Below are 57,671 nucleotides of genomic sequence, written 5' to 3' on the forward strand. Positions count from 1 at the left end.
ATCGCGCGGGTCAATGCGTTGTTGCGCGCTTATCAGACAGTGCGGCCGTTCACCCCGGCCGAAGCGCATCACTGGAACGACATGCTGCGCGCGGGCGCGTTGCGCTTCTGGGTGTCGCGTCTTTATGATTTTTACCGGCCACGCGAAGCCGAGATGCTAAAACCGCACGATCCCGGCCATTTCGAACGCATTTTGCGCGAGCGCATCAAAGTTGCGCCTCCTCCCGTTCACGGTAATTAATCAATGCAATTGATCGAAGTCCCCGCTAAAACCGGTTATGTGTGGTTCCGCCAGGGTATCTGGCTGTTTCGCCGGAATCCGCTCGCGTTTCTCACGGTGTTCTTCGCCTATCTGTTTGCCATGACGCTGATCTCGCGGCTGCCGCTGATCGGTCCCGTGCTGCCGCTGCTGCTGATTCCGGGCGTAGCCGTGGGGTTCATGGCGGCTTGCCGCAATACGATCGCCAAGAAACCGGTCTGGCCGACGGTGCTCGTCGACGGCTTTCGTTCCTATGGGCAGATCGTTGCCCGCCGCCTGCTGGTGCTTGGCGTGATCTATGTGGCAGCCATGGGTTTGATTTTCGCCGCGTCCGCGCTGGCTGACGGCGGCTTGCTGCTCAACTTGATGCTCGGCAACGGCCCGGCCGGTGACCCCGAAACCGTGGCGGCGAGCTTCAATCCGCTTGCGGTACTGGTTGCCATGGTCTGCTATCTGCCGGTTGCCATGCTGTTCTGGTTCGCGCCCATTTTGGTCGCCTGGCACGACGTGCCGCCGGTGAAAGCGCTGTTTTTCAGCTTCGTGAGTTGCTGGCGCAATCGCGGCGCCTTCGTGATTTACGGCGTGTTGTGGATTGGTATTGCGCTGGCCGTTTCTTTCGGACTCAGCGCGTTGATGCAGGTGCTCGGCGCGGCGCAGGACATGGCCCTCGCGGTGTTGATGCCAGCGTCCATCCTCGTGACAACCGCGTTGTATTGCTCGTTTTACGCGACGTATCGCGGCTGTTTCGGCGTGCAATCGGAAGAAACACCGGACATCCCGGATCCGTCCGAACCGCAGATGTGAGTGTTGCCCAATAAGCAGGACAGATGATTCGAACGCCGATGACTATTCAGTCATCGGCGTTTTTGTTTGAGGTTTCGCGAAGCGAGAACACGCGGTTTCCTTCGTGCGCTAAATATTTGCGTACACTTACGCCACATCCATTTTTAGCGTGTTCAGGTCGGACTGTCATGACTTCTACCCCGCAATTTCCGCTCGAACTCGATGCCCAGCTTTGTTTCGCGCTGTACTCGACTTCGCTCGCGATGACCAAGACGTACAAGCCGCTGCTGGATAAGGTCGGGCTGACCTATCCGCAATATCTGACCATGCTGGTGCTATGGGAGAGCGACGACCTCACCGTCAAGCAGATGGCCGAACGGCTAAGCCTCGATTCGGCCACCATGACCCCATTGCTCAAGCGCCTGGAAGCGCAAGGGTACGTCAAGCGCGTGCGCGGCATTGAAGACGAACGGCAAGTGCATATCCACCTTACCGATGCCGGCCGTGAACTGAAGAAAGCCATTCGCGGCATTCCCGGCGAGATCTACTGCGCCGCCGGATCGGATGCCGACCGGCTTATCAAGCTGCGGGACGATCTGGTACGCCTGCGCGCATCGTTAATGGAATACAACGACGCTTAAAACACCGATAGTCACAATCAATCACGTTCAGGTGAATTTAGTTAGTACACAAATTATTATCGCGATATATTTATTCTCGTTTGGCACCGCGTTACCGTATTTGGATCCTGCAGTACCCTTTCTGCCGCCGAGCGGCAACCATTGAACAGGAGAACATCATGAGCATTCTTTACACAGCAACCGCAACGAGCACGGGTGGCCGCGACGGCCGGGCAGTGTCGTCGGATGAAAACCTGGATGTGAAATTGAGTGCGCCGAAGGCACTGGGCGGCACGGGCGCAGCGGGCACGAACCCGGAACAGCTCTTTGCCGCTGGCTATTCAGCCTGTTTCCTGAGCGCAATGAAGTTTGTCGCCAGCCAGGAAAAGAAGACCATTCCCGCCGATACGACAGTGACCGCCGACGTAGGCGTGGGCCCGAATGACAAAGGCGGTTTCGCGCTGGACGTTGAATTGCGGGTTTCGCTGCCGGGACTGGATGCGGCTGAAGCGCAAAAGCTGGTGGAGACGGCTCACCAAGTGTGCCCGTACTCGAATGCGACACGCAATAACGTCGACGTGCGCGTCAAGCTGGTCTGAGCATCACAGCGTGGGCGCGCGGTTGAGCGACGAAAATCCTCGCGCCTGTCGCTCCAGCAAGCCTACGGCGCATAGCCCAGACGTCCCAGACGCAAAAATGCCGGCCTTGTGGCCGGCGTTTTTTTGCTTCGACAACGCCGTTTTCAGCGTGACGAATCCTGCTTTTCCTTCTACGAACTACGAACTCCGCAGAATTACTGCGCGAGCCACGAAGGATGACGCGAGTTTGCGCGACGATCCAGCTTCTGCATGCGGTATTCAAGGTCGTAAATGTCGCTGGCTTCGGCCAGGTAAGCGTCGTTACGCTCCTTGTCACGCTGGTCAGCGGATTTGGTCAGGAACAGGAAGAGGCGGCTGAGCAGATACATGGTGAACCTCGCTTGAGTGATTAGGGTAAGTACCTAGTGCTTTGAACGAAGTATAGGGTAATCCCTAATCAAATGCTAGTGCTCAAAAAAGAATCACGTTGATACGAAAGACTTTTTTACAACACTTGAGGCCTAGACCAGGGTTTCGTCGCGAACGGCTGATTGCACGCGGCGCTGGTATTTGAAGAATTCCCACAGCATGGCCGATGCGTCCGGCCCTTTGGATGAATGGAACTGCACGGTGTCGTCGCCGCCGCTCCAGGCATGGCCCAACCCACGGACGATGCACGTCTTGATAACCCGCCGCCCGCTTTTGACGTAATCCGTCACCACGCTGTCGGCGTGCGTTTCCTCGCGGCGCTCGCCGTTGCGCCAGGCGCCGTCAGCATCGATGAAACGGTTCAGGCGCAGGAATTCCGTCGTCAATTGCTCAGCGTTCGTCTTCGATACGACCGAATCCAGTTCGCCGTGGATGATGATGGCCGGCATGCCGGGGTAATCGGCGACATCGACGGCAGCGTCGATCAGGCCGACCGGATCGCTACGGCTGCCCCGCCGCATGGCGTCCATTGCGCCGATGGCGGAGCTTGCATCGCCGAAAACCACGCCTGAGTGCAAGCCGACCGCCGCGAACATTGATGGATATTTAACGGCGAGCATGGCTGCCAGCCCCGCACCGGCCGACATACCGGCCAGATAGATGCGTTCGGGGTCGAAATGATGACGCGCGACTGCTTCCCGCACCAGGGAAACGACCGCTGCCGCTTCGCCCCCGCCTGAGTTGGCGGAATTTTCGTACCAATGCCAGCAGCGATGGACGTGCGCCGTCTTCGATTGCTCGGGGTACAGCACGGCGAATCCGAACCGGTCAGCCAGCAAATTAATACGCGTGCCTTGCGCAAACTCTTCAGCCGATTGCTGGCAGCCGTGCATCATCACGACGAGCGGCATGTCCGTGAGGGACGCACCAGTCGGCAGATACAACGCGTACGCCAGATGGTTGACGAACCGGCCGGCCGTTGGGGGGGCCGAATGGAATGATCGGCTCCACTTTCCCGCGGCCCACGCCGAGGCGCGCGGCCTGACCCGCGACTCGCGTGCTACACGCGGTTTGGGTGTAATTTTGGGGGTGATCTTCGGTTTCGCCGCAGCCGGTTTAGCCGCCTTGGCGCGAACAGGCTTCGCCGGAGCGCGCGTTTTCGGCGCTCTGGGCGGAGCGATCTGTGTCGCTACAAGGCGTTTCAAGCCTCGTAGCCAGAGTTTTGTCAGGCTTTTTGGCATGGAATTCGGGTCCGTACACGGAGATGTGGCTCGTCAAACCGGTCGGGAAATCCATCGGGAATGACGAATGTTGTGCAGTGCACAATAGCATTTATTCCGCGACTGTGCGCGCACCACAGAATTTCACATTGCGTCACTTTGTCGTCACTTAGACTGTTGATAGGGTACGTTGCACGAATTTTGCATCGATCCATTGCAATTTATAGTCTCCCTCTAAAAATTTTTAAGGGCCACCCGGCAGGTATACTGTCGGCTTTCTCCCGCTCCGCAGAAACAATCTTCATGCCCGACTTGCCACTTTCGCTTTGGCTCTCCATTACTTCGCTCGGCAGCGTCGGCGTCATGATTCCGCTCGCGCTCGCCGTTGCCGCATGGCTGGCGCTGGGCTATCCATGGCGCTATGCCGCGTGCTGGCTTGCTGTGCTTGGCGGTGCCAGCGTCCTGGTCGCGCTGACGAAGATCGCGTTCATGGGCTGGGGTGTCGGTGTGCGCGACCTGGATTTCACGGGCATCAGCGGTCACGCGATGGTGTCGTCGGCGGTATTGCCGGTGGCGTTGTTCGTCGCGTGTTTACCGGGGCGGCAATGGGTGCGCGCGTTCGGCGTTTCCGTAGGCGTGCTGACTGGAATTGTGGTCGGCATATCGCGGATCTTCCTGAATGCCCATTCAGTGTCCGAGGTAGTGACAGGATGTGGGCTCGGTGCGCTCGCGGCGCTGGTGTTCGTGGTGTTCGCCTGGCGCGCTGAATCCGGCAAGTTGTCGGCGGCGCCGGTTGCGGTGAGCCTTGCGATGGTGGCTATCGTGCTGCACGGGATTTCGGTGCCGACGCAGCGCTGGATCACCGATATCGCCCTGCATTTGTCGGGCCGCGAGCAACCCTATATTCGCGCAAAATGGAAAGCGGGTCGCTATGACAAGCCCGTTGCACGTCCAGCGCATATTGATGTGCGGTTCTCGGGGACGACGGAATCTTAAAGGGGCGTTCGTTCGCGTCGTTGAGCGCGAATGAAGCGGCTATCGTTATAACCCCAAATATATTACGATGCGCTTTCTATTCCCTTCGACCTGTCCATCGTGTTCAATCTCAAACACTCGCTGATCGCTGCTGTCTTCACGTTCACACTGCAATCCACCGCCCACGCCGATGAAATCGTCGTGTCCGCTGCAGCAAGCCTGACCAATGCATTCAAAGCCATCGGCGACGCCTACGAGAAACAGCATCCCGGCACGAAAGTCCTGATGAACTTCGGCGCCTCCGACGTGTTGATGCAGCAAATCGTGAAAGGCGCGCCTGCCGATGTGTTCGCGTCCGCCGATCAAAAGGCCATGGACAAGGCTATCGACGAAAAGGTCATCGCCACTGAATCGCGCCGCGATTTTGCCGCCAACTCGCTCGTGCTGATCGTTCCGAAAGACAGCACGTTTGCGCCCGCCAGCGTGAAAGACCTCACGGCCGCCAGCGTGAAACGCGTGGCTTACGGCGATCCGGCATCGGTACCGGTCGGCCGCTATACCGAAGGCGCGCTCAAGCAAGCCGGTGTATGGGATGCGGTCAGCGCCAAGGGCGTGCTTGCGGCCAACGTGCGCCAAAGCCTGGACTACGTGGCGCGCGGCGAAGTGGACGCCGGCTTCGTATTCAGCACCGACGCCGCCGTGATGCCGGATCGCGTGAAAGTGGCGCTGAGCGTGCCGACGCAAACATCGATTACCTACCCGATCGCCCAGGTTGCTCAGAGCAAACACGCCGTCGATGCCCAGCAGTTCATCGCGTATGTGTTGTCGCCGGACGGCCAGAAGACGCTCGCGCAATTCGGCTTTAAACCGCCAGTGAAATAACGCGGCTCTATCAAACTTAGACTATGGACCAGGCGTGGATTCCGTTGCTGTTGTCGCTGAAAGTAGCGGGATGGGCGACGGCAATCGATGTCGTGCTCGGCGTTGCGGTGGCATTCGGCTTGTCGCGCTGGCGTTCGTCGGCGCGTGAGCTTGTCGACTCCTTGCTGACGCTGCCGCTGGTCATGCCGCCCACTGTCCTCGGCTATTACCTGCTTGTATTACTCGGCCGGCGCGGCGTGATCGGCGCATGGCTCGACAAGTTCGACATCCAGCTGGTGTTCACATGGCAAGGCGCGGTGATCGCGTCCGCCGTGGTCGCATTTCCCCTCGTGCTGAAGTCGGCGCGAACCGCATTTGAAACCGTCGATCCGCAGTTTGAACGCGCGGCACGCACGCTCGGCGTCAGCGAAACCGCCGTGTTCTTTCGCGTGACGCTGCCGCTTGCCGCGCGCGGCATTCTGGCTGGTGCATTGCTAGCGTTTGCGCGGGCGCTGGGGGAGTTTGGCGCCACGCTGATGATCGCCGGAAACCTGCCGGGCAGGACGCAGACGCTCTCGGTCGCCGTCTATGCCGCCGTCCAAGCGGGTGACGACAGCACCGCTAACATCCTCGTGATCGTCACCTCGGTTACGTGCGTGGTCATCCTGCTCGCAGCTGGCCGGCTGCTGCCGCAGCGCTCCACGGCATCGGTACGTTAGACACACATCAATGACCGCCCTGACCGTCCGCCTGCGCAAGCACTTCATCACGCCCGAGCGCGATTTCATGCTCGATATCGCGTTTCGTTCGACCAGTCAGCGCATCGTGCTGTTCGGGCCGTCGGGCGCAGGGAAAAGCCTGACACTGCAAACCATCGCCGGGTTGATCACGCCGGACGAAGGCGAAATTATCCTGAATGGAACCACGCTGCTCGATACCGCCAATGCGATCGACCTTAGCCCGCAAGCGCGCAGGATTGCGTATCTCTTTCAAGACTACGCGTTGTTCCCGCACCTGAATGTGCGCCAGAACATTGCCTTTGGCTTGAAGCGCGGCTGGTGGAATCCATCGAAGCACGTTGTTCACGCCGATGTGGACTACTGGCTGAACGCGTTCGACCTGATGCAGGTTGCGCGGCAGTTTCCGGCGCAGTTATCGGGCGGACAAAAGCAACGTGTTGCGCTGGCGCGTGCATTGGTCCCGCATCCGCAATTGCTTTTGCTCGATGAGCCCTTTTCAGCGCTCGACATGACCCTGCGCCAGCGCATGCGCCAAGAGCTGGCCGACCTTCAAAGCCGCCTGGATATTCCCATGGTGCTTATCACGCACGATCCCGACGACGTCGCCATGTTCGGCGATCAGGTCGTGAGTTTGCGCGAAGGCATCGTGCGACCGGACGATGCGCTCAACACCCTCAGTCCGTCACGCCAAGAATCACGCTCGACGCCTTGAACGCAGCGATAGCGGCCTGACCTTGCACCAGGCCGAGCGTTGCGACGCTCTCGTTGGTGATGATGGCCGTGACCGTGGTAGCGTCGTCCAGCGCCAGCGATACTTCCGCATTCACCGCGCCCGGCGTCACGCTCGACACCTTGCCGCGCAACTGGTTTCGCGCCGAAATCCGCATGGGTTCGGAAGACCCTTCGGCGTCATCGACCATCAGCATGACCCATGACGCCTTCACGAGCGCGAACGCTTCAACACCCTCCTTGAGACCAAGCGACGCGGTGCTTTCGTGCGTGACGACGGCGACTATCGACTGGCCGCCGGACAACCTGAGGTCCACTTCGTCATTGACGGAACCGCGCGTGACTTTGCTGACCGTGCCGAACAGCTGGTTGCGTGCGCTTGTCTTCATGCCGATTCGTCCAATAAGCCGCCAATCCTGCGCGAAGCCTTCAATTGCCGCGCCCGCGCGTTCCAGAAACGCCCGATGCTCCCGTTCGATCACCCGATAGGTATCGATCAGTCTCAGCGCTTTCGGCGTCAACGTGGTTCCCCCGCCGCCCTTGCCGCCCGTGGCACGCACGACGAGCGTGGTGCCGGCGAGGTTGTTCATGGTGTCGATGGCATCCCACGCCGCCTTGTAACTCATGCCGACCGCCTTCGCCGCGCCCGTGATCGAACCGGTCTGCTGGATGGCCGCGAGCAACGCGATGCGCGCCGCGCCGCCGAGCGTGGCGTCGCCGCTTTGAAACCAGACTGAACCGGCCACTTCGATGGGATCGTGCGGTGTACTACTGGATTCGTCGATCATGGGGCAGAGTGGTATGGATGTGCGGTTATTGTATCGATGCAATTCAGTTACTTGATGCGCGGCGGCTTTATCTTGCGCAGGATGCGCTCGCCTTCCGTTGCGCTCATCCGTTGCGCATTGACGGCAAAGCCCTTTGCCAAACCCTTTTGGAATTCCCCGGCCTCTTTCAGATCGGCGAGGCGCCGAGCAGCGACGGCGGCGTCGTTGCCTTCACCCAGGACGCTCTGCAGATTCCCCAACGCGTCTTCCACTTGCTTGCGGGTTTTGCGGGTCAGCATCGAGCGAAAAAACTCGAGCGCGTAACGTAAGCGCTTGGCGTGAATGCGCACTTTGTGGCGCTTCGCGGCATCGAGCGTGGTGAGATCGGGAGCCCGTTCGATCTTCCGATAATGCTTCGTGATGCGCTTCTGCGCATATTCGGCGAGCGATTGGTCCGTATGGTTCGGGGGCGGTGCGAGCGTGCCGAACCACTCGACATACGACAGCGCGAGCCGAGCGTATCGCGGGGAATTCATCGCTTCCTGCAGACGCCGGCGGGCATCGGTGCGATTGTTATCGGCTGCCTTTTGTGTCGGCTTCCATGCGGCCTTGCGATGCGGATCATCGGACGCAGCGTAAGCGGGCAGCGTGGTGTCGGTGAAGACGTCCCAGTCGCGGGCATCGCCCAGCAGGTCGCCGAACCATTTCAGGTCGGGCGCGATTCCGGTATTCCATGCATCGTCGATCCAGTCAGGGAAAAGCTTGAGCGCCGTCTTCAAGCGGCGCTGGGCCACGCGCAGCTGATGCACATGTTCGACCTCGAGGCCCGCGCGCGAAGCGGCATCGTTGCCGAACCAGTGCGCTGCGACCGACTTGCCGATCGCGACGAACGCATCCGTCGGAATCGCGTCTTTCGGCAGCTTCAGCTTGGCGGCCTTGACCGGCTCGCGCGACGTGTTGCTGACGGCGACGGGCACGATCAGGAAAGGCAGCGTCTCCACAATCTCATGCGCGGCCGCGAGCAACGCTTTGCGTTCGTCAGGAGCAGCCGTGAGGGTCAGGGTTGCCGGCTGATGATCTGTATCGAGCCGCAGCGTGGCGCGCACGTGAACGCCGGTATCCATCTCGCCGGGCGTGTCCCACTGCACGACCGCAGTCTCTGTAGCTTCGCTCAATGTGAAACCGGCATTGCCGATAAGGGTCTTCAAGTCACTCAGCGAGGCTTCAGACTTGATCCAGCCATGCAGCGTGTCGAAGGGCCCTGCTTCGGTTTCAATCCGCCGGATCAGCGGCCATTCCTGATGCATTGCCACGAACACCCGATGGTCATCGTGCGTCTCGATCCCGATCTCCCAATCGGCCAGCTTTGAAGTCACGTTCGAACCCAAATGATCCAAACCCGTCCCGGCTTTTTGCGACCGCAGCAAAAAATCCATGCGATGCGCCGTGGCGAATCGACCCAATCGCGCCAGCACTTCGTCCGGCGGACCATTCAGCGCATCCAGGGAAACCATCCTTAACTCGACGAGTTGCAACATAACTTCCTCATCATGATCGAGCGTGTTTATTGGGCAGCAAGTCGCAGACCGCTAATTCAAATCAGACGAATTTCAATCCTTTCAGGTGTCATCAAAACGCCATAAACCGTGTGCAAACATGGTCGACGTCATCGCCAGAAGCAACGCCTTTCAGTGTTTCGCCTTTCAGAGCGGCTTTAAGCCTGAATCCCCTTAAGCCCGAATCCCCTTACGTAACACGCTCAGCCTCTAAGCTCAAAGGACGTTCCATGCCTGACTTGACTCTTCCCGATAGTAACGACAGCAACGGGCCCCGCTCGCTCGGACGCCGGCTGAGCATGCCGATATTCCTCGTCGTGATTGGCGTGGGCATTATCTATTGCGTGACGCACCTGATGCACGACCTGGAGTCGGTCCAGCAGTCTTCAATACTGCCTTACGTCCTGCTCGGCGTTGCATTGATGATCGCGCTCGGATTCGAATTCGTAAATGGTTTCCACGATACGGCAAATGCCGTCGCCACCGTCATCTATACGCATTCGCTCGCGCCGAACCTCGCGGTCGTCTGGTCGGGCATGTGGAATTTTCTCGGCGTGCTGGTTTCCAGCGGCGCGGTGGCCTTCGGCATCCTGCAACTGCTGCCGGTGGAACTGATCCTGGGCGTGGGGACATCGCAGGGTTTCGCGATGGTCTTCGCGCTGCTGATCGCCGCGATCATCTGGAATCTCGGTACCTGGGCGCTCGGCATTCCTTCATCGAGCTCGCATACGTTGATTGGCTCGGTGATCGGCGTCGGCTTGATGAACCAGATGATGCACGGCCCGTCGGGGACATCGGGCGTCGACTGGGGCCAGGCTCTTGCAGTGGGCAAATCGCTGCTGTTCTCGCCGCTGGTCGGTTTCATCCTGGCAGGCTTGCTGCTCTATGTGATGAAGCTCGTGGTACGCGTTCCCGCGCTCTATAAAGAGCCGAAGAAAAATACGCCGCCGCCGTTCTGGATTCGCTGCCTGCTGATCCTGACCTGCACGGGCGTATCGTTCGCGCACGGTTCCAATGACGGCCAGAAAGGCATGGGCCTCATCATGCTGATCCTGATCGGCACCGTGCCGACCGCCTACGCGCTGAACAAGGCCGTTACGCCGGCCGAGACGCAAACCTTCCTGTCGGTCGGCCATCACGCGTCCGAAGTGCTCGGCAAATACACCAACGGCGCCGCACCGGTTGCCGATCCGCGCGCAACGGTTCAGCACTACGTACAAACCAAGAAGGTCGAGCCGGACACCGTAGTCGCGCTCCAGCAGCTCACCGATATCATCGATGGACAAGTTGGCCCTTCAGCATCGATGGCAGCCGTGCCGCAAAACATCGTGAATAACGTGCGTAACAACATGTACGTGACGTCCGAAGCGCTGCGTCTGATGGACAAGCAAAACGCACCCGCTTTCGCCGCCGATGACGCCGCCGTGCTCAAGAACTTCAAAGGCCAGCTCGATCACTCAACCAAGTTCATTCCGACGTGGGTGAAAGTGGCCGTGGCGGTAGCGCTCGGCTTGGGCACCATGGTCGGCTGGAAGCGGATCGTGGTGACGGTCGGCGAACGGATCGGCAAGACCCATCTGACGTACGGACAAGGGGCGTCGGCGGAACTGGTCGCGATGTTGACCATTGGCGCAGCCGACGTCTACGGCTTGCCGGTCAGTACGACCCATGTGCTGTCCTCGGGCGTGGCGGGGACCATGGCGGCGAACGGTTCAGGGCTGCAATGGCGCACCGTGCGCAGCCTCGCGCTTGCCTGGATCCTGACCTTGCCTGTTTCGATCGCCCTTGCTGCGGGATTGTTCTGGGTGTTCCGCGGGCTGTTCTGATCGTCCGCTGAGTTTCTTGCACGTTGCAGCACGTCAGAGCGCGAGCGGTTTTTCAAATCGCTCGCGCGTTTGCAGAATTTGCCGATAGCCGGCGGTTGTTTGTCCCTTCTCCGGCCGCCCTCCTCAATCCACTGATCTTTGCCGTCAGGCACACCGCTTGCTCTATCTAAGCGGCAATCGCGAGGGTATTTGGTGCTGCGGGACACGCAAGCTGAGGCAAACCGCCAATACTCACGCCGCATCACGCGCGGCATCGCCATTCACTCTTCAGCAGACTTTAATAAATAAGGAGAAGTGGAATGATCGGAACAATCTTGCTTGTCGTGTTGATCTTGCTGCTGCTAGGCGCTTTCCCCTCATGGCCGCACAGCCGTAGTTGGGGATACGGCCCAAGCGGAATTTTGGGCGTGGTCGTGATTATCGTGATCGTGCTGCTGCTTATGGGACGAATCTAGCGTTAAGTTGATCGGCGTGTCAGCTGCTTGGCCGTGCAGTCATGCGCTGACTTAACACCGACGGCGCCTTAGTCAAAGCGGGCCCTAGCCAGCATGCCGGGAACCGCTGCGTTATTGCCCGCCTAGGGAACGCTGCTAAAAAGAACGCCTGCCTGAGGGAGAACATCCCTGATGGCAGGCGGTTTTTATTGGCTTTTCATTGAGTGGTTTTGACCGCTCTTCGACAACCGCTAATCCAGGAGTACACATTCATGGATCTCCATCTTGAAGGCAAACTCGCGCTTGTTTCGGGATCGACGAAAGGCATCGGCCTGGCCATTGCCACCGGACTGGCGCGTGAAGGCGCGCACGTAATCGTGAACGGGCGCAAGCAAGCGTCTGTTGATGAAGCCCTGCAAAAGCTGCGAGCCGAGGTGCCGGATGCAAACGTGGAAGGCTTTGCCGGCGATCTCTCCGATGCCAGCCAGATCGATGCGCTGGTCGCGCGCTATCCGGCTGTGGATGTGCTGGTGAACAACCTGGGCATCTTCGATCCAAAGCCGTTCGAGGACATTCCGGACGACGAATGGTCGCGTTTCTTCGATACCAACGTGATGTCGGGCGTACGCCTGGCGCGTGCTTATCTGCCGAAGATGAAAGCGAAGAACTGGGGCCGAGTGGTGTTTATCAGCAGCGAAAGCGGTATTCAGATTCCCGTCGAGATGATCCATTACGGCGTGACGAAAACAGCGCAGTTGGGATTGTCGCGTGGGCTCGCCGAACACTGCGCAGGCACGGGCGTGACGGTGAACGCGGTGTTACCCGGTCCGACGCATTCCGATGGTCTCGATGAAATGGCCACGAAGGGCATGGGCGACAAGTCGTTCGCGGAATTCGAGAAAGGCTTCTTCGAAACGGCACGCCCGAGTTCACTGCTCAAGCGTTTTGCCACGACGGAGGAGGTAGCAAATATGGTGGTGTACGTGTGCTCGGAAGCGTCTTCGGCCACGAATGGCGCCGCGCTGCGAGTGGACGGCGGAGTCGTGCGGTCGGCTTTTTAGAACGTGGGTTGCCGCGCTAGGTCAGCATGCTAAAACGCAAGATCACACGCGCAAGACACGTCCATCCGGCCCGATCAGCGGCGGCAGGCGCGGCGTTGAGTCCGTGCCTTTGGGCGCCGTTTTCGCATGGCCCGGCATTGCCGGAGCGGGCGAAAGTGCAGGTGGCGCGAGGTTGGTTTTATCGGCGACTTGCTTGACGGCCGGGCCGCTCTTGCGCTTTTTCTTTGCCTGCGCCGTCAGCACGCCGCGCGGTTTGGCCTTCGATTTATGCATCTGCGCTTCGGGCGGATTCCAGACTTCGACGTATCGCTCAGCCGCTGCCGCGGCGAGCGGGCCCAAACCCATGAATCCGGCGAGGATCGCAAGCACGACGTTCGAAGAAAGAATGGATAAAGCAGATCTCACAACAAGTGCTCCAGAGTATTCAGTGTCCAACAGCGCGCGAAAGTATTGCGTCCAGCGAGCGCTGCGATGTGTCCAGTTCAAGCAACGCGCTGTCCAGTCGTTGCAGCGCCAATGCGACCGTACGGCCGCCCGCGCCCAGTTCAGGTTCGCTGCGCGTGGCGTCAAAAGCGGCCGATACCGCGCGCGTAGCCTGCACGTAACGCGCGAGTGCGGCGGCTTCAGCAGAAGAATGGCTGTTCATGTTTCTCGTCCATGCAAAAGCACTAACCTGTGCACTAAGCTGTATGAATATACAGTAATGCCGCGCGACGGAAAAGCATTCGTGCGGGAATCAGCAGTGTGCACGTAAACCCGTCTGGTTTTAAGTTGCACTTAATTGTCGGAGGGCACATTACAAACGCGAGCTTTTATCGCCGCCATCAAGGGCGGCTTCTATTCAGGGCTTTCACCGCGAGGACACGTCATGGCCGCCAGTGCATCGTTTCAGAACATCAAGTCCACGATGAAAACCGACCACTCCCTGCCGCTGCACGAATGTCGCCTTTCCGAGGCGGTGGAAAGGCCGTGGGGCAAGCCGTATCGAATGGTCGAGTGGGCGCGCAAGAGCGATCCGTGCAGTCAATTGAGTGTCGTGCCCGCAGAGTTCACGACCTCCGAGATTGCAGAAGTATTGCGCGCGCATGTGTCGGGGCGGCGCTACGGTCCCACGGATTCCGACGCGTCCGTGCAGCAAGAGTAAAACTAATCAGCGGGCGCGGCGGTTTCCAGCGCCGCTGCGCATCACACGAACAACGTTACGCGGCGCGGGTTGCAGTTAAAACTTGATAAAGTCCACAAATGGATTAATATACGAATCAAGTTCTTAATGAGACTTTTCCATGCCCCGCGCCCAACGCGTTCCGCGACCCGTTCCGCCGCCACACCCTTCCATTGCAGACATGTCCGCGGCGGGCTTGCGTGCATTTTTCAATATCGCTCGCGACTGGGCGCTGTCGGCCGATGAGCAGATCGTCCTGCTCGGCTCTCCCGGGCGATCCACCTTCTTCAAATGGAAACAGACACCGCAAACGGCGCGTCTTGGGCGTGACACGCTTGAGCGGCTTTCGCTTATTCTCGGCATCTATAAGGCGTTGCAGATCTTGTTGCCGCAAGCCGAAGCCGCGGACGGCTGGATCAAGCGCGCGAATACCGCGCCGCCGTTTGGCGGACGGCGCGCGCTTGACCGCATGCTCGCGGGCAACGTGAGCGATCTCGTGGCAGTTCGCCAATATCTCGATGCGATGCGGGGCGGTTGGGCGTGAGCGACCTATCCAATCTTCCGCAAGCTGAAAACGACTGGCACGCTGACTGGCCGCATATCGACCTCAAGTGGTCGCCGGCCTACCGCGTGATTCCCACGCGTTTTCCTGCCGTGAACCTGTTCGACCGCGTGGCGTCGCCGCAGGATTTCGATGCCCTCTACGCGCTCGAAGCCATGACCAATGACCGCTTGCGCACGGAAGTGGGCGACCTGGATCTGGTGCCGCTTGCCGAGCGACAGTTTGGCGCCGGTTACGGCCCGATCATGGCGGCTTTTACGCACCTGAATCCAAACGGCAGCCGTTTCTCCGATGGCAGCTACGGCGTGTTTTATTGCGCGCGCGACCGGCGTACGGCGATCGAGGAGACGCGTTATCACTCGGCGCTGTTTCTCGCGGATACAAAACAAGCGCCGCTGCGTCAGCAGATGCGGCTTTACACGGTGCTGGCGCAAGGCGGTGTCATCGATTTATGCAAGGGCCGGCTGGAACAAGCCGCGCTCGATCCCGCCATTCTTTCGCCATCCAGTTACGTCGCGGGTCAGGCGTTGGGACGGGCTGCGCGGGAAGCGGGTGCGCCGGGAATCGCGTATCCGTCGGTGAGGGATCACGGCGGTGAATGCCTCGCCGCTTTCCGCACTACTCTGCTACGCGATTGCCATCACGCGGCTTATCTGGAGTACGAATGGAACGGCGAGACCGTCACCAACGTCTTCGAGATGAGCAAGGTCGGATAGTTTGGTCCGAGCATTTAGCTGATGACCACAGCGGTCGACGACCGCACACGCGCAATTTTCTTCGTCGCGGGGCGCGCGGCCGTCGATGCAGCTTTCGGCGCGGCCGCCTTGGACACCGCCGCCAGCGCCTCGGTCGCGACATCTTTCGACGAATGCTTCAGCGCCGCCGCCTTCGCCTTTTGACTGGACTTCGCGAGCAGTCGCGCGAGCCGAGGATCAGCTCCGTTAGCCGGATGCTTGCGGCCTCGCGCTGCTTCGCGAGCGCGGCGCTTCGCGTCTTTTTCCAGAAAAATCGCGAGCATGGCTTCATCGGATTTCAGGCCGGAACGACGCGAGGGCGGGAGTTCATCGGCCAGTTCGCCGGCTTCGAAAGCTTCGATGACCGCTGGGTGGACATAACATTTGCGGCATACGGCCGGCGTATTGCGCAATATCTTCGATACCTCCTTGATCGTGCCGACCACATGCTTGCGAGCTTCGGTCACGGTTTCCCACGCCAGCTTGCGCAGCGCGGCCAGCGCGAACACGCTGCCGGCCCATGTCCGGTAGTCCTTTGCGGTGAAGTCGGCGCCGGTGATGTCGTGGAGGTAGTCGTTGATATCGGAGGAGCTGACGGTGTGGCGATCTCCGTTTGCGTCGAGGTACTGGAACAGGTCGTGGCCGGGAAGGTCCATGCAGCGTTTTATGATCCTGGCGATGCGTGGGTCGCTCACCGAGACATCGTGTTCGATCCCGCTTTTGCCGCGAAACTGGAAGCGCAGCGTGCCGGATTTGACGCTCAGGTGTTTTTTGCGCAGGGTGGTGAGTCCGTACGACTTATTGTCGCGAGCGTATTCTTCGCTGCCTACGCGAATCAGTGTGGTGTCGAGGAGCCTGACAACGGTGGCCAAGACCTTGTCGCGGGGCATGCCTTCGAGTTCGAGGTCCCGGGTGACGCGTGCGCGCAGTTTCGGCAATACCGCGCTGAACGCCAGCATCCGTTCGTACTTGGTGGCGTCGCGGGTTTCGCGCCAGTGCGGGTGATAGCGATATTGCTTGCGGCCACGGGCATCGCGGCCGGTGGCTTGCAGGTGGCCGTGTGAATCAGGGCAGATCCAGACGTTGGTGTAAGCGGGAGGGATCGCGAGTGCGTTGATGCGTTTGATGTCGGCATCGTCGGAGAGGCGGTTGCCCTGGGTGTTGAAATAGACGAAAGCGCCGTTTTTCCATTCGCGCGTGTAGCCGGGGCGGGAATCGTCGACGTAGCGAAGACCTGGAGGCAGGTCTTCTGGGCAGCCTTTGATCTCGCTTTGCGGTTGTTGGTCAAGGGGTGCTGTCACTGCGTGCCTCGCTTTGGTCTCGCTCAATTGGACTTGTTTCAAGCAATGTCCATTCCAGAGGCCGTCGTTCGCACTTGGGGTTGGTTAGGGTTGGTCTTGGGGTTGCACGGGTTCTTGCGTTAGCGGTCTCGTTCATTGCCGGGTTGCACGGGTTCTGCGTTAGCAGTCTGAGTCATTGCCGGGTTGCTGCTTTCCAGGTCTTCGCGCGTTTTATTCTGGCTGATTTCTTTATCACTATTAGCCACTGCGCGTGGCGGCGCGTCATTTCTTTGTCCAAAGCGACAAAGAAACGAAGCAAAGAAAACGCTTTCACCGCTCTACCCTAAGTGTCCACAGCGTGCAGTTCCATTTCATAGGTGCCCCAAAAGCACGGTGCTCGCAAGAGCTTAGGATGTGTGAAACCCTCCTTCTCGCGAATCCTGACAGTAAAACGCTTCGCCCCGTACGCTCTCGGGCAAGCACCCGTGTTCAACGGACCCGCGCGGCCTCACCCGTATCTACCGCTACCGTTGTTCGCGGGTTAGCCGCCGGTTTGCGCCGCCATGTTCGTGGAAACAGCCTGCTCCCGAGTTCCAGCAGGTTGGCTGCGTGGTCTGACTGCAACTTTCATGGACTAAGTTGCGGCCGCAAGCAGATTGATTGCGTCACTTGTTCGTAGGCGCCTGCTTAGCCTGCACGTTATTTTCGTTGGCTACGGCCTCACGGATTTAGCGGCATGGTTTCTTGGTGGGTTGGCGGTGTGATTCGTCATGCGTACTAATTTGGTGGATGGTTCACGCGGATAGCGCGGGGTGTCCCTTGGGCAGGTTCAATCACTGGTGGCGCAGCGTGGGGTATCCGTGTTCGGAGAAAGAGGGGTTCACACATTCTAAGCTCTTGCGAGCACCGTGCTTTTGGGGCACCCATGAATCAAAACTGCACGCTGTGGACACTTAGGGTAGAGCGGTGAAAGCGTTTTCTTTGCTTCGTTTCTTTGTCGCTTTGGACAAAGAAATGACGCGCTGCCACGCGCAGTGGCTAATAGTGATAAAGAAATCAGCCAACATAAAACCCGCGAAGGCCTAAGAAGCAGCAACCCGGCATTGACCCCGACCTGCTAACGCCGGAACCTAGCACAACCCCAAGACCACCCCCGACCAACCAAACCCCAAGTGCGAACGAAACCCCTACGGTAATGCCAACTCCCTGGCCCCTTCCGCACTCGCCCAACCCTGTTTGACTGACCAACGCTGATCAGTACCCGCCTCAACAATGGTGAGCCGCCCATCGTCGGAATAAGCCCCGGTATCGATAAAAATCTGCGACCCGATCCGCTTGATCGCCTTCATGGGCGTGTGTCCGCAATAGGTCGGCGATAACCCCCGCTGCCACGCAGCCTTCCCCGTCCCCAGCGCAAGCGACCTTCCCCACAACATCTGCTGGCGAACCTCGTCAGGGAAATACGCGACCTCCAGATCAGCATCGCTGCCAAAAAACTCGGCGTGCAGCACGTTGAACCGCGTCGGACCATCGCCGACAATTCTTACCAACGGAACACTCGCCAACTTCTCGGCAATTGCGTCCAGTTGTTCATCGGACAAATTCGCCGCCCACGCGCCGCCAATCGAATACCACATGTGGCGCGGCATTGTGCCCGCAGCAACCGCGCACAACGCATCTTCGTGATTGCCAAGTACAGGGTAGAACCAGGGCTTATCGAGCAGGTCGATTGCTGCCAGCGAATCGCTGCCGCGATCGACCAGATCACCCACGGAAAACAGGCGATCACGCGAACCATCGAAAGCAATCTCGCTAAGCAGATAACGCAGCGCGTCGACGCAGCCGTGCAAATCGCCAACCACAAGGTCACGGCCAACTTTGTTCGCCGGATGCCAGCAAACGACAGGATGAGTAGAAGCAGTCATGGCAACAATCTTAATCTTACAAAACGCACAGTTATACGCGCCAACTCGCATTGCAACAAATTACACACCCACATTCTGGAACGACCACTACCAATGTGCAATACGCCAGGCTTAGCGCAGCAATAATTGCCGCACTAAGCCGGGAGGTCAACGTAGTTATTGCGGGGTTGAACGGAGTTTGGCGACCTGATCGGCGGATGTCGTCGACTGCGGATTGCCAAATGTCTTGGTCACGTAATTGCTGATCGCTGCAATCTGTTCATCGCTAAGTTCATTGGCGAACGCTGGCATAAAGGCGGATGCGTCTTTTGTCTGACGGTCCACGCCGTGCAGCATGACCATCGTCAGGTTATTCGCGGCCGACGCCCCCACCACGCTGTTATGAATCAGCGACGGGTACGCTCCCGGCGCGTTGCCGCCCCTGCCCTCGCCGGTCCAGCTATGACACGTCGCACAGTTGGCGATAAACAATTGCGCACCGTTCACGCCGCTGATCGTCGTGCCGCGCATCGCGGTGACGTCCGCGTTGGTCGGCTGGCCGAAGGAATTGCGCGGGTGGATATCGCCGCCGCTTTTCGCCGGCACCGAGCGCAGGTACACCACGATCGAACGCAAGTCCTCAGGCGTCATGTACTGCGTACTGTTCTGCACGACGTCCGCCATCGCGCCCGCCGCGTTCGCCCGGCCATGTGCCACGCCGGTCGAGAGATACTGCGTCAGATCGTCGTCGGTCCATCCGCCAACGCCCGCTGTCTTATCAGGCGTGATGTTGAACGCGTGCCAGCCGGATAGTTCGGCGCCGCTGAAGCGCTCGCTCGTTTTCAAACCCTGCATCACGTTGCGAGGCGTATGGCATTCCTCGCAATGCGCAAGTCCGCCAACCAGATAAGCGCCGCGGTTCCATTCTGCACTTTGCTGCGGGTCCGGCACGAAGCGGCCTTCCTTGAAGTTGAACATGTTCCAGAACACCATCAGCCAGCGCTGGCTGAACGGAAACGACAGCTCATTGCGCGGCGGCGTGTAGTGGATCGGCGTCAGCGTATTCAGATAGGCACGGATCGCGAGGACGTCCGAGTCGGTGACCTTCGTGTATTCGGCGTAAGGGAAGGCCGGGTAAAAGCGCTCACCGCCTTTGCCGATCCCGTCATGCATCGCACGAAGGAAATCGGCGTCGCTCCAGCGGCCAATGCCGGTATCCGGATCGTTCGTGATATTCGGCGTATAGATGGTCCCGAACGGCGTGTTGATCGGCAAACCGCCCGCAAATGGACGGCCTTTGTCAGCGGTATGACACGCCACGCAGTCGCCCGCGCGCGCGAGGTATTCACCGCGCTTGATCAGCGTCGCGCCGGCCAGCGCGTCGCGCTGCACGACCATGGGCTCGGGCGCGGCAGTCTGCGCGTGCGCCGATTGAATCAGCGTGTGAAAACTCATGCCCATGATGGCGAGCGCAAGGGCAGCGAGCGTGCCGCCCAAACGCTTGTTAAAGATTTTCGCGTCGCGAGGTTTGGGGTTCTTCATCGTGGGGCTCCGTCGGCGCGCAATCAAAGTTCTTTCTTCAGCTTGTCGGCAAGACGCAGCGACAACGCCGACAAAGTCAGCGTGCAATTCACCGATGCCGCCGTCGGCATCACCGCACTGCCGGCCACAAAAAGGTTCGCGTGGTCATGCGTGCGGCACTCGGGATCGACGACGGAATCCTTCGGGTCCGCGCCCATGATGGTCGTCCCCATGATGTGATTGTTCGGAGCGAATTTATCGTCGAAGGTGATCTCCGTGCCGCCGAACAACTCCGCAATCCGCGCGTAATGCGTGCGCGTGTCGGCTGCGCTTTTCTTCACGTAATCGTTGATCGAGTAGTAGATCTCGGGTTGCGGGATCCCGAGCGAATCCTTGTGATCCGACGATGGAATCACGCGGTTCTGCGGCTCGGCCAGATGCTCGTGGAAGCTGTTGATGCTCATCGTGCGCGCCGCGCGGTCGCGGATCTGCCGATCCAGTTCCGCCCCGGTCAAGCCCTTTGCGATCAGGTCCGCCGTGACCGACATGGTGGGCACGCCATTCGATAAATGCAGCTTCTTCGCCGAGTATTCCGAACGGAACGCACCGTCACGGAAGTTCACCACGGAGGTCATTTCCATTGGCCCGCGTCCCGGCCACACCGGCTCGTTGGCGAGGAAGGTCACGCCGGTTCCCGGGTGATCCATCAGGTTGCGCCCGACCTGGTCCGAACTATTGCCAATGCCATTCTTGAATCTGTCGGACACGGACTGGAGCATCAGCTTCGGCGTTTCAATACCGTTAGCTGCGAGCACGAAGAGCTTGCCCGTGACACGCGCGCTGTTGCCGTTCGGGTCTTTGTAATGGACCGCGGTGATCAGGCCTTTATCGTCGCTTTCAATCTGGTAGACGACTGCTTGCGCGATCAGCTTCGCGCCTGCACGTTCGGCTTTCTCCGCATGCGTGATGCCGTTGTACATGGCGGCGATCGGGCAGATCGGCATGCAGTTGTTATTGCCGCAGCAAGTCGGGCGGGCATCGTAGGGGCGGCTGTTGCGCGCTACCGGTTCCGGCACGACGTGAAAAGACTGCGCGTTGAGGACATCGGCGAAACGCTGATCCATGTAGGACAGCGGCAGCATGTCCATGGGATACGGTTTGGAACGCGGCGAGCCGAGATCAACATTATTGCCCGGACCGGACACGCCAAGTTGCACTTCGGCGGCGAAGTACCAAGGCTCAAGCGTCTCATACGGGATCGGCCAGTCGCGACCTACGCCGTACAGCGTCCTCAACTTGAAATCGGCAGGCAGCAAGCGCCATGCAGCAGCAGCCCAGTGCCAGGTCGTCCCGCCTACGAGCCGCAAGTATTGAGACGCGTATGGATACTCGCCTTTCTGGATCAGGTAGTTGTTCTCGGGCGAATACTCGGGATGCGGCGCGTAAGGCGTCGACGGATACGGTGTAGCGAAATCGGCCTTCGCCGGTGAGTTACGGAAATTCTCGACGATCTGCCAGCGCGGAATGCGCGGCCCGGCTTCGAGCAGGATCACGGAGGCGCCCGCGCTCGCGAGCTGATGCGCGACGAGTCCACCCGCAACCCCTGATCCGACGACCACGACATCGGCCGAATTCGAATTTGCCATTTGTTCTTGTCCTGTGAGGGGTGGTTTTTATTTGCTTCGGCCGCGCCGACAAATAGGCTGACATGCGTGCTGTCACCTGACTGTCAGGTAGCGTGCCGGCTTGATGCTTTTCTTGATGCGTGACTTTCTCCAGGCGTACTTTCAAGCCGCGCCGGGAGGCTTCTGCGTCCAGTAGAACGGCGCGTCACGGCAGTACGACGGAATGGTCAGCACGTCGTTGACGGGATCGAACATCAGCGCGCGTTCGTAAGCGACCACGCTCACGCGCGGCGCATCGCCGACGAGACCGAGATACCACGCCCGCATGATCGCGGTGACCGTGCCGGCAAGCTTGGGCGTATCCGACTTGAGCGCCTGCGTCACCGTATCCGAGGGCACGCCGCCATGCGCCGCGAGCCAGACATTCAACGCGCTGACGTTGCCGACGAACTCGCTGTCCGACCTCGACAGCGCGTCATACACGCGTTGCGCCAGCGCATGATCGAAGGCCGTGCGGCCAGTCAGTTTGCGTGAAAGCAGCAGGAAACCATCGAGACCCGCAGGCGGGGTATCGGCGAAAGCCTGAGTGAAGAATGCGGGAAAACCGAAACCCGCGGACGTGAACGCGAGCGCCACTGCCGACGCGCACGCGCCAAGAACAAAACGCCTGCGAGTGGCAGACTGTGCACGCGCCATGGGGTGGTCGAGTTGTGTCATGTGATGAGGTCCAAACCGCGTTGTCCAGAGGGGCGATGACCGGGTGCACGTGTCAGGCGCACCTGTCGATATCCCCGAATAGTTTCTTGAGGCGCGCCTTGCGGCGGCCGAAGCATGCACGATGAACCGATTAATAACCAGCCCTTGGGCCGTTGGTAATTGAAAGCTGCACGGGCAATAATCGCGGCACTTAAAGTAGTCGAAGTACAGGAAGCACCGATGGATAGCACCATACGGTCCCGCGCGAGCTCAGCGCTATAAAAACTGCCACCACTGTCACCTGTTATTACCAGGCCGCTATAAAAAATGAATTTTGTTCCCCAGGTAGTTCGCTATCGTCCGCGCGCGGTCATTGCACTCGTGATTGGTGTGATCGTGGCGCTTTTGGTTCCACATGACCTCCCACTGATCGTACGCAGCCTCATTGGATGGGACAGTACCGTATGGCTGTATCTCGCGCTTATATGGATTCAGATGGCGCTTGCACGTCAGGATAAAGTGCAGAAGCTCGCCGCCCGCGAGGACGAGAACGCAGGCATGGTGTTGCTCATCATCAGCCTGGCTGCCATAGCGAGTCTTATCGCGATTGTGTTTGAACTGGCCGCAGCCAAGAACCTCGGCGTGCGTGGTCAACTGCTCCACTATCTGCTGACCGCTTTCACGATGCTGGGCGCATGGTTCCTCATTCCAACCATCTTCACCCTTCACTACGCGCGCCATTACTATCAGTCGACAGGCGACGAGCCATCGCTCAGATTCCCCGATGCGCAACTGAAGCCGGACTATTGGGACTTCCTCTATTTCTCATTCACTATCGCGGTTGCGTCGCAGACTTCAGATGTCGTGCTCTGTTCCAATGAAGTCCGACGAGCGGCACTCGCGCAATCCGTCCTGTCATTCTTCTTTAATGCCGCAGTGATCGGTCTATGCGTCAACACGGCAGCGAGTTTGCTTTAGCCGCGACCAAGTCATGAAGCAAATATTGCCGTCATGCTTGATGAAAGTCGGGCGTAATTGCCGTAACAAATAATTAGTTTGGATGGCTGACAATCCCGGCTGCGCTGGCAGATGACCCGCTAAGCGAGTAAGCGCACCGACACGCTCGTCTTTCGTATATCGATTCCCGAACAACCCGTGTAAAAACGCCGCTTGCAACGCGTGCTTTTTTACACGGCTCCTTAAGTCTGCTGAATGCCGGCCGTAGCGCCAATCAGTGCCTATCGCTTTCCCGCGGTTTTGGCAGATTTCCGCAAACATGGCACACGCCTTGCTCTAGCTCTCTGGCTTCCCCTCTCCCCTCCGATAAAAGCACCGGACGCATGCGCCGCAGATTTTCTGCCCGAGCGCATCCCATCGCTTTTCATCCATCAAACGCCAGGAGTCAACCTTGTCCTTGAACGTCTTGCTTGTCGCTTCCGAGGCTGTACCGCTAGCCAAAACCGGCGGATTGGGTGACATGGTCAGCGCGTACGCCGTTGCATTGCGAGAGGCCGGAGTCGATGCCGCTATCCTGCTCCCGGCTTATCCGAACGCGCTGCAGATGGTCGAGGGATTGCAGAAGGTTGCTTCAGTGACGGGGCTTCCCGGCGGAGATGGCGCGCTGTATCGCGGTCGCATGCCGGACACCGGCGTGCCCGTGATCCTGCTGCGCATGGATCATTTGTACGCACGCGAAGGCCTCTATCAGGACGCGAAAGGACGCGACTACGAAGACAATGCGATTCGTTTCGCCTCGTTGTCGGCCGCAGCGGTGAAGATTGCTCAAGGCGTTCGGGGTTTCAAGAAGCCGGACATCGTGCACGCGCATGACTGGCATTCAGGCCTCACGCCGCTCTTGATGAAGCAAGCGGGCGTGCACGCAAAAAGCGTTTTCACGATCCATAATCTGGCGTTCCAGGGCAACTATTCGCTCTCGCTTGGTGCAACGCTCGGCGTGTCCGCCAAGTGGCTCGTGCCCGCGTTGACCGAACCGAAAAGCATCGAATTTTATGGTGCATTGAGTCTGATGAAAGCCGGCATTGTGCACGCCGACCATGTTGCTACCGTCAGCGAAACGTATGCGCGAGAAATCCTCACGCCGCGCTTTGGCCACCTGATGGAAGGCGTGCTGCAAAGCTGCGCCGGCAAGTTGTCGGGGATCATCAACGGGATCGACTTGAATACCTGGGATCCGAAGACCGATCCGCAAATTGCCCGTCATTATTGTTTCGACGATATGCGCGGCAAGCATGCCTGCAAGCGCGAGCTCCAACAAATGTTCGGCCTTCCCGTCGACCCGTTCGCGCCGGTCATTGCGCTGGGTAGCCGGATGACATCGCAGAAAATGGCCGATGTCGCCGTGGAAGCGATTCCCGCACTACTGGAACACTATCCGCGTTTGCAGATTGCGGTGCTTGGCAAAGGCGAGGCCCATTTGGAAGCCGCGTTCCAGCGGCTGGCGCAAACCTGGCCGGATCGGGTGGGCGTCTATATAGGTTACGACGAGCGCCGCGCGCACATGCTGCATGCCGGCGCCGATATCCTGCTGCATGGCAGCCGCTTCGAGCCGTGCGGCCTCACGCAAATCTACGCCATGCGTTACGGCACCTTGCCGGTGGCATCGCGTGTGGGCGGGCTGGCGGATACGATCGTGGATACGGCGGAAGCAACGGACACCGTCGGACTTCAAACAGGCTTTCAGGCATCGCCCCTTAGCGGCTTCGAGGGCGCAACGTCCTCGCGCCCGGCGACCGGATTCCTCTTCGACGGCGAGGGTGCTGAGGACTTGATCGCCGCCGCCGCGCGCGCGATCGACGCTTTCATGCGTCCGCAACAATGGCGCACGCTTCAACGCAACGCGATGGCACGTGATTACGGATGGGATCAGGCGGTAGCGAAATACGTCCAGCTATACGGGGGTCTCACCGACGCACGTCCGGCCAAAGCACCGTTGCGCGCGCGTCGCGTACCAGCCGAGGTTCGGGCCGTTCCGGCCACGGTCGAAGCAGATCGCCGCAAAGCGGAACAGGTGCAACTCGTCGCACGCAGCGCCTGACGTTCCACACTACCCTTTTCGATGGTACGGTTACACGGTTGGCCGCCTGGCGCGCACTGGATTGCATTGCAATTTACAGTGCGCGCCCGGGCGAATGTCGTCTGACCTGAACCCGCATGCTGGGCGCGAATCATTGGCTACCTTCAGGCTCCGACATACACCAGGAAACGCGAGGGCGCGGCACGCTACGTGCTGTGTCCTTCAAGCGACCCTGGCGCCGCACCGAACGGCGTATCGCCCGGTAAAGATACGCACCGCATTCGTCACCCCGGAATTGGTGCTTTGAAGACTGTCTGAGGCTCGTCTGCCGTAGCCGTTCTTGCGGTTGGTTTATTGCCTGGTTGAGCGCGATCGCGTTTTCCCGCATCCACGCCATAGCAGGACGAACTGGAAAAGACGACCGATGGAACACCATCACATGCTTCAAGCGTACGCGCCAAGAATTTATTTCATCGACCCGCTTCTCGTCGGACCATTGCCTGACTGGTCCGCACAATTCGAACATGCCGCCGCGCTGGGCTTCGATCACGTTTTGATCGGCGCGCCCTTCCAGCCGGGCAGCAACGGCCATCGACAGGCCGTGGCGGATCATCACAAACTCCACCCCGTATTTGACTCCAACGCGCCTGCGAGCGAAGGTTTGCGCCTGCTTGCAGACCAGGCGAACAAGCATGGCCTGACCTTGCTGGTGGATATCACGCTCGACCAGGTCAGCGCCGAAGGCGGCCTGTTCCGCGATAACCGCCACTGGTTCCATCCGTTCGAAGCGGCTGAAGCCCGGCTCGACCCGCGCCACGCGCCGCATGAAGAAAGCGCGGCGCATGCGAATTTCGGCGACGGCGAAGCGGCCCAGGCGCTGACAGAATGGTGGGCGCGCGAGTTGATGCTGCTCGCCGATGCCGGCATTGGCGGTTTTCGTTTCGAGGCGCCGCACAAGGTTCCGGCGCACGTATGGCGCAGGCTCGGTGCAGCCGTTCGCGAACGTCATCCGCAAACGAAGTGGCTTGCGTGGACGGTCGGCATCAGCCGTCACGATCTCGCAGGTCTTGCCGATGCCGGTTTCGACTCGGTGTTTTCATCGTCGCGATGGTGGGATTTCCAGAGCAACTGGCTCTTCGATGAACACGCCGCGCTATTCCGTATTGCGCCGCCCATCGCGTTTCCGGAAGAGCCCTACGGCACGCGCCTGCTACACGACTTGCCCGACACCAGCGACTCGTCGCTGGTCGAGCGCGCGTATCGGCGCGCGTTGTACACGGCGGCGGGCATCGGCACAGGCCTGCTCGTCCCGATGGGCTTCGAATACGGCGTGACGCAGCCGCTTACGTACAACCATGGCAGCGCGGAAGAATTCCGCCGCGCGAAGGAAGGCGCGCGCTTTAATGTATCGGCGGAAGTGGCCCATGCCAACGCGCTGCAACGCAACTCCGCGGCTCTGGCGAGCATCGGCGAGCTGCGCGCACTGACCGGCGCCGGCACCCCTTACGCGGCCATCCTGCGAGGCAGCAGCCCGGATCTGCGAATCGCGGCCGAGGCGGCGCTGATCGTGCTGAACCCTGACCTCACGACGCCGGTTTATGTCGATACCCGGCATCTGCTGGACGGCGCACCGGGCAACTTCACACGGTTCCGCCCGATCGACGAAGACACGACGGAAACACCGCTGCCGCTCGAGCCATTCTTGTTGCAACCTGGCGAAGTGCGTGTGCTGCGCGGCGCGGCCGAGCCGCCCATCCTGCTCGCGCAACCGCAGGTCAGGCGCGGCGCCAAGTCGGCCGACAAGAAATCCGTGAACGAAGCGTTGGTGGCGCCGCGGGTGGCGATCGAAAGCGTGACGCCATCGGTCGATCATGGCCGCTTTCCGGCAAAGCGCATCGTGGGCGAAGCGGTGGAAATCACGGCTGCCATTTTCGGTGAAGGCCACGACAAGATCGCGGCAGCCGTGCAATGGCGCGCCGCCGATGAAACCGACTGGCATGAAGCGCCCATGGTCCCGGTCCTGCCGCTCGGCAATGACTTGTGGACCACGCACATTCCACTCGATCGCGTCGGCCGTCACGAATTTACCGTGATCGCGTGGCGCGACGATTTCGCTTCGCTGATCGATCACATGCAGAAGAAGCTGAAGGCTGCGCAGACGGTTGAGCTGGAACTGGAAGAAGTACGGCATTTGTTCGCGCTGATCCTGGCGGAGGTGAAGACCACGGAAGGCGCGCAAACGGAACCGCTCGAAGGGATCGTCAAGCAGTTCGCCAAAGCGGATGCCGAGACGCGGCTCGCACTGGCGCTCGCGCCGGAAACGGCGCAGGCGATCGAGGCGGCGCGGCATCGGCCGTTCCTGTCACGCGATCCGGTGACGTATCGCATCGATGCCGAACGCGCCGCCGCGCGCTTTGCAAGCTGGTACGAAATCTTCCCGCGCTCCATGAGCGACGATGAAAATCGCCACGGCACGTTCGTCGATGTGATCGGCAAGATGCCGCGCATTCGCGAGATGGGTTTCGACGTGCTGTATTTCCCGCCGATCAACCCCATTGGCGTCGCGAACCGCAAGGGCAAGAACAACACGCTCACGGCTCAACCCGGCGATGTGGGCAGCCCTTACGCCATCGGCGGCAAGGAAGGCGGCCACGACGCGTTGCATCCTGAACTCGGCAATCTCGACGACTTCAAGCAGATGCTGGACGCGGCGCGTGCGCATGGTCTTGAGATCGCACTTGATTTCGCCGTGCAGTGTTCGCCGGATCATCCTTGGCTGAAAGAGCATCCCACGTGGTTCGCGTGGCGCCCGGACGGCACGCTGCGTTACGCGGAAAATCCGCCGAAGAAGTATCAGGACATCGTTAATCCTGACTTCTACGCGAAAGATGCGAAGCCGGAATTGTGGCTCGCCTTGCGCGATGTATTCCTGTTCTGGATCGCGGCCGGCGTGAAGATTTTCCGCGTCGACAATCCGCACACGAAGCCCATGCCTTTCTGGGAATGGGTGATTGGCGATGTTCGCTCGCGTCATCCCGATGTCATGTTCCTCGCTGAAGCGTTCACGCGTCCACGCGTGATGAACCGTCTCGCCAAGCTGGGTTTCTCGCAGTCGTACACGTACTTTACGTGGCGCGAGTCGAAGCAGGATTTCCTGGACTACATGCATGACCTGACGCAGACGGACGCGAAGGAATTTTTCCGCCCGAACTTCTTCGTCAACACGCCTGACATCAACCCGCGTTTCCTGCAGCGTTCGGGTCGCGCGGGCTTTGTGATTCGCGCGGCGCTTGCCGCCACGTTGTCAGGGCTGTGGGGCGTGTATAGCGGATTCGAACTTTGCGAAGCCGCCGCGCTGCCGAACAGCGAGGAATATCTCGATTCGGAGAAGTACCAAATCCGCGCCTGGGACTGGAACCGGCCGGGGAATATCGTTGGGGAAATTACCGCGCTCAACCGGATCAGGAAGGCGAATCCGGCGCTGCATTCGCATCTCGACGTCAACTTCCTTCCCGCTCACAACGACAACATCCTGTTCTTCGAGAAGGCGAACGCGGCACGCGACAACATCGTGCTGGTCGCGATCAATCTCGATCCCTTCAACGAACAAGGCGCGGACGTGGAGTTGCCGTGGCAGACGCTGAATTATTGGGGCGTGCAGGAATGGGACGCGCTGGCCGTGGAGGACCAGATGACGGGCGAACGTTTTGAATGGCGTGGCAGACGGCAGCATATTCGCCTTGACCCGAACACGCGGCCGTTCGCGATCTGGAGAATCGCGCCGACGTGGGGATTGCCGCGGGCGCCAACGGCCCTCTGACCCTCACACGAGCGTCACCTGACAGTCATCATCACGACGGCACTCGCCGACGTGGCACAGAACAACTCATACAGCCGGGACGAAAGACTCGTCGCGGCTCAAGGAGCGACACGTGAAGCGTAACAAGAACTCGACTCTCAGCAACGATCCGCTCTGGTACAAAGACGCGATCATTTATCAGATCCACATCAAGTCTTTCTTCGATGCAAACAACGACGGCATCGGCGACTTCCCCGGCCTGCTCGCGAAGCTCGATTACATCTCCGAACTCGGCGTGGATACGATCTGGCTGCTGCCGTTCTACCCATCGCCACGACGTGACGATGGGTACGACATCGCCGATTACCGCAACGTGCATCCCGACTACGGCACGCTCGCCGACGTGAAGCGCTTCATTCAGGAAGCGCACGCGCGCGGCATTCGCGTGATCACCGAACTCGTCATCAACCACACGTCCGATCAACACCCGTGGTTTCAGCGCGCGCGTCTGGCCAAGCCCGGTTCGAATCATCGCAACTACTACGTCTGGTCCGATACCGACAAGAAGTACGAAGACACGCGGATTATTTTTATCGATTCGGAGCCGTCCAACTGGACGCATGATCCGGTCGCGGGGCAGTATTACTGGCACCGGTTCTTTAACCACCAGCCCGACCTGAACTTCGATAACCCCGCCGTGCTGAAGGAAGTGCTGCAAGTGATGCGGTTCTGGCTCGACATGGGGATCGACGGGTTGCGGCTTGACGCCGTGCCGTACCTGGTTGAACGCGAAGGCACAAACAACGAGAACCTGCCGGAAACGCACGCGATCCTGAAGAAGATCCGCGCGACGATCGATGCGGAATATCCGAACCGCATGTTGCTGGCCGAAGCAAACCAATGGCCTGAAGACGTGAAGGAATATTTCGGCGAGGAAGACGAATGCCACATGGCTTTCCACTTCCCGCTGATGCCGCGCATTTATATGTCGATTGCGAGCGAGGACCGCTTTCCGATCACGGACATCATGCGGCAAACGCCGGATCTCGCGCCGACTAACCAGTGGGCCATTTTCCTGCGTAATCACGATGAGCTGACGCTGGAAATGGTCACGGATTCCGAGCGCGACTATTTGTGGAACACATACGCAAGCGATCGCCGCGCGCGTCTGAATCTCGGCATTCGCCGACGTCTCGCGCCGCTGATGGAACGCGATCGCCGGCGGATTGAACTGATCAATTCGCTGCTGCTGTCCATGCCCGGTACGCCCGTGATCTATTACGGCGACGAACTCGGCATGGGCGACAACATCCACTTGGGCGATCGCGATGGCGTGCGTACGCCGATGCAGTGGTCATCGGATAGAAACGGCGGATTCTCGCGCGCCGATCCGGAGCAACTCGTGTTGCCGCCGGTGATGGGTTCGCTCTACGGGTATGACGCGGTGAACGTGGAATCGCAGAGCCGCGATCCACACTCACTGCTTAACTGGACCCGCAAGATGCTGACGGTGCGTCGCGGGAAGCAGGCGTTCGGCCGCGGCACGATCCGTTTCCTGCGCCCGAACAACCGCAAGATCCTCGCGTATTTGCGTGAGGTCGAAGGCGAACCGCCCATCTTGTGCGTCGCGAATTTGTCACGCGCTCCGCAGGCGGTCGAACTCGATCTGTCCGAGTACGCCGGTTCGGTGCCGCTGGAAATGACGGCGGATTCCCCGTTCCCGCCCATCGGCCAGCTCACCTATTTGCTGACCTTCCCGCCGTACGGTTTCCTGTGGTTCCAGTTGTGCCCGGGCAATCAGCGGCCGGCGTGGAGCCAGGCGCCGTCCGAGCAATTGCCTGAATTCGTGACCATGGTGATCCGCGCCGGCCAGACCGGACCGACGCCGGAAAACGTGCGCCTGCTTGAATCGGAAGTGCTGCCGTCCTACTTGAGCAAGCGCCGCTGGTTTGCATCGAAGGACAAGAAGCTGCTTGGCGTGCGTCTCGCCGCGTTGACGACCATTCCGGAAGCCGGTTTTGCGTTCACCGAAATCGAAGCCGATCTCGGCGATCACACCGAACGCTACGTGCTGCCGCTCACGATTGCATGGGGCACGGAAACGACCTCGCCGCTTTACATGCAGCTCGCCCTCGCGCGTGTTCGCCAGGTTCGTAATATCGGTCATATCACCGACGCCTTCGCCGTCCCGAACTTCACCTACGGCGTGTTGAAGAAACTCTTGCAGCGGGCGGTCATTCCGACGGTGCAGAAGAGCGAGATTCGCTTTATTCCGACCGAACGGCTCGACGCGCTCGCCGCCAATTTCAGGCCGGGCGAACCACCGCCGGAAATTCGCTGGCTGGCAGCAGAGCAGAGCAACAGCTCGCTCGTGATCGGCGACCAGATCGTGCTGAAACTCGTGCGTCGCCTGGTTGGCGGGATTCATCCGGAAGCCGAAATGAGCCGGCACCTGACGAAGCTCGGTTACCAGAATACGGGACCGCTGTTCGGTGAAGTGGTACGTGTCGATCCGGAAGGCGTGCCGCATACGCTGTGCATCTTGCAAGGCTTTATCGACAACCAGGGCGATGCGTGGAACTACGCGCTCGATTACCTGCGCCGCACCGTCGATGAACTTGCGCTGGCGGTGGATACCGACGACCACTCGATGGACCGCGAGAAGGAGCTGCAAGGCATCGAAGGTTATCGGACGGTCATAGGAATCATCGGGCGACGTTTGGGCGAACTGCACGTGGCGCTCGCTCAGCCCTCCGACGACTCCGCGTTCACGCCCGAAAAGGCATCGAAGAAGGATGTTCGTACCTGGAACGACGGCACGCACACGCTGCTCGTGACGGCGCTCGATATCCTCGCCGCCAAGCTCCTGGAGATGAACGAGCACGACCGTGCGATGGCGCAGAGCCTGCTCGATCGTCGCGACCTGCTGCTTGCCGCGGTGCAAAAGCTCGTGCCGGAAAGCGCCGATGCATTGCGCATCCGGATCCACGGTGACTTCCACCTTGGGCAGGTGCTGATGGCGCAGGGCGACGCGTTCCTGATCGATTTCGAGGGTGAACCGGCGCGGCCGCTTGATGAACGCCGCCAGAAATCGAGTCCGTTGCGCGATGTGGCCGGCTTATTGCGTTCCCTGTCGTATGCGAGCGCGGCTGCTCAGCCGACGACAACCGGAAACGCGCCGCAGGCCACCGCCGATCGCAAGCGCGCGTTGTTCGAGCGCCTGCGCGGTCATGGCGAGGAAGCGTTCCTGCTCGAATATCGAGCGGCGGTGGCCGCTTCACCGCAACCCGTTGCCGGCGACGAAACCACCTTCGCCGCCCTGCTCGATCTGTTCCTGATCGAGAAGGCCGCCTACGAAATCCGCTATGAAGCGGCGAACCGTCCGACCTGGATTGGCTTGCCGTTACGTGGCCTCGCGTCGCTTGCGAGCCGCTTGCTGGGTGATACGGGCGCACCGCCCGCTCCCGGTTCGCGACCCGCCGACGCATTCAAGGACACATCAGATGGAAACGAAAATGAATAAGCGCACAGACGACAGGGTGTTGACCGAAGGTCTGCATCCGCTCGATATCGACGCGCTCGTCGAAGCTCGCCATCCCGATCCGTTTTCGAAGCTCGGGCTTCATCAGACCGATGCCGGCCCCGTCGTGCGCGTGCTGCTGCCCGGCGCAACCGGCGTGCAAGTGCTGGAGCGCGACAGCGGCAAGCCGCTTGGCACGCTCACGCAGGTTCATCCGGCGGGGTTGTTCATCGGGTTTATCGATGAGATGCAGGCGTACAAGCTCAATATCGATTGGCACGGCACGCCACAAGAAGTCGCCGATACCTATTCGTTCGGCCCCGTTTTAGAAGAAGACCCGTTGAACCGCATTTCCTGGGGCGATCCGTATGCGGTGATGGAATGCCTCGGCTCGCGGCCGATCGTTCATGGCGGAGTGGCGGGTGTGCGTTTTGCCGTATGGGCGCCGAATGCACGACGCGTGTCGGTGGTGGGCGACTTCAACTCGTGGGACGGCCGCAGGCATCCCATGCGCCTGCGCCATAACGCCGGCGTCTGGGAACTGTTCGTGCCGGGACTTGGTGCGGGCACGCGCTACAAGTACGAGATCATCTCGCGCGAGGGGCACGCGCTGCCGCTGAAAGCCGATCCATGCGCGATGCAAAGCGAGCGTCCACCCGCGACGGCTTCTGTGGTCGCCGATGCTGACGCTATCGATGGATACGCCTGGACCGACAGTGAGTGGATGAACTCACGTGGCCCGAGGCAAACCGTGAATGCGCCGATTTCCGTGTACGAAGTCCATGCGGAATCGTGGCTGCGCGTGCCTGAGGAAGGCAACCGCGGCATGAACTGGCACGAGCTTGCCGAGCGCCTGATTCCGTATGCAAAGAGCATGGGGTTCACGCACCTCGAGTTCATGCCGATTGCGGAGCATCCGTTTGGCGGTTCGTGGGGTTATCAGCCGTTGGGGCAATTTGCGCCATCGGCGAGATTCGGAACGCCTGAGCAATTCGCCGAGTTCGTAAACCGCGCGCACGAAGCGGAGCTGGGGATCATTCTCGACTGGGTGCCGGCGCATTTTCCCAACGATGCCCATGGTTTGATCGAGTTCGACGGCACGCCGCTTTACGAGCATGCGGACCCGCGCGAGGGGTATCACCAGGACTGGAATACGATGATCTATAACCTCGGCCGCAACGAGGTTAGTGCATTCCTCGTGGCGTCGGGATTGGCCTGGTTGAAGCGTTATCACGTCGATGGATTGCGAGTGGACGCGGTGGCTTCCATGTTGTATCGGGACTATTCGCGCAAGGCGGGCGAGTGGGTGCCGAACATGTATGGCGGGCGCGAGAATCTGGAATCGATAGCATTCCTCAAGCGTCTCAATCACGAGGTGCGTCAGATTCCTGGGGCGATTACGATTGCTGAGGAATCGACTGCGTGGCCGGGCGTGACGGCATCGCTTGAGGATGGCGGGCTGGGTTTCGATTTCAAGTGGAACATGGGCTGGATGCATGACACCTTGCATTACATGGAAGAGGATCCTGTGTACCGGCAGTATCACCACAACATGTTTACGTTCGGGATGGTGTATGCGTATTCCGAGCGATTCTTGTTGCCGCTGTCACATGACGAGGTGGTTCATGGGAAGGGATCGTTAATTGGGAAGATGCCGGGGGATCATTGGCAGAAGTTTGCGAATCTGCGGGCGTATCTGGGCTTCATGTGGACGCATCCGGGCAAGAAGCTGTTGTTCATGGGTGGAGAGTTTGGGCAGTTTGGCGAGTTCAATCACGATACGTCGCCGCATTGGCATTTGCTTGATGATCCGTTCCATGGCGGCTTGCAGAAGCTGGTTCGCGATTTGAACCGGGTGTATGGAGAGGAGCCCGCGTTGTACAAGCTTGATAGCGATCCACATGGGTTTGACTGGCTGATCGGCGATGACGCGGCGAATAGTGTTTTTGCGTTTCGTCGTACCGATGGTGAAGGTCGTGAGTGCGTGGTGATATCGAATATGACGCCGGTGCCGCGGCAGGGGTATCGGGTGGGATTGCCGAAGGGCGGGACGTGGAGTGAGATCGTGAATTCGGATGCGTCGGTGTATGGCGGTTCGAATATGGGGAATGGGGGCGTGATTCACGCCGAGAATGTTTCGAGTCATGGGCGGGAGTGGTCAGCGGCGTTGACCTTACCGCCGTTGGCGACGATTGTGCTTAGGGCTGAGTAGTAGGAGGGGGTCTTTCGTTCGCACTGGTTGGATGGGTGGTGCTTGGGGTGCGGGTCTTGCGGCAGCGCGTCGGGTTCTTTGCCGGGTTGCTAGGTTCCGAAGTTAGCGGTTCTGCGTCTATGCCGGGTTGCTGCTCTCCAAGTCTTCGCGAGTTAGATGTTGGCTGTTTTCTTCATCACTGTTAGCCACTGTGCGTGGCGGCACGTCATTTCTTGGTCCTTAGCGACAAAGAAACGAAGCAAAGAAAACGCTTTCACCGCTCTACCCTAAGTGTCCACAGCGTGCAGTTCCATTTCATAGGTGCCCCAAAAGCACGGTGCTCGCAAGAGCTTAGGATGTTTGAAACCCTCCTTCTCGCGAATCCTGACAGTAAAACGCTTCGCCCCGTACGCTCTCGGGCAAGCACCATGGCCAAAAAATCCGCACAGCCTCACGCGTATTCAAGACCTCATTTCTTAGCAAGTTGGCCAGCAGTTTGCGTGTGCTGGAGCTCGTCAGGCGGCATGCGTCGGATGAATTGCGTTTGCTGAATTGTGTTGAACGGTTTGCGCGGACGGTCTGCCGACCTTTCTTCGTGGACGAACGCTTACTTCAGGTTGATTTTTGTATTGTGTTTGCTGGCCTGTGCGCTTGTTTGATTGGGTGCGGGCAGAGGCATTTTGACGCTATATTTTTTAGTGGATTGGCGACGTGGTTCGTCATGCGTACAGATCTTGGTGGTTGGTTCTAGGCGGATAGCGCGGGGTGCTCTTCGGGCAGCTTCAGTCACTGGTGGCGAAGCGTGGGGTATCCGTGTTCGGAGAAAGAGGGGTTCACACATCCGTGGCTCTGGCGAGCACCGTGCTTTTGGGGCACCCATGAAATGGAACTGCACGCTGTGGACACTTAGGGTAGAGCGGTGAAAGCGTTTTCTTTGCTTCGTTTCTTTGTCGCTTTGGACAAAGAAATGACGCGCCGCCACGCGCAGTGGCTAATAGTGATAAAGAAAACGGCTAACGTAAAACCCGCGAAGACCTAAAAAGCAGCAACCCGGCATAGACCCAGAACGCTAACGCAAGAACCTCGCGACTCAGACTAAGCACCAACCCAAACCCAAACCCAAAACCCGAGTGCGAACGGAACCCTATGGCTAATTCATTTCCCGACAAGTTACTCCCGGGCGCGGCATATCCACTCGGAGCGAACTGGGACGGTTTAGGCGTCAACTTTGCAGTTTTCTCAGCGAACGCACACAAGATCGAAGTCTGCCTCTTCGATACCACCGGCCGCAAAGAGCTAGCCCGCTTCGAGCTACCCGAATGCACCGATGAAATCTGGCACGGCTACCTCCCCGGCGCACACCCCGGCACGGTCTACGGCTTCCGCGCGCACGGCCCGTACCAGCCGCAACACGGTCATCGATTCAACCCGCACAAACTGCTCCTCGACCCCTACGCGAAAAAACTCGTCGGCCAATGGCGCTGGTCCGACGCCCTGTTCGGATACCGCGTACATTCAAACCGCCTCGACCTCTCAATGGACCGGCGCGATTCAGCCCCCGCCACCCCAAAATGCGTCGTGACCGACGATGCCTTCGACTGGTCCCGCGACGCACGCCCGAACGTGCCCTGGGGCGAAACCGTCATCTACGAAACACACGTGCGCGGCACATCCATGCTCCGCAACGACATCCGCCAGCACGAACGCGGATCGTTCGCAGCGCTGTCATCGCCGTGGTTCATCGAACACTTGCAAAAGCTCGGCATCACCGCCGTCGAATTCCTGCCCGTCCACGCATTCCTCAACGACCGCTTCCTCGTCGAACGCGGTCTCAAGAATTACTGGGGCTATAACACCGCCGCGTTCTTCGCACCCGAACCAACGTACCTCTCGACCAACCGCCTGAACGAAATGCGCATCGCCGTACGCCGGCTCCACGCAGCAGGTATCGAAGTGATTCTCGACGTGGTCTACAACCACACCTGTGAAGGCAACGAGCTCGGCCCAACGGTCTCATGGCGCGGCCTCGACAACGCCAGCTACTACCGCCTGATCCCCGGCGATGAACGCCGTTATATCAACGAAACAGGCTGCGGCAATACGGTGAACCTGTCGCATCCCCGGGTCCTGCAAATGGTCATGGACTCGCTGCGCTACTGGGCCACGGCGTTCAACATCGATGGCTTCCGCTTCGATCTCGGCGTGACGCTAGGCCGCGAAGGCCACGGCTTCGATCCCGGCTCCGGTTTCTTCGACGCCATCCGCCAAGACCCGATCCTCAACACGCGCAAGATGATTTCCGAGCCCTGGGATATCGGCCCCGACGGTTATCAGGTCGGCAACCATCCACCAGGATTCGCCGAATGGAACGATAAATTCCGCGACGGCATCCGCCGTTTCTGGCGCGGCGACGCGGGCGTGAGACCGGATCTCGCCGCGCGCCTCACCGGCTCCGCCGAGTTGTTTAACCGGCGCATGCGCAAGCCCTGGGCATCGGTGAATTTTGTCTCTTCGCACGACGGCTTCACGATCCGCGACGTGACCTCCTACGAGCAGAAACACAACGAAGCCAACAAGGAAGGCAACAACGACGGCCACAACGAAAACTGCAGTTCCAACTGGGGCGTGGAAGGCCCGACCGATGACCCCGAGATCCTCGAAACCCGAGGCCGCGTGGCACGTGCGCTGATCGCAACGAACCTGCTCTCGCTCGGCACGCCCATGCTGCTCGGCGGCGACGAATTCGGCCGCACGCAACACGGCAACAACAACGCGTATTGCCAGGACAATGAGATTTCATGGATCGACTGGGCACAAGCAGAATCGCCCGACGGACGCACGATGACGGACTTCGTCGCCCGCGTGATCGCGCTGCGCAAAAACTACCCGCTGCTGCGGGAAATGCGCTTTCTCCAGGGCGACCGCGAGGTGCTGCCGGGTCTATACGACGTCGGCTGGTTTGACGAAAGCGGCACAGCGCTGAGTATCGACGCGTGGCAGGATCCTGAAGGCCGTGCGCTGACGCTGCGTCGCGCGGGGCCCGGTCTGAACGGGGAAATCGATGTGATCCTGATCATGATGAACGGATCGTCGCAAACGCTGAACTTCGCCGCGCCCGCACCGCACTTGGAATGGAACGTGCTCATGGATAGCGCTGCGCCCGATGCACTGCAATATCCGCTGATCGGCGGCGATCTGGAGGTGCAGGCGCACAGCGTGGCCGTACTGCTCGCGCAGCCGACCGGAGACGCCGACTGGCAAGCTGTCTGGATGGCCGGCGCTCACGAAGGGCCACGACTCTTGACAGCGTTGCCGCCGGACCCGGGCACAATCGGACCGCGACGGACGGCGGACCCCTGGAAGGCGCCCGTGCCCGAGCACGCACCGCCCGCAAAGGAGGAAAATTGAACGGCTCAAGACGCCCTGAAGCGCCACCAAGACGTCAGGCGCGAAACGCCGGGCAGGCATCCAAGCCAAGTAACTGACCAAGCGCACTGAAGGCACTCACATCATGTCCGAAACCCCAATCGATCCGCACAAGCGTCACCATGCCTATTGCCTGCCCTTCGGCGCGCATCTCACCGATGCCGGCCACACGCGGTATCGCTTCTGGGCGCCGTCGCTGAAAGCTGTGCAACTGGAGCTCTACCCCAACGGCGACGATGCGGCTGCCACGCTCACCGACATGACTGCCACCGGCAACGGCTGGTTCGAAGCGCTCGCTGAAGGCGGCGCGGGCACGCGGTATCGGTATCGGATCAATGCGGATCTGGCGGTACCCGATCCGGTCTCGCGCTTCCAGCCGGACGACGTCCATGGTCCGAGCGAAGTGATCGACCCGCGTGCGTATCGATGGGAAAACACGAACTGGCATGGCCGGCCGTGGGAAGAAACCGTGCTCTACGAAGTGCACGTGGGCGCCATGGGCGGTTATACCGGCGTGACGCGCCGCCTGAAGGAATTCGCGCACCTCGGCGTAACGGCCATCGAACTGATGCCGCTGAACGACTTCAGCGGCAGCCGCAACTGGGGCTACGACGGCGTGCTGCCCTACGCGCCCGATTCGGCCTACGGCACGACTGACGAACTGAAGACACTCATCGATACCGCGCATGGTCTCGGCCTGATGGTCTTCCTCGACGTGGTCTACAACCACTTCGGCCCGGACGGCAATTATCTGAGCGCCTACGCCAAATCGTTCTTTCGCGAAGGCGTGAATACGCCGTGGGGTCCGGCGATCGATTTCGAACGTCCGCAAGTGCGCGATTTTTTCTTCGATAACGCGTTGTACTGGCTGAAGGAATATCGCTTCGATGGCCTGCGCCTCGACGCCGTCCACGCCATCAACGACGACGAGTGGTTGCGCGAATTGTCGGACCGCGTGCGCTCGTCGGTGGAATCGCAGCGGCATGTGCATCTTGTGCTGGAGAACGAGCACAACACATCGAACCTGCTCGAATCGCATTTCAACGCGCAATGGAGCGACGACTCGCACAACACGCTGCATGTCCTGCTGACCGGCGAGGACGAGAGCTATTACGGCGCGTACAGCGACGAGCCGATCCAGAAGCTTGCGCGCGTGCTGGGCGAGGGGTTTGTGTATCAGGGCGAGCCCTCGCCGATCCATGACGGCAAGCCGCGCGGCGAACCGAGCGCCCACTTGCCGCCCACGGCTTTCGTGATGTTTTTGCAAAACCACGATCAGGTCGGCAACCGTGCAATGGGCGACCGCTTGCGCTCGTTGTGCAGCGAAGACGCGCTCTACGCGGCCACCGGGCTGATGCTGCTCTCGCCGCAAATCCCGATGCTGTTCATGGAAGAGCAGTACGGTTCAACGCAGCCATTCCTGTTCTTCACGGACTACCACGACGAACTCGCCGATGCCGTGCGCGAAGGACGTCGCCGGGAATTTGCGAAGTTCTCCGCTTTCACCGACGAAAAGCGCCGCGCGCAGATTCCGGATCCGAACGCTGTCGAGACGTTCACGATGTCCTCGCCCGATGAAAGCAAGCAGCCCGCCGATCGCAACGACTGGCTGCATTTCTATCGCTCGGCGCTGGCCGTGCGCACGAAGCTGCTGATGCCGCACCTGAAGAATGCGAAGGCGCTGGGCGCCAAGGTGATCGGAGAGAAAGCGGTGCTCGCGAACTGGCGGCTCGGCGATGGCAGCACCTATTCCATCGCGCTGAACCTGGGCAAGGAAGCTGTTTCACTCACCGGCCATCCGCCGGGCAAAGTCGTCTTCGAAACACCGGCTCGGGCGCGCGACGCGGCAGATCGCGGCGAACTGGGTGCAGAGACATTTATCGCGTGGCTGACGGGCGATTTCGCCGATGCCGCGTTTAATCACGACGCACGTCGCGTCAAAGCTTCGGGGAAAACCTCGTGAGCACGACCATCAACACCCCGGCTACGCCGGATAAAACGCCGAGCGCTATCGAGGCGCTCGCCACCAAGGCCGGTTTCGAGGTCGAGTGGCAGGACGCGCACAAGCAGATCCAGCGCGTGCCGGAAGAAACACTGAAAGTGCTGCTTGAACGCCTCGGCTTGCCTTGCGGCAACGCCACGCAACTCAAGCAAAGCACCGCGACGCTCGATGCGGAATTGTCCGGCCGCAAGTTGCCGCCGTTGATGACCGCGGAGGTTGATCGCGGTATCTCGCTGCCAACGGCGGCCGTTAAATCCGGCGCGCGGTATCGGATCGAACTGGAAAGCGGCGCGGTTATAGATGGGCGATTTACATCGCCGAAAGGCGCCACCGCGTTGCTCTCGCCGATCTCCGAGCCGGGCTACCACACGCTCGTGATCAACGAGCAGCGTACGACGCTCGCGGTGGCGCCGGCGCGCTGCTACACCGTCAACGACGCGTGGCACACGCTCCAACCCGCTTCACAGGCCACCCCGCAATCCACGCCGCCGATGTGGGGCGTCGCCGCGCAGGTGTACGGTTTGCGGCGCGCAGGCGACGGTGGTGTCGGCGACTATTCCGCGCTCGCGACGCTTGCGTCGGAGAGCGCGCAGCGCGGCAGCCACGCCATCGCGATCAGCCCGATGCACGCCATGTTCAGCGCAGAGCCGAACAAATTCAGCCCGTACTCGCCTTCATCGCGACTGTTCCTGAACATCGCGCACATCGACCCGGCAGCGGTGCTCGGCGCGGAAGCAGCGCAAGCGGCGATAAAAACAGCCGGTGTCGCCGATGAATTCGCCGAACTCGAAGCACTGCAGCTAATCGACTGGCCGCGCGTGGTCACGGCGAAACTGGCCGTGCTGCGTGCGTTGTTCGCGCAGTTCAACGCGCAACCCAACGACACGCTGCACAAGGAATTCGCCCGCTTCGTGAAACGCGGCGGACGCGCGCTGGAGGATCACGCGCGCTTCGAAGCGCTCCAGGCCGCGCAGTTGAAAGAAGCCAACGAAGGCCACTGGCGCAACTGGGCCGGTGAACTGCGCGATCCGCGCAGCGACGCCGTCGCGGAATTCGCCGCCGCGAACAAAGACGAAGTCGATTTTTTCCTCTTCGCACAATGGCTCGCGGCCAAGGGCCTGTCGCATGCGCAGCACGTCGCGCGCGACTCGGGCATGGCGATCGGCCTGATCGCAGATCTGGCCGTGGGCTGCGACAGCGCGGGCAGCCACGCGTGGTCGTATCGCGACGAAATGCTGCAAGGCGTGTCCGTCGGCGCGCCGCCCGATCTCTTCAACCAGGCGGGACAATCGTGGGGCCTCACCACGTTCTCTCCGCGTGCGATGCGTACACAAGGTTTCTCCGCGTTTATCGATATGCTGCGTGCCGCGTTCACGCTCGCGGGCGGTATTCGTATCGATCACATTCTCGGCTTGCGGCGTCTCTGGCTCGTGCCCGACGGCGAAAGCGCAAAGAACGGCGCGTACCTGCGGTATCCGCTCGATGACCTGTTGCGCCTGATCGCGCTCGAATCGTGGCGGCATAAAGCCATCGTGATCGGCGAGGATCTCGGCACGGTTCCACCCGGTTTCCGCGAACGCCTGCACGAACACGGCCTGCTCGGCATCCGCGTGCTCTGGTTTGAACGCGCTGAAAAGGGCCCGGGTTTCAAGGCGCCGGCCAGCTGGGACCACGACGTGGCCGCGACCACCACCACGCATGACCTGCCGACGGTGACCGGCTGGTGGATCGGCGAGGACATTGTGTGGCGCTCGAAGATTGGCCAGACCGCGGCGCGTGCCGACGGACAGGATCCGGTCGAAATGGCTCAGGCGGAACGTGGCGAGGATCGTAAATTGCTGTGGTCTGCCTTTCAGGAAGCCGGTGTCGCCGCGCCCGATATCCCTGTATCCGCCGATATCTCCCCGCAAACGGCACCCGTAGACGAAGCGCTCGCGTTCGTGGCGTCCACGCCCGCGCCGCTCGCGATCTACCCGCTGGAAGACTTGCTCGCGCTCGCCGAGATGCCGAACCTGCCGGGTTCCATCGACGAGCATCCGAACTGGCGCCGGCGGATGGCTGTACCCGTATCCGAACTCTTTGACGACGATTCCTTCGTCGACCGCCTGCTTGCTGTCGATCAGGCCCGAAAAAAATCCGCCCAGACGAAGGCGGCCACGCATAACGCTTCACCCACCGACTGACACCATGACCGTTCCACGCTCTACGCTCCGGCTCCAGCTGCACAAGGATTTCACCTTCGACGACGCCGCGCGCCAAGTCGATTACATGGCCGCGCTCGGGATCAGTCACGCGTATTTATCGCCGATCACCACCGCGACCAGCGGCTCGACGCACGGCTACGACACGGTCGACTACACCCGCGTCAATCCGGAACTCGGTGGTGAAGAGGCCTTGAGGCGCTTCGTCGAAAAGCTGCGCGCGCACGAGATGGGCGTGATCGTGGACGTGGTGCCGAATCACATGGGCGTGGGCGGATCGGAAAACCTCTGGTGGATGGATATCCTCGAATGGGGACGGCACGCGGCGCATGCGCGCTATTTCGATATCGACTGGCATTCGCCCGATCCCGCGCTGCGCGGCAAAGTGCTCGCGCCGTTCCTGGGTGCGGCCTATGGCGAGGAATTGCAGGGCGGCAAGATCAAGCTGTTGTACGACGCCGATTGGGGCCGTTTCAAGATCGAGTATTACGCGCACACGTTTCCGGTGAGTCCGCTCGACTACACGTCGGTGTTGCAGGACCACGCGCCCGAGATGGCGCAGCGCTTCACGGGGCTGTCCACGCAACCGGGCGACCAGCCGCGCGCCGACGAAGCGCGGGCGGCGTTGAAAGAGTACGCGGCAACGGACGACGGCAAGCGGGTTATCGGCTCCGCCGTGCAAGCGCATTCCGGCGATAACCCCATCGGTCGCGACCGTTTGCATCGGCTACTGGAGCGGCAACATTACCGGCTCGCCTGGTGGCGCACTGCTGCCGACGAAGTGAACTGGCGGCGTTTCTTCGACGTCAGCACGCTCGGCGGCATGCGCGTCGAACGTCCTGAAGTCTTCGAGGCATCGCACGCGTTGATTTTCAAGCTGTTTGCCGATGGGGTGATCGACGGCGTGCGTATCGATCACGTCGACGGCCTCGCCGAACCGCGTGAATATTGCCAGCGCTTGCGTGGCCGGCTGGAAGAGCTGGCTGAACATCGGCCGGAGAATTTGAAACAGGACCGCACGTATTTCGTCGTCGAAAAAATCCTCGCGCGCGGCGAACCCGTGCGTGACGACTGGCGTATCGACGGCACCACCGGCTACGACTTCATGAACGACGTCGGTGCATTGCTGCACGATCCGCGCGGTGCCGAGCCACTGGCACAAAGCTGGGCCGAATTGTCCGGACGTCCGGCGGATTTTGCCGTCGAAGCGGAAGCGGCGCGGCGCAAGATCCTGGCCGAGAACTTGTCCGCTGAATTGGATCGCGTTGCGCGCGCGTTGCATCGGATCGCACGTGACACGCCGGTCACTCGCGACTTCACGTATTCCTCGTTGCGGCGGGTGGTGAGCGAGCTCGTCGTGCACTTTCCCGTGTACCGGATCTATCCCGTCGGTGGTCTGCGCAGCGAAGAAGACGAGCGCTTTTTCTCGCAAGCGTACGAAGGCGCCAAGGCCGCGCTGTCGCCCGCTGATCTTGTCATCCTCGATCAAATCGCGCAGTGGCTCGGCGGTCCGGGCGGCGACGATGCCGTCGAAGAGAAACCACGTGAACGCGAGCGCTTGCTTGATCGCGGCCGGGATCGCGACCGCGATAGGGACCGCGATCGTCAAGCCGTTAGCTTGCCTAATCAAAATCTGCAAGCAAACAGCGCGGGCTCGAACTCCAGCGGTTCACATCGACGCAACGCGCAGACTCTGTTCTCTCAACTCACGTCGCCGGTGGCGGCCAAGGCGATTGAAGACACCGCGTGTTACCGATACGGCCGCCTGATTTCGCGCAACGAAGTAGGCGCCGATCCGGGCGAGTTCTCCTTGTCGGTCGACGCGTTCCACGCGGGCAATCTCGAACGCGCCAAACGCTTCCCGAACGCGATGCTCAACACCGCGACGCACGATCACAAACGCGGCGAAGACGTCCGCGCGCGGATCGCGGGTTTGAGCGAGATTCCCGATGAATGGGCCGCGACGTTGCGAAGCTGGTCGACGTTGAACACGCCGCATCGGCGCGCGCTGAACGGCAATGAACACGACTGGGCGCCGGGCGCTGCTGCCGAAGCCATGCTGTATCAAACGCTGGTTGGCTGCTGGCCGCCGACGCTCTCCCCTGACGATCAGGATGGCGTGAAAGAGCTCGCCGAACGCGTGAGCGCTTGGCAGTTGAAGGCGTTGCGCGAAGCCAAGTTGCGCACGAGCTGGTTCGCGCCCGATGAAGCGTACGAGAACGCATGCCGCGATTTTCTCTTCGATATCCTCGCGCCTCAACGTCGAGATGGTTTCCTCGGCGAGTTGCCGGCGTTCGTGGACCGCGTCGCGCGGACTGGCGCGATCAATAGTTTCCAGCAGACGTTGTTGCGGTTGACATCGCCGGGGGTACCGGATCTTTATCAGGGCACCGAACTATGGGATTTCAGTCTCGTCGATCCTGATAACCGTCGGCCCGTCGACTTCGAGCAACGCCGCGCGTGGCTGAGTGAAGGCGAGGCTCAAGGGGCACCATCGGAGCAATTGAAGAACTGGCGTGATGGCCGGGTAAAACTGGGGATCATTCGGCGCGCGCTGGCGTTGCGCGCGCACGCGCATTCGCTATTCGAGAAGGGCGCGTATGTCCCGCTGAAGGTGGAAGGTGCCCATGCGGACAGCGTGCTTGCGTTTGCACGGCATGCGGGCAGCGCGTACGCGGTGGTCATCGCCACGCGGCTGGCCGACTCGCTGCTGAGTGAAAGCAATGACGGCCTGCCGCTGGTAGACGCCGCTCATTGGGGCGATACGGCAGTCGTTTTGCCGGAAGCGCTGGCATCGCGTGCGTTGTTCGACTGGCTGAGCCCGAACGCGCCGAAGTCGGATGGGCAGCGCTTGTTCATGCGCGATGCGCTGGCTTCAATGCCGGTCGCGTTACTAATGGAAGAAGGCGTGCCACGGGCTTGACGTGGCTGAGGGCGTGGCAAACGGAGTCCTAAATCACTCCGCTTCCTGCGCCACCTCTTCATGCGGATACACGCGCACGAGCACGATGCGCGGCCCGTTCATCTTCTTCACCACAATATCGAAACGATCGAAGCCGATCCGCTGTCCTTCGCTCGGCAAATCGCCTAGCGCATTGATCACGAGTCCGCCGACCGATTCCGCCTGCCCTTCGTCGATATCAATCCCCAACGCCCGTTCAAGCGACACCACCGGCAAGCTGCCCTTGCCCATTAGCGTGCCGTCGTCCATGCGCGACCAGTCCGCGTCGCCTTGACGGAACTCATCGTGAATCTGGCCAACCAGCGCGCCCAGCAGGTTGTCGAGCGTCAGGAAGCCGATCGGCTTCTGCCCCTTGCGTCCGACCAGCGCAAAGTGCGGCGCGCCTTTGCGAAAGCGCCGGAACAATTCCAGCGCCGAAAGATTCCCCGCCACGTACTGCACCGGCCGCACATGCTTGGCCAGTTCATCCTGCTTCGCGTCCTGCCGCGTCAAACCTTGCAGCAAGCCGCGCCCGGCGCCATCGCGTGCAAGCAGCAAATCCTTCAGGTGGATCATGCCGAGGACGTGTTCGCCGGAGGCATCGGCGAAAAGGGGATAGCGGCTGAAACGATGGCGCGCGATCACTTGCATGTTGTCGCGCATGGGCACGTCGTTGCGCAGGCCGACCATCTCGTGGTTCGGGCGCATCAGGTCTGAAACCGTCATGCGGCTGAAATCGAGCGAATGGGCAATGGTGTTCCATTCATCGGCGTTATAGGCAGATCCGGCAGATCCGGCAGACCCTGCCCCGATTGCATCCGGCAAGGCGGCCGTCGATGCCCCGCTCAAGCGGCGGCCGCGCAGGATCAACTTGAGTTCATCGGTGGAATAGTGGGCGTCGCCGCCATGCTCCGCGCCGAGGCCGAACAATCGCAGCACGAAATTCGCGCTCGAATTCAGCACCCAGATGAACGGATACATGACCCAGTAGAAACCGTAGAGCGGCATGGCGACCCACAGGCCGACCTGTTCCGCGCGCCGGATCGCCCACGATTTCGGCGCGAGCTCGCCGACCACAATGTGCAGGAAGGAAATGCAGGAGAACGCGAAGAACAGCGAGACGGCATCGATCAGCTTCACCGATTCGATGCCCGCGAGCGCGAACAATGGATGCAGCAATTCGGCAAACGCCGGTTCGCCCAGCCAGCCAAGTCCGAGCGACGCCAGCGTGATGCCGAGCTGACACGCCGACAAATACGCGTCGAGCTTGCCGTGGACCTTAGCCAGCAAACGGCCCGGCAAACCGTTCGACCGTGCGATTGCCTGGACGCGCGTGGCACGCAGTTTGACGAGCCCGAACTCGGCCGCGACGAAAAACCCGTTCAACGCGACGAGCAACAAGGCACCAATTAGCGCGACAACCTGATTCAAAGCAACCTGCTCCGCAAAATGAAAACGCCAGTATAGAGGTGCAAGCTGACCGAAAGTTAAATCAGGTGCCGCTCAACGGCACGCGCAACCTGAGCGCTACCGCGGCGCCATCGGCGAGATCGTCGTGTTCGAAGGTCCCGCCGTGCGCTTCAGCCACACGTTTGCACAGTGCGAGCACCCACGCGATGCGCGCAGCTTCGCGCGGCAACGTCGCCTGACTTCGGGCGAACGCCTCGAGCACATGGGGAAGCTCAGGATCGAGGAGCGCTTTCTGCGATTCCGTGAATGTGACGATCGCGCTGAAAACACCGCCATCAACCGAGCCGTCCAGCACGACCTTCGATTCCGCGGCGCTCGCCTCGGTGGCGAACGCGAGCATCAGCCAGAGCGCCTGGGTGAGACGTTCGGTATCGGCGCTAATTTGCCCTTCCACCAGCTCGGATACAACGTGCAGCGTGACATGCCGCGTGTCCGCCAGACTCGCGCGGGCTTGCTGAACGCTTGTGTCCATCAGGTGCCGCAGCGCAAGCGGCGAACGATCAAGCGCCAGCGTTTTGGTCTCGGCCCGGGTGGTATCGATAAATTGCTCGATCAGCTTCACCTGCTGTTCCACGCCGGAACGAATCCCGCCTAGCGCGCGTTGGGCGGCGGCATCGGTGGTATCGACTTTGCGCTCGAGCACGTAACCCCAGCTATGGATCGCGTTCAGCGGACCGCGCAAATCGTGCGACACGACGCCGAGCACGTGATCGCGCATGAAAAGCGCCGCTTCGGCACGTAAATGCGCGGTGTGCTCATCGGCATCGGCTTGTGGTGACTTGGTTTCTAATGACGCCCCGGCGCCGCTCGGCGAAACAATCAGCGTCACGGTATCCGCCTGGCCGATACTGCCCGGCAGCGCGAGGATGGCGAACGAACGCGATCTCGACCGCCCGCCCTCGCCCTCGTCAATCGATACCCTCGCGCGACGCACGCTGCCGGCGGCGAACGCGGCATCGGCTGCTTCAGCAAGCACGGCGATCAGGGGTTTGGGCAAGGCGGTATCGGCGAGCGCGCGGCCTTCGAATGCGTGAGGGTCGAGATCGAATAGATGGGCGAAAACGGTATCGGCGGACAGGCAGCGTTGTGCGGTATCCAGCACGAGCACGCCGTCCGTGCCCGCGACCGGCGCTTCAGGACGGGGAGCGTGCCCCGTGTCGACCGTGCCGGAGAAAGACGTTGTCACGATAGGAAATCCTTGAGCGTTGATGAATGCGAGTATCTTGCCCGGTGTTATCGAGATGACTGGCCATTATAGGGGAGTGCTTCTGGGCATTCCCCGTGGGGCTTGACCGGCTTCTCCTCCCCATTAACGAGATACTGTCAAAGGGTGCAGCAAACTCGCAGCAAACCTCGTGCACGCGTCGCCGGGTGTAACGATGCCGCCTGAAAGCCCTACAATACCGGTTTTAGAACCAGCCGGCGGTGTCGGCTTTTACAAGGAGTGTTACATGGCGATCGTGACGACCGACTCAGGGCTCAAGTATGAAGATTTGACTGTGGGCGAAGGCGCTGAAGCCGTTGCCGGCAAATCGGTGAGCGTGCATTACACGGGCTGGCTCACGGACGGCCAGAAGTTCGACTCCAGCCACGACCGTAATGACCCGTTCGCGTTTGTGCTCGGCGGCGGCATGGTCATCAAGGGCTGGGACGAAGGCGTGCAGGGGATGAAAATCGGCGGCAAACGCAAGCTGACCATTCCGCCGCAGTTGGGGTATGGCGTGCGCGGCGCCGGCGGCGTGATCCCGCCGAACGCGACGCTGGTATTCGAAGTGGAATTGCTGGACGTTTAAGGCTCGTTCGATCGCGCCGGCGGTGTTTGGACGAACCGTCGGCGCGATTGGAATTACCCGTTCAATCCCCGCTCCAAGTCCCCGCGAATATCCCCGGCATTTTCCAGCCCCACCGCTAGCCGGATCAGCCCTTCCCGAATTCCCGCCGCTTCACGCACTTCAGGCGTCAACCGCCCGTGGGTTGTAGTCGACGGATGCGTAATCGTCGTGCGCGTATCGCCGAGATTGCCGGTGATCGAACAGATTTTCGTTGCATCGATCACGCGCCACGCATTCGCTCGCTGCTCTTCGCGCGTCTCGCCCCTCAATTCGAACGACACGATCGCGCCGCCTGCCTTCTGCTGCTTCCTGGCAATCGCGTATTGCGGGTGCGACTCGAGCCCCGGATAAAACACGCGCTCGATTGCCGGATGCGTCTCGAGCCAGCGTGCGATTTCCAGCGCATTCGCCGATTGCTTCTCCACCCGCAGCGACAGCGTTTCCATGCCTTTCAGCAAGACCCACGCGTTAAACGCGGACAACGTCGGCCCTGCACTGCGCACGAACGGAAACACCTTTTCCATGATGAACTGCTTCGACCCGACCAGCGCGCCGCCCAACACGCGTCCCTGACCATCGAGGAATTTGGTCGCCGAATGCATCACGACATCCGCGCCGAGCTTCAACGGCTGCTGCAGTGCCGGACTACAGAAACAGTTATCGACGACAAACAACGCGCCCACTTCCTTCGAAATCTTCCCGATCGCTTCAATATCCGCAATCTCCGTCAGCGGATTCGACGGCGTTTCGAGGAAAAACATCTTCGTCTCGGGACGCACGGCGGCTCGCCATTCGTCCAGATTGGTGGCATCGACGAACGTGGTCGTGATCCCGAACTTCGTGAAGATCTGCGAGAACATCCCGATCGTCGATCCGAACAAACTCTTCGAACTGACCAGATGGTCGCCTTGCTGCATCGAACACATCACCACCGACATGATCGCGGCCATGCCTGAAGCCGTCGCCATGCACGCCTCGCCGCCCTCAAGCGCCGCCAGCCGGTTCTGGAACATCGCAACCGTCGGGTTCGTGAAGCGCGAGTACGTGTAAGCCTCTTCGGAATTCTTGAAGCTTTCCGCGGCGTGCGCGGCGCTCTCGAACACAAAGCTCGATGTCAGGAAAATCGCTTCCGAGTGCTCGTTGAACTCACTGCGCAGCGTTCCGGCGCGCACGGCGAGCGTATCGAAGTTGAGGTTGTCGTCCATGTTCGTGTTTTCCATTCCCATCTAGTCCAACTATTCGTTAGCCCGGCCAAAAAACCGGGACGCAAAAAAGCCCGCTTCTGCGTCAGCATGAGCGGGCTCGGTGCGGAAAAGCCTGTAGCGTCGCCGGCGCGTGGTCCAGATTCGCCACCGGTTCGCTTTAGCTGTTTCGGGTTCCGAGTGAAGCTAAACCTCTAGCTTTTAATCAAAACCCGCGTCCGCAAGCTGATCTCAAATCGACGCAAACCCAATCCTATCACGCGTTTCCTTGCCCCGTTCACTCCACCGACAACTGCAAGTGCAACTGCGAACGCGATACATCGCCGCCTTCCATGGCTTCACTCGCGGCATCGCGATCCGACTGGGCTTGGGGCGCCAAGCGCGACGTTTCCAGGCGATCCAGATAAGCCGAGTCAATGTCGCCGGTGATGTAGTTGCCATCGAAGCACGATGCATCGAATTCACGCAGCGCCGGGTTGATGTCGCGAATGGCTTGCTTCAGGTCGGCCACGTCCTGATAGACCAGATGATCTGCGCCAATCATGCGCGCGACTTCCTCGTCCGAACGTCCATGGGCGACCAGTTCGCCGCGCGTCGGCATGTCGATGCCATACACGTTCGGGAACTTCACCGGCGGTGCAGCGGACGCGAAGATCACCTTGGCGGCGCCTGCATCGCGCGCCATCTGCACGATTTCATGCGATGTCGTGCCGCGCACGATGGAGTCATCGACGATCAACACATTCTTGCCCTTGAACTCGATCGCCATCGCGTTCAGCTTCTGGCGCACCGACTTCTTGCGCACCGCCTGGCCGGGCATGATAAACGTGCGGCCAACATAGCGATTCTTGAAGAATCCTTCGCGATACTCCACGCCCAGTTTCGCGGCCACTTGCATGGCGGCGGGACGCGACGAATCGGGGATCGGCATGACCACGTCAATTGCGACGCCCGGTAGCACGCGCTTGATCTTCTCGGCGAGGTAATCGCCCATGCGCAGGCGCGCGTTGTAGACCGGCACGCCGTCGAGGCACGAATCGGGACGCGCGAGATAGACGAGTTCGAAGATGCAGGGGTTCAGGCTCGGGTTCTCGGCGCATTGCTGGTTGTGCAGGTTGCCGTCGTTATCGATGAAAATCGCTTCGCCCGGCTCCACGTCACGCACGAATTCGAAGCCGATACCTTCAACCGCCACCGATTCCGACGCCACCATCCATTCCACGCCCGTCGCGGTTTCCATCTTGCCGAGCACGAGCGGACGGATGCCGAACGGGTCGCGGAAAGCGACAAGACCATAACCCGCGATCAGCGAGACGATGGCATAAGAACCCTTCACTCGCCGATGCACACCGCTCACCGCCTTGAACAGCGCGGCCGGATCGAGTTCCAGGCCGGAGCTGGACAACTGCAGTTCGTGCGCGAAGACGTTGAGCAGGACTTCCGTGTCCGACGCGGTGTTGATGTGCCGGCGATCGATCCGGAACATCTCTTCCTTCAACTGCGGCCAGTTCGTCAGGTTGCCGTTGTGGGCGAGGATGATGCCGAACGGCGCGTTCACGTAGAACGGCTGGGCTTCTTCCTCGCTCGATGCTGATCCGGCCGTCGGATACCGCACTTGGCCAATGCCGACATTACCCGGCAGGCTGCGCATGTTGCGCGTGCGGAACACGTCGCGGACCATGCCGTTGGCTTTATGCATGTGGAAGTTATTGCCGTTGGCCGTTGCAATGCCAGCCGCGTCCTGCCCGCGATGCTGCAAGAGCAGCAAGCTGTCATAAATCAACTGGTTCACGGGGGTCTGGGAAACTACGCCTACGATGCCGCACATGGCATGGTCCTTCAAAGAGTCGAAACGGGTCCAAAAGGCGTATCGGTGCAACGAATGCAGACGGCCCCGGTTGGGGTGATCAGACTGCAGGGTGTTGCGCCGAGCCGTAGCAAAGTTCTCGGGTAGCGCGCCAGGACGTCATTGCGCAGGCGTGGTGGACGGATCTTGCGGGCCGTCCGGCGTGGTGCGCACGTACGCGGCGAGCGTATCGGGAAGCAGCGGTTTCAGTTCTCGCACGCCTTGCTCGGCCGCGGGCCGGAACAACGCGTTACGCCAGAAATCGTGTTGCGGCAGTTCGGTCAAGCCCGCGAGGGCGACCAGGATCACTACCAGAATGGCCCCTCTCACGAGGCCGAACAACAGTCCAAGCGACCGGTCGATACCGCGCAGCCCGATCACTTCGGTCACGCGTGTCAACAACGCGCCAGCCACACTCGATACCACCAGCACGCCCGCGACAATCAGCAGAAATGCAATCAGCCACTGCGTCAGCGCCCCGCCCGGCCAATGCGCCGGAATGTACGGCACGACCAGCCCGACGAACCGCCCCGCGATCAACAGTGCCGCGATCCAGCCAATCAGGCCGAACACTTCGGCCAGCAGGCCGCGCCACATGCCGCGCAGCGCGGACAGGCCGATCACGGCCATCACCGCGTAGTCGAAACTCGTAAACATCTACAGCTAGTTCGCCGACGCGTTATTGCTGCCGCTGCCGCTGCTGCTGCTGCCGCCACCCAGCCCTGCTTGCCGCACCTTGACCAGCGCCGCCGACGCAGCCGTGCGGTCAGCGAACGGTCCGGCACGCAACAGCGTGCGGCTACTGCCGTCAGCCTGTTTCCGATGTTCGATATATGCGGGCACTCCCGCCGCCTTCAACTTGGTCACCCAGTTTTGAGCTGCGGTGTCGTCATCGAAGGTACCGATCTGGACCACGAAACGGCTGCCCGCCGGCGAGGCCGGTGTGTTCGGTTTCGGGATAGCTGCGGTAGCCGCAGGCGCTTCCGCTGGCGGTTTCGCGGCCGCTGTAGCGACGGGCGGCGGTGTCACCGGCTTGGCTTCGGGCGCAGCCGCCGCGGCCTTGGCCTGAGCTTGCGGCTGTACTGGTGTAGAGGCTCGATTCGAATTGACCGCAGAGGCGGGCTTGGACGCCACTGCCGCCGCATTGTCCGGCGCTGCGGCGGGGCCATCCGGTGCTACGCCTGCTTGCGTATCCGCTGACGAATCCACTGCGCCGCCATCCGACGCGTCGTTGTGACTCGTCTTGGGCAGAGGCGCGGCCGGGCGTGCGGGGATATCGATGGAGATGTCGTCGGTGACGGGTTTCGGATGCGAATCCAGCACCATGGGCAGGATGATCACTGCTGCTGCGACCAGCGCGAGCGCGCCGACCAGACGCCGCCGCGCGCGCTGCTTTTCGGGCAGGGTGGGATCGAGCATCATTGCGTCGGCTTCAGGACGGTCGCTGCGGCGCGTCCGGCGTTCGGTACGCACGGTCTGACGCGAGCCGCGCGGGGAGTCGGAGTATGCGTCGCGACCTGAGGGCGCGTCGTCTTTCTTGCCGAACGAGAAAAAGGACATGGTTGGCTTTTGCGAGAGGCTGGCCGGCCGTCCGTTCAATGACGCTGCGATTTACGGTAAGCCATGACGCCGGCCACCGTATGGAAACTGCCGAAAACCAAAATTCTATCATTTTCGGACGCTCGCTTTAACGCATCTTGAAAAGCGTCGGCCGGATTGTTGAATTGTGTAACGCTGCTGTCACTGCTGTCGTTGACGCCGGCATCGCGTAAAACGCTTTCCAGCTTGGCCGGAGGAGCGCCGCGCGGGGTGGGCAGGGCCGTCACGTTCCAGTGATCGATCTCGCCCTTCAAATGCTCGACGACGCCGGCGAGGTCCTTGTCGCCCATCGCACCGAAGATTGCGTACGTGTAGGGGAAAAATCCCATGTTGCCGAGATTCTGAGCCAAAACGGCGGCGGCGTGGGGATTGTGAGCGACGTCGAGGATCACTTGTGGCTTGCCCGGCACAACCTGGAAACGTCCCGGTAACTCAACGTTCGCCAGTCCTAGGCGAATGTCTTGCGCAGATACCGGAATGCGCTCGCGGAGCGCTTCGAGGGCGGCCAGCGCCGCCGATGTGTTGATCAGCTGATTCGCGCCGCGCAACGCCGGGTAGGCGAGCGCCGAGCGCCGTTGCGTCCGGCCGATGTAACTCCATTGCTGGCGCTCGTTACCGCCCTGCGCTTCGTAGCGAAAATCGCGGCCGACGAGCCACAAATCCGCGCCAATTGCCTTCGCGTGGTCGATCAGCGACTGCGGCGGCGAGGGATCGCCACAAATGGCGGGCGTATCCGGGCGGAAAATGCCGGCTTTCTCGAAGCCGATTTTCTCGCGGGTGTCGCCGAGGTATTCCGTATGGTCGATGTCGATGCTGGTGATGATCGCGCAATCGGTATCGATGATATTGACGGCGTCGAGGCGGCCGCCCAGCCCTACTTCGAGGATCACTGCGTCCAGGTTCCGCGATGCGAACAGCCGCATGATCGCCAGCGTGGTGAATTCGAAGTACGTCAGCGAGACTGGTTCTGCCAGGCTCATGCGCGCCTGTTCGACGGCTTCGAAATGTTCGATCAGCTCGTCGTCGGTGGCATCGACGCCACTGATTCGCGCGCGCTCATTGAAGTCGAGCAGATGCGGTGACGTATGACAGCCCACGCGATACCCGGCGCGCACCAAAATGGTTTCGATGATCGCGCAGGTCGAACCCTTGCCGTTCGTTCCGCCGACTGTGATTACCGGGCACGTGAACTTTAGTTGGAGCGCGTCGCGGACTTGGCTGATGCGCGCCAGGCCCATGTCGATGCCGACGGGATGCGCCGATTCCAGGTGTTCTAGCCACGCGTTGAGGGTAGGAAATGTCGCCATGAATGATCGTGCTTGGGGTGGATGCTGGTTGTCAGTTGAGGGGTGTTGGGCGGTGGCGGGGCTCTTGGGTTACGGTCGGGGTCAATGCCGGGGTGCACGGGTTCTGTGGTAGCGATCTGGTTCACTTGCCGGGTTGCTGCTTTCCAGGTCTTCGCGGGTTATATCTTGGCTGATTTCTTTATCACTATTAGCCACTGCGCGTGGCGGCGCGTCATTTCTTTGTCCAAAGCGACAAAGAAACGAAGCAAAGAAAACGCTTTCACCGCTCTACCCTAAGTGTCCACAGCGTGCAGTTCCAATTCATGGGTGCCCCAAAAGCACGGTGCTCGCAAGAGCCACGGATGTGTGAAACCCTCTTTCTCCGAACACGGATACCCACACGCTTCGCCACCAGTGACTGAACCTGCCCAAGGTACACCCCGCGCTATCCGCCTAGAACCAACCACCGAATTTGTACGCACTTCGAACCACGTCGCCAACCCACCTAACAAGCGAAGGTACCGAAATACGTGAGGCCGTACCCGACTAAACACCATGCAACCCACCAACCGACTCACCAAAAATTGAAGCGGTAAATACGCACTAGGCTGTGATTGGCGAAGCTGGCCACGCGCCTCTGCCGCGCAAACCGGACAACCAAGCGACCGAGAAACGGAGCCTCAAAAGCGTGTGAGGCCGTGCGGGTCCCTGGAACACGGGTGCTTGCCCGAGAGCGTACGGGGCGAAGCGTTTTACTGTCAGGATTCGCGAGAAGGAGGGTTTCAAACATCCTAAGCTCTGGCGAGCACCGTGCTTTTGGGGCACCCATGAATAGAAACTGCACGCTGTGGACACTTAGGGTAGAGCGGTGAAAGCGTTTTCTTTGCTTCGTTTCTTTGTCGCTTTGGACAAAGAAATGACGTGCCGCCACGCACAGTGGCTAATAGTGATAAAGAAATCAGCCAAGATATAACCTGCGAAGACCTGGAAAGCAGCAACCCAGCATCAACCCCGACACCAAACCCAAACCCCGAGTGCAAACGAAAGCCTTAGGCTACTGCATCAGCCGGCTGCAGCGTCAACAGTGCAATCAACCGCGCGATTTCTTCGCGCATCTTCCGCCGATCCACGATCATGTCGATAGCACCCTTCTGGATCAGGAATTCCGAACGCTGAAACCCTTCCGGCAGCTTCTCGCGCACCGTTTGTTCGATCACACGCGGCCCCGCAAACCCGATCAGCGCCTTCGGCTCAGCAATCACCACATCGCCCAAAAACGCAAAACTAGCGGACACACCGCCCATCGTCGGATCGGTGAGAACCGAGATAAACGGCAGCTTGGCTTCGGCCAACTTCGTCAGCATGGCAGTAGTCTTGGCCATCTGCATCAACGACAGCAAGCTTTCCTGCATCCGCGCGCCGCCCGACGCCGTGAAACAGATAAACGGTGTGCGCTGCTCGAGCGCATTACGCGCGCCGCGAGCAAAACGCTCGCCGACAACCGACCCCATCGACCCGCCCATGAACGAGAACTCGAAGCAGGCGGTCACAACAGGAATGGTGTGGATCGCACCGCCCATGACGACCATGGCGTCGGTTTCGTCCGTATCTTCCATCGCCTCTTTCAGGCGGTCCGGGTACTTCCGGCTGTCCTTGAACTTGAGCGCATCGACCGGCAGGATCTCCTGGCCGATTTCATAACGGCCTTCCGGATCAAGCAGCCCGTCCAGCCGTTCGCGCGCGCCAATCCGCATGTGATGGCTGCATTTCGGGCAGACATGCAGATTTGCCTCGACGTCATTGCGATACAGCACCGCTTCGCACGACGGACACTTGATCCACAGCCCTTCCGGAATGCCCTTGCGGCTTTTAGGATCGGTTTGCTTGATCTTCGGCGGTAACAATTTGTCGAGCCAGCTCATCGTATGTTCTTCCTATTTTCTCGTGTTTTGCGGCCATTTGGAGCGGATTTGATCCCTCCGGGCCGCAATAACGGGTTATTTTGCAGAATCGAGCGCAGAGCGAATTTCAGCGATAAACCGCGTCAGCATCTCGGCCGCCTTCTCCGGCGGCGCTTCTTCAAGCAGTTGCACGAGACGGCTGCCAATCACCACGGCATCCGAGACATCGGCCACCAGCCTCGCCGACGCAGCGTCGCGAATGCCGAAACCCACCCCCACCGGCAACGCAACATGCGCCTTGATGGCCGGGATTTTACTCGCGATGCTGGCTACGTCCAGATTTGCTGAACCTGTCACGCCTTTCAGCGACACGTAATAGACATATCCACTCGCCACTTTGCCGACCGCTGCAATGCGTGCATCGGTCGACGTGGGCGCAAGCAGGAAGATTGGATCGATGTCCGCAGCGCGCATCGATGCACTGAATTCCACGGACTCTTCCGGCGGGTAATCGACGACCAGAACGCCATCCACGCCCGCGTCCTTCGCCGCTTTGGCAAAGGTTTCCGTGCCCATCCGTTCGATCGGATTGGCATAGCCCATCAGGACTACCGGGGTCGTTGTGTTGGTTTCGCGGAAGCGTTTCACGTCAGCGAGAACATGTTTCAGCGAGACGCCCTTCGCCAACGCGCGCTCGGACGAACGCTGGATGACGGGACCATCGGCCATCGGGTCGGAAAACGGCACGCCGAGTTCGATGACGTCCGCGCCGCCCTTGGCGAGCGCGTGCATGAGTTCGACGGTTTGCTCAGGGTTCGGATCCCCGGCCGTGATGAACGGAATCAAACCTTTCTTGCCCTGCTCGGCCAACGCCGCAAATGTGCTTTTAATACGGGACATGAATTAATCTCTTTGCGCGATACGCGCCTTTTAGCGTTTTTTAGTAGTGACTTTTGAGCGTGCTAGGCGGCGTTCGCTCGGTCAACGGCAGGGTCTGCGTGTGCGGCGGTCGGTTCAGCCTGAATCCCAACGGAGCGCGTTTCCGCGACCCGTTTTTCGGCAATCGCGTGATAGTCGGCGTTGATCTCGTAGCCAACGAA

The 57,671-nt window shown here is 60.4% G+C and carries 44 protein-coding genes and 1 pseudogene (2 of these 45 cut by a window edge); 24 read left to right on the forward strand and 21 right to left on the reverse strand.

The genetic code is table 11. From position 1 onward, the window contains the following. The 4 genes from ACSQ83_RS23080 to ACSQ83_RS23095 all read left to right on the forward strand — a co-directional run. On the forward strand, positions 1-240 hold the 3' end of the coding sequence (locus ACSQ83_RS23080) for a homoserine kinase (protein ID WP_414968599.1). Its footprint begins 738 nt before the window's first position; 240 of the gene's 978 nt are visible here — the last part of the coding sequence; its start codon lies off the left edge, out of view; it ends in the stop codon at positions 238-240. Positions 241-243: 3 nt separating this feature from the next. Continuing rightward, positions 244-1,062, forward strand: coding sequence for a BPSS1780 family membrane protein (locus ACSQ83_RS23085; protein ID WP_414968598.1), 819 nt, complete (start codon positions 244-246; stop codon positions 1,060-1,062). A 167-nt stretch (positions 1,063-1,229) separates the two neighbouring features. Next, positions 1,230-1,682 (forward strand): MarR family winged helix-turn-helix transcriptional regulator, encoded by a 453-nt coding sequence (locus ACSQ83_RS23090; RefSeq protein WP_414950715.1) that lies wholly within the window; start codon positions 1,230-1,232, stop codon positions 1,680-1,682. Positions 1,683-1,840: 158 nt separating this feature from the next. Continuing rightward, positions 1,841-2,260 carry an organic hydroperoxide resistance protein gene (locus ACSQ83_RS23095; RefSeq protein ID WP_414950714.1) on the forward strand — a complete coding sequence of 140 codons (420 nt, stop codon included), beginning with the start codon at positions 1,841-1,843 and terminating at the stop codon, positions 2,258-2,260. A gap of 194 nt (positions 2,261-2,454) precedes the next feature. Here the strand turns inward: ACSQ83_RS23095 and ACSQ83_RS23100 are convergent, their stop codons facing one another. Both ACSQ83_RS23100 and ACSQ83_RS23105 read right to left on the reverse strand, forming a co-directional pair. Further along, complete coding sequence (locus tag ACSQ83_RS23100; RefSeq protein ID WP_299711284.1) at positions 2,455-2,628, reverse strand: DUF3563 family protein; 174 nt, start codon at positions 2,626-2,628, stop codon at positions 2,455-2,457. Between the two features lie 132 nt (positions 2,629-2,760). After that, positions 2,761-3,909, reverse strand: a complete 1,149-nt coding sequence (locus ACSQ83_RS23105) for an extracellular catalytic domain type 1 short-chain-length polyhydroxyalkanoate depolymerase (protein ID WP_436229725.1) — start codon at positions 3,907-3,909, stop codon at positions 2,761-2,763. Positions 3,910-4,191: 282 nt separating this feature from the next. Between ACSQ83_RS23105 and ACSQ83_RS23110 the strand changes: the two genes are divergently transcribed. From ACSQ83_RS23110 to ACSQ83_RS23125, 4 genes are all read left to right on the forward strand, one after another. Next, a complete protein-coding gene (locus ACSQ83_RS23110) occupies positions 4,192-4,884 on the forward strand; it encodes a phosphatase PAP2 family protein (RefSeq protein WP_436229726.1) in 693 nt (230 codons plus the stop codon). 120 nt (positions 4,885-5,004) lie between these two features. Next, complete coding sequence (gene modA / locus ACSQ83_RS23115) at positions 5,005-5,745, forward strand: molybdate ABC transporter substrate-binding protein (RefSeq protein WP_436229754.1); 741 nt, start codon at positions 5,005-5,007, stop codon at positions 5,743-5,745. A 23-nt stretch (positions 5,746-5,768) separates the two neighbouring features. After that, entirely contained in the window at positions 5,769-6,443 is a 675-nt protein-coding gene (modB, locus tag ACSQ83_RS23120) for a molybdate ABC transporter permease subunit (protein WP_414950711.1), read from the forward strand. A 10-nt stretch (positions 6,444-6,453) separates the two neighbouring features. Then, positions 6,454-7,176, forward strand: coding sequence for an ATP-binding cassette domain-containing protein (locus ACSQ83_RS23125; protein ID WP_436229727.1), 723 nt, complete (start codon positions 6,454-6,456; stop codon positions 7,174-7,176). Here the strand turns inward: ACSQ83_RS23125 and ACSQ83_RS23130 are convergent. Both ACSQ83_RS23130 and ACSQ83_RS23135 read right to left on the reverse strand, forming a co-directional pair. Beyond that, entirely contained in the window at positions 7,139-7,981 is an 843-nt protein-coding gene (locus tag ACSQ83_RS23130; protein ID WP_414950709.1) for a TOBE domain-containing protein, read from the reverse strand. The genes ACSQ83_RS23125 and ACSQ83_RS23130 overlap by 38 nt on opposite strands. A 47-nt stretch (positions 7,982-8,028) precedes the next feature. Further along, on the reverse strand, positions 8,029-9,498 hold the full coding sequence (locus ACSQ83_RS23135; protein ID WP_436229728.1) for a CHAD domain-containing protein: 1,470 nt from the start codon (positions 9,496-9,498) through the stop codon (positions 8,029-8,031). A gap of 248 nt (positions 9,499-9,746) precedes the next feature. On the opposite strand from ACSQ83_RS23135, the gene ACSQ83_RS23140 reads away from it, so the two are divergent. The 3 genes from ACSQ83_RS23140 (at position 9,747) to ACSQ83_RS23150 (ending at position 12,837) form a co-directional block, all read left to right on the forward strand. Next, positions 9,747-11,342 (forward strand): inorganic phosphate transporter, encoded by a 1,596-nt coding sequence (locus ACSQ83_RS23140; RefSeq protein ID WP_414950707.1) that lies wholly within the window; start codon positions 9,747-9,749, stop codon positions 11,340-11,342. 299 nt (positions 11,343-11,641) lie between these two features. Further along, entirely contained in the window at positions 11,642-11,797 is a 156-nt protein-coding gene (locus ACSQ83_RS23145; protein ID WP_089160383.1) for a DUF3309 family protein, read from the forward strand. Between the two features lie 251 nt (positions 11,798-12,048). Next, entirely contained in the window at positions 12,049-12,837 is a 789-nt protein-coding gene (locus tag ACSQ83_RS23150; RefSeq protein WP_414950706.1) for an SDR family NAD(P)-dependent oxidoreductase, read from the forward strand. Between the two features lie 42 nt (positions 12,838-12,879). Here ACSQ83_RS23150 and ACSQ83_RS23155 read toward each other — a convergent pair whose 3' ends face one another. Then, positions 12,880-13,242, reverse strand: coding sequence for a hypothetical protein (locus ACSQ83_RS23155; RefSeq protein WP_414950705.1), 363 nt, complete (start codon positions 13,240-13,242; stop codon positions 12,880-12,882). A gap of 19 nt (positions 13,243-13,261) precedes the next feature. Further along, complete coding sequence (locus ACSQ83_RS23160; protein ID WP_414950703.1) at positions 13,262-13,483, reverse strand: hypothetical protein; 222 nt, start codon at positions 13,481-13,483, stop codon at positions 13,262-13,264. Between the two features lie 222 nt (positions 13,484-13,705). On the opposite strand from ACSQ83_RS23160, the gene ACSQ83_RS23165 reads away from it, so the two are divergent. The 3 genes from ACSQ83_RS23165 (at position 13,706) to ACSQ83_RS23175 (ending at position 15,277) form a co-directional block, all read left to right on the forward strand. Beyond that, a complete protein-coding gene (locus ACSQ83_RS23165; protein WP_414950702.1) occupies positions 13,706-13,981 on the forward strand; it encodes a DUF2866 domain-containing protein in 276 nt (91 codons plus the stop codon). Between the two features lie 139 nt (positions 13,982-14,120). Beyond that, positions 14,121-14,543, forward strand: a complete 423-nt coding sequence (locus tag ACSQ83_RS23170) for an MbcA/ParS/Xre antitoxin family protein (RefSeq protein WP_414950701.1) — start codon at positions 14,121-14,123, stop codon at positions 14,541-14,543. Positions 14,544-14,599: 56 nt separating this feature from the next. Continuing rightward, complete coding sequence (locus ACSQ83_RS23175) at positions 14,600-15,277, forward strand: RES family NAD+ phosphorylase (protein ID WP_414968656.1); 678 nt, start codon at positions 14,600-14,602, stop codon at positions 15,275-15,277. A gap of 14 nt (positions 15,278-15,291) precedes the next feature. On the opposite strand, the gene ACSQ83_RS23180 is transcribed toward ACSQ83_RS23175, so the two are convergent. From ACSQ83_RS23180 to ACSQ83_RS23200, 5 genes are all read right to left on the reverse strand, one after another. After that, positions 15,292-16,596, reverse strand: coding sequence for a DNA topoisomerase IB (locus ACSQ83_RS23180; protein ID WP_436229729.1), 1,305 nt, complete (start codon positions 16,594-16,596; stop codon positions 15,292-15,294). A gap of 1,166 nt (positions 16,597-17,762) precedes the next feature. Next, complete coding sequence (locus tag ACSQ83_RS23185; RefSeq protein ID WP_414954805.1) at positions 17,763-18,500, reverse strand: metallophosphoesterase; 738 nt, start codon at positions 18,498-18,500, stop codon at positions 17,763-17,765. A gap of 156 nt (positions 18,501-18,656) precedes the next feature. Next, positions 18,657-19,877: a cytochrome c gene (locus ACSQ83_RS23190; RefSeq protein WP_436229755.1), complete on the reverse strand. Its 1,221-nt coding sequence runs from the start codon at positions 19,875-19,877 to the stop codon at positions 18,657-18,659. A 167-nt stretch (positions 19,878-20,044) separates the two neighbouring features. After that, complete coding sequence (locus tag ACSQ83_RS23195; RefSeq protein WP_436229730.1) at positions 20,045-21,646, reverse strand: GMC family oxidoreductase; 1,602 nt, start codon at positions 21,644-21,646, stop codon at positions 20,045-20,047. A 141-nt stretch (positions 21,647-21,787) separates the two neighbouring features. Further along, positions 21,788-22,342 (reverse strand): sugar dehydrogenase complex small subunit, encoded by a 555-nt coding sequence (locus tag ACSQ83_RS23200; protein WP_436229731.1) that lies wholly within the window; start codon positions 22,340-22,342, stop codon positions 21,788-21,790. Positions 22,343-22,648: 306 nt separating this feature from the next. Between ACSQ83_RS23200 and ACSQ83_RS23205 the strand changes: the two genes are divergently transcribed. From ACSQ83_RS23205 to treY, 9 genes are all read left to right on the forward strand, one after another. After that, entirely contained in the window at positions 22,649-23,299 is a 651-nt protein-coding gene (locus ACSQ83_RS23205; protein ID WP_414954802.1) for a DUF1345 domain-containing protein, read from the forward strand. Positions 23,300-23,729: 430 nt separating this feature from the next. After that, entirely contained in the window at positions 23,730-25,376 is a 1,647-nt protein-coding gene (gene glgA / locus ACSQ83_RS23210) for a glycogen synthase GlgA (RefSeq protein WP_436229732.1), read from the forward strand. Positions 25,377-25,794: 418 nt separating this feature from the next. Next, the gene (locus ACSQ83_RS23215) at positions 25,795-29,175 is read left to right on the forward strand and encodes a maltotransferase domain-containing protein (RefSeq protein WP_436229733.1); all 3,381 of its coding nucleotides are present in this window, start codon (positions 25,795-25,797) and stop codon (positions 29,173-29,175) included. 112 nt (positions 29,176-29,287) lie between these two features. Then, on the forward strand, positions 29,288-32,677 hold the full coding sequence (gene treS, locus ACSQ83_RS23220) for a maltose alpha-D-glucosyltransferase (RefSeq protein WP_436229734.1): 3,390 nt from the start codon (positions 29,288-29,290) through the stop codon (positions 32,675-32,677). Next, the gene (glgB, locus tag ACSQ83_RS23225) at positions 32,670-34,886 is read left to right on the forward strand and encodes a 1,4-alpha-glucan branching protein GlgB (RefSeq protein WP_436229735.1); all 2,217 of its coding nucleotides are present in this window, start codon (positions 32,670-32,672) and stop codon (positions 34,884-34,886) included. Before treS ends, glgB begins: the two co-directional genes overlap by 8 nt. 1,125 nt (positions 34,887-36,011) lie before the next feature. Continuing rightward, a complete protein-coding gene (gene glgX, locus ACSQ83_RS23230) occupies positions 36,012-38,273 on the forward strand; it encodes a glycogen debranching protein GlgX (RefSeq protein WP_436229736.1) in 2,262 nt (753 codons plus the stop codon). Positions 38,274-38,376: 103 nt separating this feature from the next. Continuing rightward, the gene (gene treZ, locus ACSQ83_RS23235) at positions 38,377-40,254 is read left to right on the forward strand and encodes a malto-oligosyltrehalose trehalohydrolase (RefSeq protein ID WP_436229737.1); all 1,878 of its coding nucleotides are present in this window, start codon (positions 38,377-38,379) and stop codon (positions 40,252-40,254) included. Then, positions 40,251-42,476: a 4-alpha-glucanotransferase gene (gene malQ / locus ACSQ83_RS23240; RefSeq protein WP_436229738.1), complete on the forward strand. Its 2,226-nt coding sequence runs from the start codon at positions 40,251-40,253 to the stop codon at positions 42,474-42,476. Before treZ ends, malQ begins: the two co-directional genes overlap by 4 nt. Before the next feature lie 4 nt (positions 42,477-42,480). Then, entirely contained in the window at positions 42,481-45,417 is a 2,937-nt protein-coding gene (gene treY, locus ACSQ83_RS23245) for a malto-oligosyltrehalose synthase (RefSeq protein ID WP_436229739.1), read from the forward strand. 33 nt (positions 45,418-45,450) lie between these two features. Here treY and ACSQ83_RS23250 read toward each other — a convergent pair whose 3' ends face one another. After that, complete coding sequence (locus ACSQ83_RS23250; protein ID WP_436229740.1) at positions 45,451-46,866, reverse strand: hemolysin family protein; 1,416 nt, start codon at positions 46,864-46,866, stop codon at positions 45,451-45,453. A 61-nt stretch (positions 46,867-46,927) separates the two neighbouring features. Next, entirely contained in the window at positions 46,928-48,091 is a 1,164-nt protein-coding gene (locus tag ACSQ83_RS23255; protein WP_436229741.1) for a sensor histidine kinase, read from the reverse strand. 265 nt (positions 48,092-48,356) lie between these two features. On the opposite strand from ACSQ83_RS23255, the gene ACSQ83_RS23260 reads away from it, so the two are divergent. After that, positions 48,357-48,698 (forward strand): FKBP-type peptidyl-prolyl cis-trans isomerase, encoded by a 342-nt coding sequence (locus tag ACSQ83_RS23260; RefSeq protein WP_414954791.1) that lies wholly within the window; start codon positions 48,357-48,359, stop codon positions 48,696-48,698. A gap of 53 nt (positions 48,699-48,751) precedes the next feature. Here ACSQ83_RS23260 and ACSQ83_RS23265 read toward each other — a convergent pair whose 3' ends face one another. The 8 genes and pseudogenes from ACSQ83_RS23265 to ACSQ83_RS23300 form a co-directional block, all read right to left on the reverse strand. Continuing rightward, positions 48,752-49,942, reverse strand: coding sequence for an O-succinylhomoserine sulfhydrylase (locus ACSQ83_RS23265; protein WP_414966888.1), 1,191 nt, complete (start codon positions 49,940-49,942; stop codon positions 48,752-48,754). 274 nt (positions 49,943-50,216) lie between these two features. Beyond that, entirely contained in the window at positions 50,217-51,767 is a 1,551-nt protein-coding gene (gene purF / locus ACSQ83_RS23270; protein WP_414954790.1) for an amidophosphoribosyltransferase, read from the reverse strand. 138 nt (positions 51,768-51,905) lie between these two features. After that, positions 51,906-52,442, reverse strand: coding sequence for a CvpA family protein (locus tag ACSQ83_RS23275; protein ID WP_414966887.1), 537 nt, complete (start codon positions 52,440-52,442; stop codon positions 51,906-51,908). A 6-nt stretch (positions 52,443-52,448) separates the two neighbouring features. After that, positions 52,449-53,345 (reverse strand): SPOR domain-containing protein, encoded by an 897-nt coding sequence (locus tag ACSQ83_RS23280; RefSeq protein WP_436229742.1) that lies wholly within the window; start codon positions 53,343-53,345, stop codon positions 52,449-52,451. 35 nt (positions 53,346-53,380) lie between these two features. Further along, a pseudogene (gene folC / locus ACSQ83_RS23285) lies at positions 53,381-54,700 on the reverse strand (bifunctional tetrahydrofolate synthase/dihydrofolate synthase); the annotation flags it as partial. 1,019 nt (positions 54,701-55,719) lie between these two features. Then, a complete protein-coding gene (gene accD, locus ACSQ83_RS23290) occupies positions 55,720-56,592 on the reverse strand; it encodes an acetyl-CoA carboxylase, carboxyltransferase subunit beta (protein ID WP_062086303.1) in 873 nt (290 codons plus the stop codon). Between the two features lie 75 nt (positions 56,593-56,667). Beyond that, positions 56,668-57,471 (reverse strand): tryptophan synthase subunit alpha, encoded by an 804-nt coding sequence (gene trpA / locus ACSQ83_RS23295; protein ID WP_436229743.1) that lies wholly within the window; start codon positions 57,469-57,471, stop codon positions 56,668-56,670. Between the two features lie 62 nt (positions 57,472-57,533). Further along, a protein-coding gene (locus tag ACSQ83_RS23300) for a DNA-methyltransferase (protein WP_436229744.1) crosses the window boundary here: on the reverse strand, positions 57,534-57,671 show its 3' end. It continues 759 nt past the right edge of the window; 138 of the gene's 897 nt are visible here — the last part of the coding sequence; the start codon falls outside the window, past its right edge; it ends in the stop codon at positions 57,534-57,536.

Origin of the sequence: Caballeronia sp. LjRoot29 (assembly GCF_964252755.1) — a bacterium.
Taxonomy (GTDB): domain Bacteria; phylum Pseudomonadota; class Gammaproteobacteria; order Burkholderiales; family Burkholderiaceae; genus Caballeronia.

Coding starts and splice junctions, on each gene's coding strand:
- ACSQ83_RS23085 (WP_414968598.1), top strand. CDS start 244: ATGCAATTGATCGAAGTCCCCGCTAAAACCGGTTATGTGTGGTTCCGC.
- ACSQ83_RS23090 (WP_414950715.1), top strand. CDS start 1,230: ATGACTTCTACCCCGCAATTTCCGCTCGAACTCGATGCCCAGCTTTGT.
- ACSQ83_RS23095 (WP_414950714.1), top strand. CDS start 1,841: ATGAGCATTCTTTACACAGCAACCGCAACGAGCACGGGTGGCCGCGAC.
- ACSQ83_RS23100 (WP_299711284.1), bottom strand. CDS start 2,628: ATGTATCTGCTCAGCCGCCTCTTCCTGTTCCTGACCAAATCCGCTGAC.
- ACSQ83_RS23105 (WP_436229725.1), bottom strand. CDS start 3,909: ATGCCAAAAAGCCTGACAAAACTCTGGCTACGAGGCTTGAAACGCCTT.
- ACSQ83_RS23110 (WP_436229726.1), top strand. CDS start 4,192: ATGCCCGACTTGCCACTTTCGCTTTGGCTCTCCATTACTTCGCTCGGC.
- modB (WP_414950711.1), top strand. CDS start 5,769: ATGGACCAGGCGTGGATTCCGTTGCTGTTGTCGCTGAAAGTAGCGGGA.
- ACSQ83_RS23125 (WP_436229727.1), top strand. CDS start 6,454: ATGACCGCCCTGACCGTCCGCCTGCGCAAGCACTTCATCACGCCCGAG.
- ACSQ83_RS23130 (WP_414950709.1), bottom strand. CDS start 7,981: ATGATCGACGAATCCAGTAGTACACCGCACGATCCCATCGAAGTGGCC.
- ACSQ83_RS23135 (WP_436229728.1), bottom strand. CDS start 9,498: ATGTTGCAACTCGTCGAGTTAAGGATGGTTTCCCTGGATGCGCTGAAT.
- ACSQ83_RS23140 (WP_414950707.1), top strand. CDS start 9,747: ATGCCTGACTTGACTCTTCCCGATAGTAACGACAGCAACGGGCCCCGC.
- ACSQ83_RS23145 (WP_089160383.1), top strand. CDS start 11,642: ATGATCGGAACAATCTTGCTTGTCGTGTTGATCTTGCTGCTGCTAGGC.
- ACSQ83_RS23150 (WP_414950706.1), top strand. CDS start 12,049: ATGGATCTCCATCTTGAAGGCAAACTCGCGCTTGTTTCGGGATCGACG.
- ACSQ83_RS23160 (WP_414950703.1), bottom strand. CDS start 13,483: ATGAACAGCCATTCTTCTGCTGAAGCCGCCGCACTCGCGCGTTACGTG.
- ACSQ83_RS23165 (WP_414950702.1), top strand. CDS start 13,706: ATGGCCGCCAGTGCATCGTTTCAGAACATCAAGTCCACGATGAAAACC.
- ACSQ83_RS23170 (WP_414950701.1), top strand. CDS start 14,121: ATGCCCCGCGCCCAACGCGTTCCGCGACCCGTTCCGCCGCCACACCCT.
- ACSQ83_RS23185 (WP_414954805.1), bottom strand. CDS start 18,500: ATGACTGCTTCTACTCATCCTGTCGTTTGCTGGCATCCGGCGAACAAA.
- ACSQ83_RS23190 (WP_436229755.1), bottom strand. CDS start 19,877: ATGGTCGTGCAGCGCGACGCGCTGGCCGGCGCGACGCTGATCAAGCGC.
- ACSQ83_RS23195 (WP_436229730.1), bottom strand. CDS start 21,646: ATGGCAAATTCGAATTCGGCCGATGTCGTGGTCGTCGGATCAGGGGTT.
- ACSQ83_RS23200 (WP_436229731.1), bottom strand. CDS start 22,342: ATGACACAACTCGACCACCCCATGGCGCGTGCACAGTCTGCCACTCGC.
- ACSQ83_RS23205 (WP_414954802.1), top strand. CDS start 22,649: ATGAATTTTGTTCCCCAGGTAGTTCGCTATCGTCCGCGCGCGGTCATT.
- ACSQ83_RS23215 (WP_436229733.1), top strand. CDS start 25,795: ATGCTTCAAGCGTACGCGCCAAGAATTTATTTCATCGACCCGCTTCTC.
- glgB (WP_436229735.1), top strand. CDS start 32,670: ATGAATAAGCGCACAGACGACAGGGTGTTGACCGAAGGTCTGCATCCG.
- glgX (WP_436229736.1), top strand. CDS start 36,012: ATGGCTAATTCATTTCCCGACAAGTTACTCCCGGGCGCGGCATATCCA.
- treZ (WP_436229737.1), top strand. CDS start 38,377: ATGTCCGAAACCCCAATCGATCCGCACAAGCGTCACCATGCCTATTGC.
- treY (WP_436229739.1), top strand. CDS start 42,481: ATGACCGTTCCACGCTCTACGCTCCGGCTCCAGCTGCACAAGGATTTC.
- ACSQ83_RS23260 (WP_414954791.1), top strand. CDS start 48,357: ATGGCGATCGTGACGACCGACTCAGGGCTCAAGTATGAAGATTTGACT.
- ACSQ83_RS23265 (WP_414966888.1), bottom strand. CDS start 49,942: ATGGACGACAACCTCAACTTCGATACGCTCGCCGTGCGCGCCGGAACG.
- purF (WP_414954790.1), bottom strand. CDS start 51,767: ATGTGCGGCATCGTAGGCGTAGTTTCCCAGACCCCCGTGAACCAGTTG.
- ACSQ83_RS23275 (WP_414966887.1), bottom strand. CDS start 52,442: ATGTTTACGAGTTTCGACTACGCGGTGATGGCCGTGATCGGCCTGTCC.
- ACSQ83_RS23280 (WP_436229742.1), bottom strand. CDS start 53,345: ATGTCCTTTTTCTCGTTCGGCAAGAAAGACGACGCGCCCTCAGGTCGC.
- accD (WP_062086303.1), bottom strand. CDS start 56,592: ATGAGCTGGCTCGACAAATTGTTACCGCCGAAGATCAAGCAAACCGAT.
- trpA (WP_436229743.1), bottom strand. CDS start 57,471: ATGTCCCGTATTAAAAGCACATTTGCGGCGTTGGCCGAGCAGGGCAAG.